At 69.9% G+C, this 52,765-nt stretch carries 56 protein-coding genes; 17 read left to right on the top strand and 39 right to left on the bottom strand.

All coding sequences use genetic code 11. The features are described from left to right. Nucleotides 1-285: 285 nt before the first annotated feature. Nucleotides 286-1,557: an ATP-binding cassette domain-containing protein gene (locus C469_RS04745; protein ID WP_008004321.1), complete on the bottom strand. Its 1,272-nt coding sequence runs from the start codon at nt 1,555-1,557 to the stop codon at nt 286-288. Then, entirely contained in the window at nt 1,554-2,696 is a 1,143-nt protein-coding gene (gene btuC, locus C469_RS04740; RefSeq protein ID WP_049911043.1) for a vitamin B12 ABC transporter permease BtuC, read from the bottom strand. The genes C469_RS04745 and btuC overlap by 4 nt, the downstream gene beginning before the upstream one ends. Before the next feature lie 62 nt (nt 2,697-2,758). Here btuC and C469_RS04735 point away from each other — a divergent pair, with 62 nt between their 5' ends. Then, a complete protein-coding gene (locus C469_RS04735) occupies nt 2,759-3,838 on the top strand; it encodes a PGF-CTERM-anchored ABC transporter substrate-binding protein (protein WP_008004319.1) in 1,080 nt (359 codons plus the stop codon). A 305-nt stretch (nt 3,839-4,143) separates the two neighbouring features. On the opposite strand, the gene C469_RS04730 is transcribed toward C469_RS04735, so the two are convergent. From C469_RS04730 to ligA, 3 genes are all read right to left on the bottom strand, one after another. Further along, complete coding sequence (locus C469_RS04730; protein ID WP_049911041.1) at nt 4,144-5,127, bottom strand: CPBP family intramembrane glutamic endopeptidase; 984 nt, start codon at nt 5,125-5,127, stop codon at nt 4,144-4,146. Nucleotides 5,128-5,291: 164 nt separating this feature from the next. Next, entirely contained in the window at nt 5,292-6,026 is a 735-nt protein-coding gene (locus C469_RS04725) for an MBL fold metallo-hydrolase (protein ID WP_008004316.1), read from the bottom strand. 57 nt (nt 6,027-6,083) lie between these two features. Continuing rightward, a complete protein-coding gene (gene ligA / locus C469_RS04720) occupies nt 6,084-7,850 on the bottom strand; it encodes an ATP-dependent DNA ligase LigA (protein ID WP_049911045.1) in 1,767 nt (588 codons plus the stop codon). Between the two features lie 135 nt (nt 7,851-7,985). Between ligA and C469_RS04715 the strand changes: the two genes are divergently transcribed. The 10 genes from C469_RS04715 to C469_RS04670 all read left to right on the top strand — a co-directional run bounded on the left by C469_RS04715 (nt 7,986) and on the right by C469_RS04670 (nt 19,256). Continuing rightward, nucleotides 7,986-9,545, top strand: coding sequence for a hypothetical protein (locus C469_RS04715; RefSeq protein WP_008004312.1), 1,560 nt, complete (start codon nt 7,986-7,988; stop codon nt 9,543-9,545). 273 nt (nt 9,546-9,818) lie between these two features. Next, entirely contained in the window at nt 9,819-11,003 is a 1,185-nt protein-coding gene (locus C469_RS04710; protein WP_449272114.1) for a LeuA family protein, read from the top strand. A gap of 367 nt (nt 11,004-11,370) precedes the next feature. Continuing rightward, nucleotides 11,371-13,191, top strand: coding sequence for a biosynthetic-type acetolactate synthase large subunit (gene ilvB, locus C469_RS04705; protein WP_008004308.1), 1,821 nt, complete (start codon nt 11,371-11,373; stop codon nt 13,189-13,191). Continuing rightward, on the top strand, nt 13,188-13,889 hold the full coding sequence (gene ilvN / locus C469_RS04700) for an acetolactate synthase small subunit (protein ID WP_008004306.1): 702 nt from the start codon (nt 13,188-13,190) through the stop codon (nt 13,887-13,889). The genes ilvB and ilvN overlap by 4 nt, the downstream gene beginning before the upstream one ends. Nucleotides 13,890-13,922: 33 nt before the next feature. Beyond that, nucleotides 13,923-14,978, top strand: coding sequence for a ketol-acid reductoisomerase (ilvC, locus tag C469_RS04695; protein ID WP_008004304.1), 1,056 nt, complete (start codon nt 13,923-13,925; stop codon nt 14,976-14,978). Between the two features lie 70 nt (nt 14,979-15,048). Next, a complete protein-coding gene (leuC, locus tag C469_RS04690; RefSeq protein ID WP_008004302.1) occupies nt 15,049-16,470 on the top strand; it encodes a 3-isopropylmalate dehydratase large subunit in 1,422 nt (473 codons plus the stop codon). After that, complete coding sequence (gene leuD / locus C469_RS04685; protein ID WP_008004300.1) at nt 16,467-17,123, top strand: 3-isopropylmalate dehydratase small subunit; 657 nt, start codon at nt 16,467-16,469, stop codon at nt 17,121-17,123. Before leuC ends, leuD begins: the two co-directional genes overlap by 4 nt. Beyond that, nucleotides 17,120-18,118 (top strand): isocitrate/isopropylmalate family dehydrogenase, encoded by a 999-nt coding sequence (locus C469_RS04680; RefSeq protein WP_008004298.1) that lies wholly within the window; start codon nt 17,120-17,122, stop codon nt 18,116-18,118. Before leuD ends, C469_RS04680 begins: the two co-directional genes overlap by 4 nt. 129 nt (nt 18,119-18,247) lie before the next feature. Continuing rightward, nucleotides 18,248-18,619, top strand: a complete 372-nt coding sequence (locus tag C469_RS04675; RefSeq protein WP_008004296.1) for a DUF555 domain-containing protein — start codon at nt 18,248-18,250, stop codon at nt 18,617-18,619. 97 nt (nt 18,620-18,716) lie between these two features. Further along, nucleotides 18,717-19,256, top strand: a complete 540-nt coding sequence (locus C469_RS04670; RefSeq protein ID WP_008004294.1) for a CBS domain-containing protein — start codon at nt 18,717-18,719, stop codon at nt 19,254-19,256. A gap of 53 nt (nt 19,257-19,309) precedes the next feature. Here C469_RS04670 and C469_RS04665 read toward each other — a convergent pair whose 3' ends face one another. Together C469_RS04665 and C469_RS17600 are read right to left on the bottom strand one after the other, a co-directional pair. Then, nucleotides 19,310-19,495: a hypothetical protein gene (locus tag C469_RS04665; protein ID WP_008004291.1), complete on the bottom strand. Its 186-nt coding sequence runs from the start codon at nt 19,493-19,495 to the stop codon at nt 19,310-19,312. Further along, a complete protein-coding gene (locus tag C469_RS17600) occupies nt 19,492-19,620 on the bottom strand; it encodes a hypothetical protein (RefSeq protein ID WP_008004289.1) in 129 nt (42 codons plus the stop codon). Before C469_RS17600 ends, C469_RS04665 begins: the two co-directional genes overlap by 4 nt. Nucleotides 19,621-19,836: 216 nt before the next feature. Between C469_RS17600 and C469_RS04660 the strand changes: the two genes are divergently transcribed. From C469_RS04660 to C469_RS04650, 3 genes are all read left to right on the top strand, one after another. Continuing rightward, nucleotides 19,837-20,142, top strand: coding sequence for a hypothetical protein (locus C469_RS04660; RefSeq protein WP_187127440.1), 306 nt, complete (start codon nt 19,837-19,839; stop codon nt 20,140-20,142). Nucleotides 20,143-20,234: 92 nt separating this feature from the next. Beyond that, complete coding sequence (locus C469_RS04655) at nt 20,235-22,028, top strand: nitrite/sulfite reductase (protein WP_008004285.1); 1,794 nt, start codon at nt 20,235-20,237, stop codon at nt 22,026-22,028. A gap of 31 nt (nt 22,029-22,059) precedes the next feature. Beyond that, the gene (locus C469_RS04650; RefSeq protein ID WP_008004283.1) at nt 22,060-22,356 is read left to right on the top strand and encodes a DUF6360 family protein; all 297 of its coding nucleotides are present in this window, start codon (nt 22,060-22,062) and stop codon (nt 22,354-22,356) included. A gap of 393 nt (nt 22,357-22,749) precedes the next feature. On the opposite strand, the gene purM is transcribed toward C469_RS04650, so the two are convergent. The 3 genes from purM to C469_RS04635 form a co-directional block, all read right to left on the bottom strand. Further along, nucleotides 22,750-23,790, bottom strand: coding sequence for a phosphoribosylformylglycinamidine cyclo-ligase (gene purM / locus C469_RS04645; RefSeq protein WP_008004282.1), 1,041 nt, complete (start codon nt 23,788-23,790; stop codon nt 22,750-22,752). 83 nt (nt 23,791-23,873) lie between these two features. Then, a complete protein-coding gene (locus C469_RS04640; RefSeq protein ID WP_008004280.1) occupies nt 23,874-24,539 on the bottom strand; it encodes a hypothetical protein in 666 nt (221 codons plus the stop codon). Further along, a complete protein-coding gene (locus C469_RS04635; protein ID WP_008004278.1) occupies nt 24,536-26,347 on the bottom strand; it encodes a TraB/GumN family protein in 1,812 nt (603 codons plus the stop codon). Before C469_RS04635 ends, C469_RS04640 begins: the two co-directional genes overlap by 4 nt. A 108-nt stretch (nt 26,348-26,455) precedes the next feature. Here C469_RS04635 and C469_RS04630 point away from each other — a divergent pair, with 108 nt between their 5' ends. The 3 genes from C469_RS04630 to C469_RS04620 all read left to right on the top strand — a co-directional run bounded on the left by C469_RS04630 (nt 26,456) and on the right by C469_RS04620 (nt 28,236). Next, complete coding sequence (locus C469_RS04630; protein WP_008004275.1) at nt 26,456-27,157, top strand: ArsR/SmtB family transcription factor; 702 nt, start codon at nt 26,456-26,458, stop codon at nt 27,155-27,157. A gap of 77 nt (nt 27,158-27,234) precedes the next feature. Continuing rightward, the gene (locus C469_RS04625; RefSeq protein WP_008004274.1) at nt 27,235-27,687 is read left to right on the top strand and encodes a bifunctional nuclease family protein; all 453 of its coding nucleotides are present in this window, start codon (nt 27,235-27,237) and stop codon (nt 27,685-27,687) included. Between the two features lie 66 nt (nt 27,688-27,753). Further along, nucleotides 27,754-28,236: an acyl-CoA thioesterase gene (locus C469_RS04620; protein WP_008004272.1), complete on the top strand. Its 483-nt coding sequence runs from the start codon at nt 27,754-27,756 to the stop codon at nt 28,234-28,236. 24 nt (nt 28,237-28,260) lie between these two features. On the opposite strand, the gene C469_RS04615 is transcribed toward C469_RS04620, so the two are convergent. From C469_RS04615 to C469_RS17380, 29 genes are all read right to left on the bottom strand, one after another. Further along, on the bottom strand, nt 28,261-28,809 hold the full coding sequence (locus C469_RS04615) for a GIY-YIG nuclease family protein (RefSeq protein ID WP_008004271.1): 549 nt from the start codon (nt 28,807-28,809) through the stop codon (nt 28,261-28,263). Next, nucleotides 28,806-29,240, bottom strand: a complete 435-nt coding sequence (locus C469_RS04610; RefSeq protein ID WP_008004269.1) for a hypothetical protein — start codon at nt 29,238-29,240, stop codon at nt 28,806-28,808. The genes C469_RS04615 and C469_RS04610 overlap by 4 nt, the downstream gene beginning before the upstream one ends. A gap of 77 nt (nt 29,241-29,317) precedes the next feature. Beyond that, nucleotides 29,318-29,602, bottom strand: a complete 285-nt coding sequence (locus C469_RS04605) for a DUF7545 family protein (protein WP_008004266.1) — start codon at nt 29,600-29,602, stop codon at nt 29,318-29,320. A gap of 107 nt (nt 29,603-29,709) precedes the next feature. Next, nucleotides 29,710-30,768 carry a metal ABC transporter permease gene (locus C469_RS04600; protein ID WP_008004264.1) on the bottom strand — a complete coding sequence of 353 codons (1,059 nt, stop codon included), beginning with the start codon at nt 30,766-30,768 and terminating at the stop codon, nt 29,710-29,712. After that, the gene (locus C469_RS04595; protein ID WP_008004261.1) at nt 30,768-31,508 is read right to left on the bottom strand and encodes a metal ABC transporter ATP-binding protein; all 741 of its coding nucleotides are present in this window, start codon (nt 31,506-31,508) and stop codon (nt 30,768-30,770) included. Before C469_RS04595 ends, C469_RS04600 begins: the two co-directional genes overlap by 1 nt. A 100-nt stretch (nt 31,509-31,608) precedes the next feature. After that, the gene (locus C469_RS04590) at nt 31,609-32,643 is read right to left on the bottom strand and encodes a metal ABC transporter substrate-binding protein (protein WP_008004258.1); all 1,035 of its coding nucleotides are present in this window, start codon (nt 32,641-32,643) and stop codon (nt 31,609-31,611) included. Between the two features lie 124 nt (nt 32,644-32,767). Continuing rightward, nucleotides 32,768-33,262: a YbaK/EbsC family protein gene (locus tag C469_RS04585; protein ID WP_008004256.1), complete on the bottom strand. Its 495-nt coding sequence runs from the start codon at nt 33,260-33,262 to the stop codon at nt 32,768-32,770. 87 nt (nt 33,263-33,349) lie between these two features. Beyond that, on the bottom strand, nt 33,350-34,075 hold the full coding sequence (locus C469_RS04580; protein WP_008004254.1) for a ribosome assembly factor SBDS: 726 nt from the start codon (nt 34,073-34,075) through the stop codon (nt 33,350-33,352). A gap of 88 nt (nt 34,076-34,163) precedes the next feature. Further along, complete coding sequence (locus C469_RS04575) at nt 34,164-34,364, bottom strand: DUF7576 family protein (protein WP_008004253.1); 201 nt, start codon at nt 34,362-34,364, stop codon at nt 34,164-34,166. Between the two features lie 67 nt (nt 34,365-34,431). Then, nucleotides 34,432-35,913, bottom strand: a complete 1,482-nt coding sequence (locus C469_RS04570; protein ID WP_008004252.1) for a CRTAC1 family protein — start codon at nt 35,911-35,913, stop codon at nt 34,432-34,434. Between the two features lie 140 nt (nt 35,914-36,053). Further along, complete coding sequence (locus C469_RS04565) at nt 36,054-37,823, bottom strand: Na(+)/H(+) antiporter subunit D (protein ID WP_008004251.1); 1,770 nt, start codon at nt 37,821-37,823, stop codon at nt 36,054-36,056. Next, a complete protein-coding gene (locus C469_RS04560; protein WP_008004250.1) occupies nt 37,820-39,964 on the bottom strand; it encodes a cation:proton antiporter in 2,145 nt (714 codons plus the stop codon). The genes C469_RS04565 and C469_RS04560 overlap by 4 nt, the downstream gene beginning before the upstream one ends. Next, on the bottom strand, nt 39,961-41,601 hold the full coding sequence (locus tag C469_RS04555; RefSeq protein ID WP_008004249.1) for a proton-conducting transporter transmembrane domain-containing protein: 1,641 nt from the start codon (nt 41,599-41,601) through the stop codon (nt 39,961-39,963). The genes C469_RS04560 and C469_RS04555 overlap by 4 nt, the downstream gene beginning before the upstream one ends. Further along, nucleotides 41,594-42,103: a cation:proton antiporter subunit C gene (locus C469_RS04550; protein ID WP_008004248.1), complete on the bottom strand. Its 510-nt coding sequence runs from the start codon at nt 42,101-42,103 to the stop codon at nt 41,594-41,596. The genes C469_RS04555 and C469_RS04550 overlap by 8 nt, the downstream gene beginning before the upstream one ends. Continuing rightward, on the bottom strand, nt 42,100-42,783 hold the full coding sequence (locus tag C469_RS04545) for an MnhB domain-containing protein (RefSeq protein ID WP_008004247.1): 684 nt from the start codon (nt 42,781-42,783) through the stop codon (nt 42,100-42,102). Before C469_RS04545 ends, C469_RS04550 begins: the two co-directional genes overlap by 4 nt. Further along, nucleotides 42,780-43,355 carry a DUF4040 domain-containing protein gene (locus C469_RS04540; RefSeq protein WP_008004245.1) on the bottom strand — a complete coding sequence of 192 codons (576 nt, stop codon included), beginning with the start codon at nt 43,353-43,355 and terminating at the stop codon, nt 42,780-42,782. Before C469_RS04540 ends, C469_RS04545 begins: the two co-directional genes overlap by 4 nt. Then, nucleotides 43,352-43,678 (bottom strand): monovalent cation/H(+) antiporter subunit G, encoded by a 327-nt coding sequence (gene mnhG / locus C469_RS04535; RefSeq protein WP_008004244.1) that lies wholly within the window; start codon nt 43,676-43,678, stop codon nt 43,352-43,354. The genes C469_RS04540 and mnhG overlap by 4 nt, the downstream gene beginning before the upstream one ends. Continuing rightward, nucleotides 43,678-43,983 (bottom strand): cation:proton antiporter, encoded by a 306-nt coding sequence (locus tag C469_RS04530; RefSeq protein ID WP_008004243.1) that lies wholly within the window; start codon nt 43,981-43,983, stop codon nt 43,678-43,680. The genes mnhG and C469_RS04530 overlap by 1 nt, the downstream gene beginning before the upstream one ends. After that, nucleotides 43,980-45,257, bottom strand: coding sequence for a monovalent cation/H+ antiporter subunit E (locus tag C469_RS04525; RefSeq protein WP_008004242.1), 1,278 nt, complete (start codon nt 45,255-45,257; stop codon nt 43,980-43,982). Before C469_RS04525 ends, C469_RS04530 begins: the two co-directional genes overlap by 4 nt. A 144-nt stretch (nt 45,258-45,401) precedes the next feature. After that, nucleotides 45,402-46,571: a bifunctional phosphopantothenoylcysteine decarboxylase/phosphopantothenate--cysteine ligase CoaBC gene (gene coaBC, locus C469_RS04520; RefSeq protein ID WP_008004241.1), complete on the bottom strand. Its 1,170-nt coding sequence runs from the start codon at nt 46,569-46,571 to the stop codon at nt 45,402-45,404. Nucleotides 46,572-46,653: 82 nt separating this feature from the next. Then, a complete protein-coding gene (locus tag C469_RS04515) occupies nt 46,654-47,160 on the bottom strand; it encodes a DUF5797 family protein (RefSeq protein ID WP_008004240.1) in 507 nt (168 codons plus the stop codon). Then, entirely contained in the window at nt 47,157-48,461 is a 1,305-nt protein-coding gene (gene gatA / locus C469_RS04510; protein ID WP_008004239.1) for an Asp-tRNA(Asn)/Glu-tRNA(Gln) amidotransferase subunit GatA, read from the bottom strand. Before gatA ends, C469_RS04515 begins: the two co-directional genes overlap by 4 nt. After that, a complete protein-coding gene (gene gatC, locus C469_RS04505; RefSeq protein ID WP_008004238.1) occupies nt 48,461-48,796 on the bottom strand; it encodes an Asp-tRNA(Asn)/Glu-tRNA(Gln) amidotransferase subunit GatC in 336 nt (111 codons plus the stop codon). Before gatC ends, gatA begins: the two co-directional genes overlap by 1 nt. 74 nt (nt 48,797-48,870) lie before the next feature. After that, nucleotides 48,871-49,311 carry a DUF5788 family protein gene (locus C469_RS04500; protein ID WP_008004237.1) on the bottom strand — a complete coding sequence of 147 codons (441 nt, stop codon included), beginning with the start codon at nt 49,309-49,311 and terminating at the stop codon, nt 48,871-48,873. Between the two features lie 52 nt (nt 49,312-49,363). After that, nucleotides 49,364-49,882, bottom strand: coding sequence for a universal stress protein (locus C469_RS04495; protein ID WP_008004236.1), 519 nt, complete (start codon nt 49,880-49,882; stop codon nt 49,364-49,366). Nucleotides 49,883-50,020: 138 nt separating this feature from the next. Continuing rightward, entirely contained in the window at nt 50,021-51,175 is a 1,155-nt protein-coding gene (locus C469_RS04490) for a pyridoxal phosphate-dependent aminotransferase (RefSeq protein WP_008004235.1), read from the bottom strand. Nucleotides 51,176-51,204: 29 nt separating this feature from the next. Further along, nucleotides 51,205-51,609 (bottom strand): 6,7-dimethyl-8-ribityllumazine synthase, encoded by a 405-nt coding sequence (gene ribH, locus C469_RS04485; RefSeq protein ID WP_008004233.1) that lies wholly within the window; start codon nt 51,607-51,609, stop codon nt 51,205-51,207. A 343-nt stretch (nt 51,610-51,952) separates the two neighbouring features. Beyond that, nucleotides 51,953-52,489 carry a peptide-methionine (S)-S-oxide reductase MsrA gene (msrA, locus tag C469_RS04480; protein ID WP_008004230.1) on the bottom strand — a complete coding sequence of 179 codons (537 nt, stop codon included), beginning with the start codon at nt 52,487-52,489 and terminating at the stop codon, nt 51,953-51,955. 77 nt (nt 52,490-52,566) lie between these two features. Further along, a partial coding sequence (locus C469_RS17380) for a hypothetical protein (protein ID WP_206536628.1) occupies nt 52,567-52,765 on the bottom strand: 199 nt, incomplete at its 5' end.

The raw sequence follows: 52,765 nt of genomic DNA, 5'->3' as shown, positions 1-52,765 counted from the left end.
GCGGCTCCGCCGCCGGCTGCCAGAGGGACCGGAGGTCCCTCGCGGTTCGCGGCCCGCAGGGCCGCTCACCGGGGCGCGCCACCGCACCGTCCTTTATAAGTGATCGTCGCTGCCGCTCAGTTTTTTTAAATACCGTATCGCCCCCACAGATCTGCAACACTCACTCCCGCGATCGATCAGAAAGCAGGTCTATCGACCGGTGTTTCAGACTGAGAGATCGCTGGACAAGCAGGTTGTGACAGAGCTGTTCCGAGGCCGATAACGACCGGGCCGTTCGGGCCGATCTCACCGGCCCGAGGTGTCAGCTTCGTCGCTCTCGCGTACCGCGTCGAGCAGGTCGCCATCGCCGAATGTGTCGTCAACGCGCACAATCCGGTCGCTCGCGTCTAGAACGGCCATGTTCGATCCGAGTTCGTCGCCCGCTCGTCCTGCTTTCCCGACCGCGGCGGTCACGTCGGCCGCCCGCGCGAGGGCGACCGCCTCGTCCCGGCGCTCGGAAGGTACCGCCGCGAACGGGGGCGCCGTCACGACCGGCGCGTCCGCGTCGGCGGCGACGCCGGCGGCCGCGTCGCCCTCGGGGACGACCCCGACGGAGACGGCGTGACCGGCCGCGGCCAGCCGCGCGACCGCGCGTCCCGCCGGTCGGCCGCTCCCGACGACGTGGACGCGGCGCGAGTCGGCGGGGTCAGCCGAGTCGGGCGAGTCGGCCAACGCGCCCTCGTCGCCGGCGTCGAACGCGGTGACCGTCGGCGAACCCGTCGCCGGGCTCTCGCCGACGAACGCCTCGGCGTCGAACGCGTCCCGGAGCGCGTCCGCCGTCAGCACCGTCTCCGGCGGGCCGGCGGCCCGGACGCCGCCGTTCGCGAGAACGACGATCTCGTCGCAGTACCGCGCGGCCATGTCGAGGTCGTGAATGGCGGCGAGCGCGGCGCGCCCCCCGTCGACGAGCTCTCTGACGAGTTCGAGGGTCCGGACCGCGTGGTTCACGTCGAGGCTCGCCGTCGGCTCGTCGAGCAGCAGCGACGCCGTCTCCTGTGCCAGCGCGCGCGCCAGTAGCACTCGCTGGCGTTCGCCGCCGGAGACCTCGGTGATCGCTCGGTCGGCGAAGCGCTCGACGCCCGCCGCGTCCATCGCCTCGCGGACCGCGCGCTCGTCGTCGGGCCCGTGGCCGTCGAATCGCCCGAGATGCGGCGTCCGCCCCATCTCGACGATCTGCCGCACTCGGAAGTCGAACGCGAGGCTCGTCTCCTGCGGGACGCCGGCGACCCGCCGTCCGGCCTCGCGCGCGGACAGGGACTCGGCGGGGTCGCCGTCGAGTCGGACCTCGCCGGCGTCAGGCGAGAGCGTCCCCTTGATCGCCCGGAGGACCGTCGTCTTCCCCGCGCCGTTCGGGCCGACGAGCCCCACGAGCGACCCGCGCTCGACCCGGAGGTCTACCCCGGAGACGACGGGTACGTCGCCGAAGGAGACCGACAGGTCGCTGACCTCGATCGGCGGGATATCGGTGTCGCCGGCGGAGGCGTCGGCGTCGCCGAGGGCGGGCGATTCGGCGGTCACAGCTCGTGCACCTCCCGGGTCACGAGCAGGTAGATAAAGAAGGGCGCCCCCACGGCCGCGGTCACGATCCCGACCGGCAGCTCCGTGCTCCCGGCCCGCGCGAGGGTGTCGGCGGCGACGAGGAACGACCCGCCCGCGAGCGCGGCGGTCGGGAGCAGGACGCGGTGGTCGGGGCCGACGACCAGCCGGAGCATGTGTGGAACGATCAGGCCGACGAAGCCGATGACGCCCGCGAAGGCGACCCCCGCGGCCGTGATCAGCGCCGAGGCGCCGAGCAGAATTCGCTTCGTGCGCTCGACCGCGATACCGAGTCCCTGGGCCTCCTCCTCGCCGAGTAGCATGACGTTGAGGTCGCGCGCGTACACCAACAGGAGACCGAACAGCGGCGGGACCACGACCGCGGTGACCGCGACATCGCTCCACGCGGCGCCGGAGAGGTGACCCATCAGCCACGCGACGATCCGACGGAGCGACTCGCCGGCCTGCAGCTGCAGGTACGAGATGACCGCGCCGAGGAACGTCTGGATGGCGACGCCGGCGAGGAGCAGCGTCGCGACCGGGGTCCGCCCGTGCCGCGTCGCGATGGCGTACACGCCGAATGCGGCGGCGAGGGCCCCGACGAACGCGAAGAGGCTGACCCCGGCGCCGTGCGAGAGGGCCACGTCGACCGCGCCGACCACCGGGAGCGTCAGGGTCGTCGACAGCGCGACGGGGAAGACGATGAACGCGACCGCGCCGACCGCCGCGCCCGACGACACGCCGATGATCGACGGGTCAGCCATCGGATTGCGGAAGAACCCCTGCATCACCGTGCCGGCGGCCGCCAGCGCGAACCCCACGAGCGCGGCCATGAAGATCCGCGGGAGCCGGACCCCGACGACGATCCGCTGGTGAACGTCCTCGACGGGGAACGCGAAGGGGGACCGGTACGCGAGGTCGATGCCCGGGAGCATGAGCGGTCCGACCCTCTGCGGGGTCGTCTCGATACCGGCCGGAACGACGAGCGCGTTCAACACCGCCTTCACCACCTCCGACGGCGGAATTTGAACGGGACCGATCGCGGCGCTCGCGACCATCACGACGGCGAGCACCACCGCTAGCGCCGCGGACCAGCCCGCCGACCGTCCCCAGGCGGTCATTCGTTCTCCAACAAAACTTGTAGTAGGTAAATACTTATTGGACGAGCGCCGTCGTCGATGCGATGCGAGACAGGTACGTTATCGCGATGGCCCTGCTCGTGGCGACCGCCCTCATGGGCGGCGTCGCGGGTCCGGCCGCGGGTGCACAGCCGACGACGGAGTCGCCGACCATCGAGGATCCGGCGGACGGGTCGAGCGTCCACCAGACGGACGACGCGTGCGGGTTCCCGCTGGAGGTCACGGACGCGACGGGGACGACGGTCACGCTCGACGAGCGGCCCGAGCGGATCACGACGACGAACCCGTCGGCGGCGCAGACGCTCTGGGAGATCGGCGCGCAGGACCGCGTCGTCGGCGTGACGCAGTACGCCGCCTACCTCGACGGCGCCAGCGAGCGGACGAACGTCTCGGCCGAGGGGTTCGGCGTCAGCGTCGAGCGCGTCGTCGGCACCGAGCCGGACCTCGTGCTCGTTCCGAACGCGTCGTCCGCGAGCGTGGCCGAGTCCCTCCGCGCGCAGAACCTCACGGTGTACCACTTCGACGCGGCGACCTCGATCGCGAACATCGAGGAAAAAACGGAGACGACCGGGCGTCTCGTCGGTAACTGCGAGGCCGCCACCGAGACGAACGCGGAGATGAACGAGGCGGTCGCGGACGCCGAGGACCGGACCGCGGACCTCGACCGGCCGAACGCGTTGTACCCGCTCGGTGACGGCTACGTCGCCGCGAACAACACCTTCATCAACTCGCTCATGGAGGTCGGCGGCGTGAACAACGTCGCGGCCGCGGAGGGCGACGGCTACCCGCAGCTCTCGAACGAGGTCATCCTCGAGACCGACCCCGAACTGATCCTCGTCACCGACCCCGAGGCGTCGATCCTCGACGAGGAGCCCTACGCCAGCACGACCGCCGGGACCGAGGGCAACTACGTCGTGATGAACGTGAACTACCTCAACCAACCCTCCCCGCGGAGCGTGATCGAGTCGACGGAGACGCTCGCGACCGCGGTCGAGGAGCTGCAGACGGAAGGCGAGGAGTCGACCGACGACGAAGGCGGGTCGCAGAGCCAGGCGCCCGGATTCGGCGTCGTCGCCGCCTTGATCGCGGCACTCGCGGCGACGCTGATCGCGCGGCGACCGTAGACCGCCCGCGACTTCCGACGGGGGCCGGTACTCGCGCGGTCTCCGAGCGATCCGACCGCTTCGGTAGACGACGGACCGTGCGAGACGGCGTCGCGGCACTCGCGCCAGATCGTTCATTCATAAAGATCGGCTCAGTCGAACTCATCTTCTTCCGAGACGTCTCTCGTCTGAAACCGTCGTTCGCCGCGGGTGCGTACTCATCAGTCAGCCCTTCTCATCTATCGAAGGATTTGACAGCAATCTGTTGAAAATGACTGGTGGATTTCATAACGGATACTGAACGTGACGGACTGTCGTCCCGCAACTCACGAATACACGCCTTCAGCAATCGTAATCTCACCGGTAGAATAGTACACCCACCCGCAGATGAGCAGCACACCGATTGCGGCCCGTACAACCCATAATTCGACAGATTGGACAAGAGATGCGCTTCCAATCTCTTCGGCGACGAGGAGCGACGGTAGCGTCAACTCTGGATCCTGCGAGACCGGTTCTTGAAGGAATGTGAGGATAGCCACACCACCGAAGTGGACGCCTATCGGCAACGCCAGCTGTCCGCTAAGTACGTAAGCCGTCGCGAATAGAATGCCCCCGATAAGACTCGTCACCACGTCAGCTACTCCACCGCCGCCCAGTAAATGCGTCATCCCGAATATCGGGGCGCTTGCCGCGAGTGCGACAACTACTGCGCCGGTCTTCCCCACGGACCGCATCCGAAGACCCTCAGCGGCATTCTGAATGAAGATCGCCCGAAACAGAATTTCCTCAAACACGTTGTTCGAAAGAAAAAACAACAGCATGACAACGACAGCGAGGCCCCCGAGGAGCATCGAGTCGACACCGACGCCGGTCGGCTCAGGATGGAGGGTGGCAAACCCTCTCGCTACTTGATAGAGAACGGCCCCGATCGAAGCGATCACGCCGATCAGTACTCCGACGAGGAATTCTGTTCCCCATCGTCTGGATACATTGAATCCGTACCGCCGGGTGGGACGGTTATCGAGTCGTGAGGCGACAATGACCGCAATTAGTCCGCTGAGGGCAATTACCGCAGCTAACAACGTGAGCAGTACTAGCGTCCAGAGGATGTCACTCCTCCCCGAAACGTCATCAATAACTGAGCGGAGTCCAAGCGGAATCACGATCTGACCGCCGAGATAGGGTATGAAGCCGGCGAGTAACGGGAGACAGACTCGCCAAGTCGCCCGTAACCGCGTGTCTTTGGTGCCGTACAAAAGCCGATTAACAATACCCCTAACCCCTATATTCTTATCCGCACTCTGTGACATACTCAAAGTGTCGTTCAGTAATAATAAAAGAATTTGGGTGATCGTCTCGGCGATCGATCGAACGGACGTGAAAACAACTCTTCGGGGTCCCGACGGAACTGACGATCCGCAGTAATCGTGGCCGAGTCACGCGACGATCGAGGGGCGTCTCAGCAGGGGCGGCGCTACTGGTTCGCCGAGCGCGCGTCGAGCGCGACCGGGATCGAGCGCGCGGCCACGTCGCCCGCGAACGCCTCGCCGTCCGCCTCCAGCTGCTCGAAGGTGTCGTAGTGGATCGGGACGACGAGGTCCGGGTCCATCGCCTCGGCGAGCTCCGCGCTCGCGTGCCGGTCAGAGACGATCCCGCCGCCGCCGATGTTCGCGAGGAAGACGGACACGTCGAGCTCCGCGAACCCGTCGAGGGCGTCGGAGTCGCCGGGCCAGAAGACGGTGCGGTCGCCGAGCCCGAGCAGGAACCCGCAGCCGAGCCCTCGCGGGTGCGTCACCGAGCCGTCCGGCCCGGCGTTGGGGCCCTCGGGGTCGTTGTACGCGGCGACCGACCAGACGGCGACCTCGCCGGCCGGGGTCGCCACGTCGACGCGGTCCTCGTCGTCGACGCGGACCACGTCGTACTCGTCGGCGAGCGACTCGATCGACTCCACGTCGCGGTCGATCCCCGCGGGGTCGACCGCCTCGTAGATCACGAGCGTCGCGTCCTCGCGCGCGACCGACCGGATCCCCTCGGGGTCGTAGTGGTGGTCGTGGGTGACGACGACGAGGTCGCCGTCGCGGGCCCAGTAGTCGTCGAGGACGCCGTATCGCCCCGGGTCCGTGTAGGCGACGGGGCCGTCCTCGGGCTCCAGTCGTGCCGTCGCGTAGCCGAGCCACTCCACCGAGAAGTCGTCGTAGTGGACCGTCATACGTGGGGTTCCGGACGCGGACGCCTTGAGGGTGGCTATCGGATCTCGGCCTCTCTCTCACTCGGCTCCGTCCCCGGCGAGCCGCGCGACGCGCTCCAGCGAGTCGGCGTCGCCGACCGATTTGTCGTCGCGCACGCCGACGAACCGCGGAAACCGCAGCGCGTAGCCGGACGAGTAGGTCGGCGAGGTCTGGATCTCCTCGTAGCCGACCTCGAGGACGGCCTCGGGCCGGATTTCGATCTCGGTCCCGTCCTCGCTCACCACGTGGGGCTTCAGCCGCTCGGTGAGGTCGGCGAGCGCCTCGTCGGTGAGCCCGGTCGCGACCTTCCCGATGGTCGCGAACTCGTCGTCTCCCGCCCCCACGCCGAGCAGGAACGTCCCGAATAGCTCCGCGCGGCGCCCCTCGCCCCACTCCGCGCCGACCACCACGGCGTCGAGCGTCTCCACGTCGGGCTTGCGCTTGAGCCAGTCCCGGCCGCGGTCGCCGGGCGTGTACGCCGCGTCGGGGTTCTTCAGCATCACGCCCTCGTGGCCCGCGTCGAGCGCGGCCGCCTCCGCGACCTCGATCGCCTCGGGGTCGTCCGCGAACTCGACGCTCGCGGCCGCGTCGGGCAGGACATCGACGAGCAAGTCGTGGCGCGCGCGGAGCGGCTCGTCGAGTAAGTCCTCGCCGTCGGCGTGGAGGCAGTCGAACGCGTGGAGCCGGAGCCCGACCTCCTCGCGCATCCGGTCCACGTCGTGTTTCCGCCGGAAGCGACGCAGCACCTCCTGGAACGGGAGGGGATCGCCGTCGTCGTCGACCGCGACCACCTCCCCGTCGAGGATGACCGGGACGGAGACGCGAGCCTCGACGTACTCGACGACCTCCGGGAGCGCGTCCGTCACGTCGTCCATGTTCCGCGAGTAGACCCGCGGACCGAGTCCCTCTCCTCCCTCGGCGGCCGACTCCGGCACGTAGTGGACCTGCACCCGCGCCCCGTCGAACTTGGTCTCGACGGCGACCTCGCCGAACGCCTCGACCGCGTCGGTCGCCGTCCCGGCCTGCGCGAGCATCGCCTGCACCGGCCGACCGACCGCTAGTCCCTCGGCGCGCAGGCCGGCGAGCCCCTCGTCGCGGGCGAGGACCGCGACGCGCCCGTAGTCGTTGGTCACCTGCAGCGCGCGCTCGACCGCGGCGGCCGCCTCGTCGCGGGCGCGGAGCGTCGGGTCGTCGCCGTCGTTCCCCTCTTTGCCGTCGTCCGCTGATGCCTCCGCGAGAAACGCCTCCGCGATCGCGTCGCGGACGGTCCCCTCGCCGACGCCGAGCCGCATCTCGCCGAGCACGAGCCGGGCGAGCAGCTTCGCCTCCGCGGGCTCGCACCGATTGAACAGCCCGAACAGCGCGTCGCGCTTGCGGGACTCGCTTCCGTCGCCGGCGTCGGCGGCCAGCTCGCGCAGCGCCGCGTCGACGGCGGCGACGGTGAGTCGGTCGCGCCCCTCGCCGAAGGCGGCGAGCCCGCGCTGGCCGCCGAAGTCGAAGCCGGCGGCGACCGCACCGATCTCGCCCGCCTCGGCCAGCCGCTCCTCCACGTCGGCCGCGCCCACGTTCGGGCCGGCGGCGCGCGCGATCGCCTCGCGACAGAGCGCCGGTCCCACGTCGAGCGTCCGGGTGTCGTGCGCCGGGAAGACGCGGCCGAGCAGGAACCGGGTGACGGTCGCGAGGTCGTCGCTCTTGCCCCGACCTCCGGCCGCCGCGAGCAGGTCGGCGACGAGCCGCGTCGTCTCGATGTCGGCGGGCTCGGCCGCCAGCCGCTCCGCGCGCTCGGCGAACGCTGCGAACTCCATGCGCGGAGTCCGCGATCGCTCGGCAAAAGCGCCCCGATACGGGTCGGTTTCGGGACGGACGGGCCGCGTGCCGACCGCTCCCACGCCGCCGGTCGGGCGCAGGCCTTTTTGCCTGCCGGGGTCGTCGACCGTTCCATGAGCACCGAGTCCGCCCTCGCCGACGGGGTCCGCGAGGCGCTCGCGGTCGACTCCGACGAGTTCGACGCCCGCGCCGAGGAGGAGGCGGAAGTCGTCAAGCAGGCGCTCCGCGACGGCGCCTTCGACAACCACCAGTCGATCGTCGGCTTCGAGTACGAGTTCTACGCGGTCGCCGACGGGCGATGGAGCGAGGAGTCGCGGGCGGGCGAGTACGCCCTGATGCGGGTCCCGCGCCGCCTGCTGGAGCTGATGGGGTTCGAGAAGGAGCTCGGGCTCCACAACGCCGAGATGTCGACGAGCCCGCAGCCGCTCTCGGACCACGGCCTCCGGGCGCAGCTCGCGGAGGTCCGGGCGCGGCTGGAGGCCGCGGAGAACACCGCGGGCGTCGAGGGGATGCGACTCGTCTCGGACGCCCTCTGGACCATCCCGCCGACGGGCGAGACGGCCCGGGGGTACCTCACCGACAGCGTCGACGTCGACGGCGTCACCGTCGCCGTCAACATGAGCGACGCGGTCCGGTACCACGCGATGGCGAACGCGGGCGACGACGGGCGGCGCGGGACGGTCGTCGAGGCGCCCGGCGTGTCGCTCGAGGCCGACACGGTGATGCCCGAGAGCCTCATCACCTCCATCCAGCCGCACTACCAGGTCGGACAGGCCGAGACCCTGCCGCGGCACTTCCGGTACGCGCTCCGGGCCGCCGGTCCCCTGCTCGCGCTCGGGGTCAACTCTCCCTTCTTCCCGCCGGAGCTGTACGACGACGCGTGGGACGGCGAGCGGGTTCTCGCGGAGGGCGCGACGGAGAACCGGATCCACGTGTTCGAGTCGGTCCTCAACGCGCGGACCGAGGAGGGCAAAGTCCGGTTCCCCCGGGAGTTCCACGACGTCGAGACCGCGGTCGACCGGATCGCTGGCGACGAGACCCTCATCCCGATGCCCGAGCCCGACGGCACCGACCGGTTCGACGACGAGTTCGCGACGTTCCGGACGAAACACGGCAGCTACTGGCGGTGGGTCCGTCCCGTCTTCGAGGGCGCGAGCCGGTCGAGCGCCAACGCCCGGATCGAGTTCCGCCCGATCGCGGCCCAGCCCACCGTCCGCGACTCGATCGCTTTTCAGGCGGCGTTCGCCGGGCTGATGCAGGCGCTCCCGCAGCGCGAGCACCCCGTCATCGGGCTCGACTGGGAGACCGCCCGCGACAACTTCTACGCCGCGGTCGCCGACGGGCTCGACGCCGACATGGAGTGGGTCGGGCTCGACGGCGAGCGCACCACCGATACCGACACCCTGTACGGCGATCTCCTCGACCACGCCGAGGCCGGCCTCCGGACCGCGGGCTGCCCCGAGGAGGAGGCCGCCGCGTGGCTCGCTCCGCTCCGGTGGCGGGTGGCGAACCGGACGACGCCGGCGAGCTGGAAGCGGGACCGCGTCCGCGAGCGCCTCGACGACGGCGACGACTTCGAGACCGCGGTCCACGACACCCAGCGCGAGTACATCGACCGACAGTCCGAGACGCTGATCGAGGGCGGCTTCTCCGCGTGGGTGAACGGGGACTGAGGCGCGCGCCGACCGCGCGCGGAACGAAACGAACGTCGATTCGGCTTATTAATCGGGTTCCGAAACCACATCACCCCGATCGACTCGGTGTGTGTATAATGTGTATAAGGTCATTGTATCCCGTTGGTGTCGTGCGGTTTTCGGGATCGCCGCTCGCGTATCGGGGTCTCTCAGACGAGCCGTATTTGCAATCGGCACAAGTGTTAAGTTCTCGACCGTGCTTCCCCCAGTCGATGACAGACATCACGGAGGCTTCGTCGGACACCCCGGCGGATCGAGTTCTTCCAGGGCACGATAGCTTCTAACATCGATATCGGTCCTGTACGGATCTTCGACACGACGTTACGAGACGGTGAACAGTCACCGCGCACGTCGTTCAGCTACGACGAGAAACGCCGCATAGCGGCGACGCTGGACGACATGAACACCCACGTCATCGAGGCTGGGTTCCCGGTGAACTCGGACGCGGAGTTCGAGGCCGTGAGCGACATCGCCGCCGCGACGGACACCACCGTCTGCGGACTGGCGCGGGTCGTCGAGGGCGACATCGACGCCGCCATCGACTCCGGCGTCGAGATGGTCCACGTGTTCGTCTCCACCAGCGACGTGCAGCTGGAGGATTCGATGCACGCGACCCGGCAGGAGGCGAAACAGCGCGCCGTCGACGCCGTCGAGCAGGTGAAAGACGCCGGCGTCGAGTGCATGTTCTCGCCCATGGACGCGACGCGGACCGACCCCGACTACCTGCGGGAGATCGTCGAGGCGGTCAGCGACGCGGGCACGGACTGGATCAACATCCCGGACACGTGCGGCGTCGCGATGCCGACCAGCTTCGGGAAGACGGTGAAGGCCGTCGTCGAGGCGACCGACGCCCGCGTCGACGTGCACACGCACGACGACTTCGGGATGGCCGCGGCGAACGCGGTCACCGGGTTCGAGAACGGCGCGGAGCAGGCCCAGGTGTCGGTCAACGGGATCGGCGAGCGCGCCGGCAACGCCGCCTACGAGGAGGTCGTGATGGCGGTCGAGTCGGTGTACGGCGTCGACACCGGCATCGACACGACCCAGATCACCAAGCTGGCCCGGATCGTCGAGGACGCCTCGGATATCCCGGTGCCGGCGAACAAGCCCGTCACCGGGCGGAACGCGTTCGCCCACGAGTCGGGCATCCACGCCGCGGGCGTCATCGAGAACGCCGACACGTTCGAGACCGGCGTGATGACCCCGGAGATGGTCGGGGCGGAACGCGAGTTCGTGCTCGGGAAACACACCGGCACCCACAGCGTGCGCAAGCACCTGGTGGAGGCCGGCTTCGACCCGAGCGACAGCGAGGTCCGGCGCATCACCAAGCGCGTCAAGGAGTACGGCTCCGGGAAGCGCCAGGTGACCGCCGGCGACGTCGAGCGGTTCGCCGAGGAGGCGGACGTCGACCGCGAGGAGGAGGAGGTCAGGATCTGATGGCCGCCTCCCTGGACGGGGAGCCCGCCGAGCGGCCGCCGTGCGATCGCGCGGACGGAGGCGCTCACCCGACCCGATCCGCCGCTCGGAACCGGCCCGCCGGTTCCGCTCCCCGACAGGGATTTATACCCCGGCCGCGTTGGTGGATCCGAGATGCGACGGCGCTCTACGATCCCGACGACCGCCGACGTCGCCGGAGCCGTCGCGCCGGTTATCGTAGGGGTATAATCCCCTACACCACCCCTTCCTCACCGACTCCACGCATCGACGAACGCCGACGGGCGGGCCGTTCCTCGCCCGGCGACTCGGCGTTCGGACCGATCGACTCTCACACCCGCCAGATGCACCACCGAACACCACCACGACAATGAGCGACACAGCAGCACAGCCACGAGACGACGACGCGGAGGAGCCGGACGACGCGGCGAACGCGGACGGATCCGCCGCGGCAGACGGGCCGGCAGACGCCGACGGTCCCGCCGCGGGACCGGTGTCGACCGGCGCCGAGTCGGTCGTCGCCGCGCTGGAGGCCGCCGGCGCTGAGACCGCCTTCGGCGTGCAGGGCGGCGCGATCATGCCGGTGTACGACGCGCTGTACGACTCCTCGATCCGCCACGTGACGATGGCGCACGAGCAGGGGGCGTCCCACGCCGCCGACGCCTACGGCGTCGTGGCGGGCGAGCCCGGGCTCTGCCTGGCGACTTCGGGACCGGGCGCGACGAACCTCGTCACCGGCATCGCCGACGCCGACATGGACTCCGACGCGGTGTTGGCGTTGACCGGGCAGGTCCCGACCGAGTTCGTCGGCAACGACGCGTTCCAGGAGACCGACACGGTCGGCGTCACCCGCCCGATCACGAAGCACAACTACTTCGCGCACGGCGCGGACACCGTCGGCGACACCGTCGGCGAGGCGTTCGAGCTGTCGCGCGCGGGCCGTCCCGGCCCGACGCTCGTCGACCTGCCGAAGGACGTGACGCAGGCGGAGACGGACGAGACGCCCGGCCCGGCGGCGCCGCCGGCCGGCACCGACCCCGACCCGAACGCCGACGCCGACGCGGTCGAGGAGGCCGCCCGCGCGATCGAGGCCGCTGAACGCCCGGTCTGCCTGTTCGGCGGCGGCGTGATCAAGGCCGACGCGAGCGACGCCGCGCGCACCTTCGCGCGGACGTACGGGGTCCCGGTGACGACGACGATGCCCGGCATCGGATCGTTCCCCGAGGACGACGAGCTCTGCCTCTCGTGGGCGGGGATGCACGGCACCGGCTACGCCAACATGGCGATCACCCACACCGACTGCCTGATCGCGGTCGGCACCCGGTTCGACGACCGGCTGACCGGCGGGATCGACACGTTCGCGCCGGAGGCCGAGGTCGTCCACGTCGACATCGACCCGGCCGAGATAAGCAAGAACGTCCACGCCGACTACCCGCTGATCGGCGACGCGGAGCGCGTCCTCGACCAGCTGACCGCGGCGGTCCGCGAGGCGCCCGACGCCGAGGCGTGGCGCGAGCGCTGCGCGGAGTGGAAGGAGACGTACCCGCTCACGTACGCGACGCCCGAGGACGAGCCGCTGAAGCCGCAGTTCGTCGTCGAGGCGTTCGACGAGGCGACGGACGACGACACCATCGTGACGACCGGCGTCGGCCAACACCAGATGTGGGCCTCACAGTTCTGGACGTACACGGAGCCCCGGACGTGGGTCTCCTCGCACGGGCTGGGGACGATGGGATACGGCGTGCCCGCCGCGGTCGGCGCGCGCGTCGCGGCCGACACCATGGGCGAACCGGACCGGGACGTGGTGTGTTTCGACGGCGACGGCTCCTTCCTGATGACGATGCAGGAGCTATCGGTGGCGGTCCGCGAGGATCTCGACATCACGATCGCGGTGCTAAACAACGAGTACATCGGCATGGTGCGCCAGTGGCAGGACGCCTTCTACGAGGGCCGTCACATGGCCTCGGACTACACGTGGATGCCGGAGTTCGACAAGCTCGCCGAGGCGTTCGGCGCGCTCGGCCTCCGCGTCGACGACTACGACGAGGTCGCGCCCGCGGTCGAGGAGGCGCTCGACTACGACGGGCCGGCCGTGATCGACTTCCACGTCGATCCGGAGGAGAACGTCCTGCCGATGGTGCCGAGCGGCGGTGCGAACGGGAAGTTCGCCACCGCGGAGGACCAGCTATGAGCGGCGACTCGTCCGACTCCCGTCCCGCGACCGACGGCGGCGTGTCCGAGGCCGACTCCCGGCCTGCGCCGAGCGAACAGCCCGGTCCCGAGGAGCGCGATCACCCCGAGGGGCGCCGGAACCTCGAGGGGATCCGCATCGACCCCGTCGTCGAGGCGGAACACGCGTCGCGCCGAGCCGTCATCTCGGCGCTGGTGGAGGACGAGCCGGGCGTGCTCGCGCGCGTCTCCGGGCTCGTCTCCCGCCGGCAGTTCAATATCGAGAGCCTCACCGTCGGCCCGACGACCGTCGAGGGCCACTCGCGGATCACGATGGTCGTCGAGGAGACGGACCCCGGCATCGACCAGATCGAAAAACAGATGGCGAAGCTGAAGCCGGTCATCTCCGTCGGCGAGGTCGCCGGCGACGCGGTCACCTCGGAGCTCGTCCTCCTGAAGGTGGAGGCGGACGACCCCGCTGCGGTCCACGCGGTCTCCGAGATGTACGACGGTCGGACGGTCGACGCCGGCCCGGAGACGATCACCGTCGAACTCACCGGCGACAACGCCAGCATCGACAACGCGATCGGCGCCTTCGAGCGGTTCGGCATCGTCGAGATCGCGCGGACGGGGCCGACCGCCCTCGCGCGCGGCAACACGCCGACAGCGCCCGGAGAGAAACCCGGAACGGCCGGCGAACCGACGACTCACGACGACTGACACGCGGACCGACACCGAACTCACACGATACACATGACCGAAGACGACACACAGACGTTCAACTCGACAGTATACTACGACGAAGACGCGGACGAAGAGGCGATCGCTCACAAGACCGTGGCCGTGCTCGGCTACGGCTCGCAGGGCCACGCGCACGCGCAGAACCTCTCCGAGAGCGGGGTCGACGTGATCGTCGGCCTCCGCGAGAGCAGTTCCTCTCGAAGCGCCGCCGAGAGCGACGGACTCCGCGTCGAGACCCCCGCGGACGCGGCCGCCGAGGCCGACATCGTGAGCGTGCTCGTCCCCGACACGGTCCAGCCGGACGTGTACGAGAACGCGATCGAGCCGAACCTGGACGCGGGCGACACGCTCCAGTTCGCGCACGGGTTCAACATCCACTACAACCAGATCCAGCCGCCAGAGGACGTCGACGTGACGATGGTGGCGCCGAAGTCGCCGGGTCACCTCGTCCGCCGGAACTACGAGAACGACGAGGGGACCCCCGGCCTGCTCGCGGTGTACCAGGACGCGACCGGCGACGCTCACGACGAGGGGCTCGCGTACGCGGCCGCGATCGGCTGCACCCGCGCCGGCGTCGTCGAGACGTCGTTCCGTGAGGAGACCGAGACCGACCTGTTCGGCGAGCAGGCCGTCCTCTGCGGCGGCGTCACGTCGCTCGTGAAGCAGGGGTACGAGACGCTCGTCGACGCCGGCTACTCCCCGGAGATGGCGTACTTCGAGTGTCTCAACGAGCTGAAGCTCATCGTCGACCTGATGTACGAGGACGGGCTCGGCGGCATGTGGGACTCCGTCTCCGACACCGCCGAGTACGGCGGGCTCACCCAGGGCGACGTCGTCGTCGACGAACACGCCCGCGAGAACATGGAGGAAGTGCTGGAGAAGGTCCAGAACGGCGAGTTCGCCCGCGAGTGGATCGCGGAGAACCAGGCCGGACGCCCCTCCTACACCCAGCTCCGGACCGCGGAGAAGAACCACGAGATCGAGGCCGTCGGCGAGGAGCTTCGGGGCCTGTTCGCGTGGCAGGAGGAAGAAGAGGACGAGGAGGAGAGCGCCGAGGTGACCGCCTGATGGGCGTACGCGGCGGCGCGAACCGGACGGACGAGACCGCGCGATCGGCGCGCCACGCGGGTGAGCGCCGATGAGCGAGGGAACGCTGTACGACAAGGTGTGGGACCGACACACGGTGACGCGGCTGCCCACCGGACAGGACCAGCTGTTCGTCGGGCTCCACCTCGTCCACGAGGTCACCAGCCCGCAGGCGTTCGGCATGCTGAAGGAGCGCGGGCAGGAGGTCGCGTTCCCGGAGCGCACGCACGCGACGGTCGACCACATCGTGCCCACGGGCAACCGTGACCGTCCCTACCGCGACGACGCGGCCGAGAGCATGATGGCGGAGTTAGAGGAGAACGTCCGCGGCTCCGGCATCGACTTCTCCGACCCGGACTCCGGGAATCAGGGGATCGTCCACGTCATCGGACCGGAGCAGGGGCTCACCCAGCCGGGGATGACGATCGTCTGTGGCGACTCACACACGTCGACGCACGGCGCGTTCGGCGCGCTGGCGTTCGGCATCGGCACCTCGCAGATCCGGGACGTGCTGGCGACCGGCTGCGTCGCGATGGAGAAACAGAAGGTCCGCAAGATCGAGGTCACGGGCGAGCTCGGCGAGGGCGTCACCGCGAAGGACATCATCCTCACGATCATCGGGAAGCTCGGGACCGACGGCGGCGTCGGCTACGTGTACGAGTACGCCGGCGAGGCCATCGAGGACCTCGGGATGGAGGGACGGATGTCTATCTGTAACATGTCGATCGAGGGCGGCGCCCGCGCGGGGTACGTCAACCCCGACGAGACCACCTACGAGTGGCTGCAGGAGACGGACGCGTTCGAGAACGACCCCGAGGAGTTCGAGCGGCTGAAACCCTACTGGGAGTCGATCCGGACCGACGACGACGCCGAGTACGACGACGTGGTCACCATCGACGGCTCGGCCATCGAGCCGACCGTCACGTGGGGGACCACGCCCGGCCAGACCGCGGGCATCACCGAGCCGATCCCGGATCCCGACGACCTCCCCGAGGAGGACCGCGACACGGCGCGGCGCGCGCAAAAGCACATGCGCGTCGAGCCCGGCGACACCATGGAGGGGTACGACATCGACGTGGCGTTCCTCGGCTCGTGTACCAACGCGCGGCTGAAGGACCTCCGCGAGGCCGCGGCGTTCGTCGAGGGGCGCGAGGTCGACGACGACGTGCGCGCGATGGTCGTCCCCGGCAGCCAGCGCGTCCGCGACGCCGCGGAGGCCGAGGGGCTCGACGAGGTGTTCAAGCAGGCCGGCTTCGACTGGCGCGAGCCCGGCTGTTCGATGTGTCTCGGGATGAACGACGACCAGCTGGAGGGCGACGAGGCGAGCGCCTCGTCGTCGAACCGGAACTTCGTCGGCCGACAGGGCTCGAAGGACGGGCGCACCGTGCTGATGAGTCCGATCATGGTCGCGGCCGCGGCGGTGACCGGCAAGGTCACCGACGTCCGCGAGATGGAGGAGGTGGCGACCGTATGAGCTCGCCCGAGTTCAGCGCCGGTGAGGCGCCGGCGGAGAAGGTCACCGAGGTCTCCGGCACCGGGATCCCGGTCCGGGGCAACGACATCGACACCGACCAGATCATTCCGGCGCGGTTCATGAAGGTCGTGACCTTCGACGGGCTGGGCCAGTTCTCCTTCTTCGACCAGCGGTTCGACGACGACGACAACGAGAAGGACCACCCGTTCAACGAGGAGCAGTACCGGGGGGCGAACGTCTTGGTCGTCAACGCCAACTTCGGCTGCGGCTCGTCGCGCGAGCACGCCCCCCAGGCGCTGATGCGCTGGGGGATCGACGCGGTCGTCGGCGAGTCGTTCGCGGAGATCTTCGCGGGCAACTGCCTCGCGCTCGGCGTTCCGACGGTCACGGCCGACCAGGACGACATCGAGGCGCTCCAGGACTACGTCGAGGCCAACCCGGACGCCGAGGTCGACATCGACGTGGCCGCGGAGACGATCACCTACGGCGACACCGTGATCGACGCGGAGGTTCACGACGCCCAGCGGAAGGCGCTCGTCGAGGGCGTCTGGGACACCACGGCGCTGATGGGCGCGAACGAGGGCGCGGTCCGCGAGACCGCCCGGTCGCTGCCGTACGTGCCGGACGAACACGTCTCGGGGGACGAGGCGTGAGCCACGAAGTCGTCGTCATCGAGGGCGACGGGATCGGCCGGGAGGTCGTCCCGGCGGCTATCGAGGTACTGGAGGCGCTCCCCGTCGGCTTCGAGTTCGTCGAGGCCGAGGCCGGCGACGCGACGAAGGAGTCGACCGGCGAGGCGCTCCCGGCGGAGACGTACGAGCTCGCGGCCGACGCGGACGCGACGCTGTTCGGCGCGGCCGGCGAGACGGCCGCCGACGTCATCCTCCCGCTGCGCGAGGCGGTCGACTCGTTCGTGAACGTCCGACCCGCCAAGGCGTACCCCGGCGTCGACGCGCTCCGCCCGGAGACCGACGTGGTCTTTCTCCGCGAGAACACCGAGGGCGTCTACTCGGGCCATGAGGACCGGCTCTCCGACGACCTCTCGACGCTGACGCGGGTCGTCACCTCGTCGGCCTCGCGCGAGCTGGCCGAGTACGCCTGCGAGTTCGTCGGGGACGGACGAGGTCCCGCGGGCGACTCCGAGGAGGGGTTCACCGTCGCGCACAAGGCGAACGTGATGCGCGAGACGGACGGCCGGTTCCGTGAGGAGGTGCTCGCGGTCGCCGAGGAGCGCGGCGTCGACGCCGACGAGGAGCTGATGGACGCGTTCGCGACGAAGCTCCCGCTCGACCCGACGCAGTACGGCGTGATCGTCTGCCCGAACCTCGCGGGCGACGTGCTCTCCGACCTGGCCGCCGGGCTCGTCGGCGGGCTCGGGCTGCTTCCCTCGGCGAACGTCGGCCACGACAACGCGCTGTTCGAGCCGGTCCACGGCACCGCGCCCGATATCGCGGGCGAGGGGATCGCGAACCCGACGGCCGCGGTCCTCTCGGCCGCGATGCTGGTGGAGTACCTCGGCCACGTCGAGGAGGGCCGGCGCGTGCGCGACGCCGTGGAGGGCGTGCTCTCCGACGGCCCGCGCACCGGCGACCTCGGCGGCGACGCGACGACCGACGAGGTCACGGCCGCGATCGTCGACCGGCTGTAGGCGGCGATCGCCGACGCCGACGCCGCCTCCGATACGCGTCGGCAACCGCCGATTCTTCTCCGTGCGATCGAGACTCGTGACCGCGGGCGAACCACAAGAAAGGAAACCCTGCGTCCCCTCGGTTCGGGTATGAGTAACTACGAAGTCGCGATGGAAGCAGCCTGGTTGGTCCGTGACGTCGAGGAGACCGACGACGCCATCGGCGTCGCGGTCAGCGAAGCCGGCAAGCGACTCAACGAGACGGACAAGCAGTACGTCGAGGTCGAGCCCGGCGTCACCGGCTGTCCGGCCTGCGGCGAGCCGTTCGACGCCGCGTTCCTCGCCGCGAACACCGCCTTGGTCGGGCTCCTCTTGGAGATCGACATCTTCAACGCCGACAGCGAGGAGCACGCCGAGCGGATCGCGAAAAGCGAGGTCGGCGGCGCGCTCCGCGACGTTCCCCTCGAGGTCATCGAGGTCATCGAGACCGAGGGCGACGACGACGACCGCGACGACGAGTAGGACGCCGCGATCGGTGCGATCGACGCGACCGCGCGACCGCCGCCGCGATATCGGTCGTTGCCGAAACCTTTTCTAATAACCCTTAGTTATTTGGAGTATGGAACTCCCGACGCCACAGGACCTCCGCGAGCGGCGGACGACGCTGGAGCTGACACAGAGCGAACTCGCCGACGCCGCGGACGTCTCGCAGCCGCTCATCGCGCGGATCGAGGGGGGCGACGTCGACCCCCGACTCTCGACGCTCCGGCGCATCGTCAACGCGCTGCAGGAAGCGGAGGGGAGAGTCGTTCGCGCGAGCGACCTGATGAACGAGACGGTGATCAGCGTCGCGCCCGACGACGCGGTGCGCGGGGCGGTCGAGCTGATGGAGGAGGAGGCGTACTCGCAGTTACCGGTGTTACAGAACGGCGTGCCGGTCGGCTCGATCAGTCAGGGCGACGTGGTCCACGCCGGCGAGAACGTGGGCGATCACCCGGTCAGCGAGGTGATGAGCGAGTCGTTCCCGACGGTCGCACCGAGCGCGACGGTCGACGAGGTCCGGAACCTGCTCGACCACTACAAGGCGGTGATGGTGACCGACGGCGGCGAGACGGTCGGGATCATCACCGAGGCCGACATCGCCGCGCACCTCTCGTAAAACGGATTCGACCCGCACGCGACGCTCCCGAAACGGTCGGGCCGCGGGCGGCGTCACTCCTCTCGGCGCTCCGAGAGCCGTTCCCAGATCTCCGTACAGCCGGCGCCGTCCTCGATGTCGTCGAGGTGGCCAGTACCGTCGTCGGGGTCGGAGTCGGGATCGGGTTTCTCCGCGTCCCCTTCGCTCTCGACCTCCTCTCGTTTTCCGCCGGTCGTTTGCGGATCGGCTCGCTTGGTCATCGTCCCTCCGGGTCGTCGGCGAAGAGCTCGGGCGCCACGTCCGCGGATGCGTGCTGTCGGTACTCGCCGGTATCGACCGGGCCAGCGGGTCGATCGCCGGTGGAGTCAGGGACCGAATCGGTCATCACACGGGCGTAAGCGCGTCCGAGCCATAAGTACCGCCACACATGTAAATCGAACCAGTACTCTCGGATACCGGAGTACGTGTCCGGTAGTTCGGAAGCGGATTTCACGAGAGATCGGACCGCAGTCGTGCGGTTTCCCGAGTATTCGGCGTCATCGAAACTGTCGCCGATTGCGACCACCGTCACCCATTGGGTCGCTGCGGGCGAATGGGGGGTGTGACCACTCGTTTGCGCGTCCTCGACGACGGGGCGTGGATCTCCGTCAACGACGACCGAAAAGTACGTGTCAGCGAACTGTGGCGCCTCGACGCGCCGGATCTGTGCGAGTGCGCGCTCACCGATCTGGTCGTCGAGAACTTCCAGTCGGTCGGCGTCGACGGCTCGACCGTGGAGGTGCGGGTCTACGGTCAGTGTATCGCGTGCGGGGCGGCGGGAACCACCGGCTGGATCCCCGTCGGGCGGGTACGCGGGAGCGAGTTCGCCGAGATCGACCGATCCGCGGTTCGCCGCGTGCGGCGCTGAGGAAAGCGGCAACACGTGCCACTTCGGTGGGGCACCGGGGAACGTTGACTCGACGCGGTCGCCTATGGGGGCGTCACGTGTAGGGGCTCTCGATGCCAACGGACGTCGAAAACTGGAAATCCGAGGTCTACGGGAACGAGATCCGTGACCACCTGTTCGAGTTCGCCGAGGAGGGGTTCGATTCGATCCCGGACGACGAGCGCGACGCGTGGTTCGAGCGCTTCAAGTGGTGGGGGCTGTACCACCAGCGGAACGGGCAGGAGGGGTACTTCATGATGCGGATCGGGACACCGAACGGCGTGCTCGAACCGGGACAGCTCCGGACCGTCGGCGAGATCGCCGACGAGTACGCCCGCGGCCCCGGCACGAACCCGATCTTCGGCGACGCGTACGCCGACTTCACCACTCGACAGTCGATTCAGCTCCACTGGATCGAGCTGTCGGACGTGCCGGCGATCTTCGAGAAACTGGAGGAGAACGGCCTCTCGACTCAGCAGGCGTGCGGGGACTCGTGGCGGAACATCGTCGGGAACCCCGTCGCGGGCAAGGACGGGCAGGAGGTGATCGACGCCTGGCCCGTAATCAACGAACTCAACGAGACGTTCAAGGGGAACGACGACCACTCGAACCTCCCGCGGAAGTGGAAGGTCTCCGTGACCGGCTCCGCCGACGGCTCCGGGCAGGGCGACATCAACGACCTCGCGTTCGAGCCCGCGTACAAGGCGGTCGGCGGAGGCGGAGGCGGGGACGGGGACGAAGGCGGAGACGAGGGCGAGATCGAGGACGCCGTGGGCTTCAACGTCCGGGTCGGCGGCGGACTCGCCCGCAACGAGCCGCGGTTCGCCCGCGACATCGACGTCTGGGTGCCGCCGGAGCGCGTCCCCGACGTGGCGGGCGGGCTCTCCGCGCTGTTCCGCGACTACGGCGACCGCGAGGACCGGTACAACGCCCGCGTGAAGTTCCTCGTCGACGAGTGGGGCGCAGCGGAGGTCCGCGAGACGCTCCAGGAGGAGTACGTCGACTTCGAGCTCGAATCCGCCGGGCGTGACGTCCGCGAGGAGTACACCTACAACGCGGGCGAGGGCGAGCGCAACGACCTGATCGGCGTCCACGACCAGAAGAACGGAGAGAACTTCGTCGGCCTGAACGTGCTCGTCGGTCGGATGGGCGCGACCGACGTGCTCGATCTGGCCGACCTCGCCGCGGAGTACGGCTCCGGCGAGGTCCGGCTCTCCCAGCGCCAGAACGTCATCGTCACCGACGTTCCCGACGACGCCCTCGACGAGTTCCTCGACGAGCCGCTGCTCAAGCACTACTCGCCGTCCCCCTCGCCGTTCATGCGCGGCTCGGTCGCGTGTACCGGCACGGAGTTCTGCTCGCTGTCGATCGTCGAGACGAAGAACCGGCAGGTCCGGTTCGCGCGCTGGCTGAAGGCCAACGTCGACCTCCCGACCGACGTCGACGAGTTCCACGTCCACCTCTCCGGGTGTACGGCCTCGTGCGCGCAGCCGCAGATCGCCGACGTGAGCCTGCGCGGGATGAAGACCCGCAAGGACGGCGACCCGGTCGAGGCGCTCGATGTCGGGCTCGGCGGCGGGCTCGGCGAGAATCCCCAGTTCGCCCGGTGGGTGACCCAGCGCGTGCCCGTCGACGAGGTACCGGGCGCGATCGCGAACCTCGTGGAGAGCTTCGCGGCCGAGCGCGACGAGGGCGAGTCGTTCCGCGCGTTCGTCGCCCGTCACGACGACGACGAACTCGACGCCTTCGTGGACCCCGAGGAGACGGACTACGAGGACCCGATGATGCACAACACGAAGCGCACCTGGTACCCGTACGCCGAGAACGACTCGATGGAGGACGCGCCGTCGCCGCCGGCGGACGACTGACGATGCGCTCGACGGACCCGGAGGCGATCCGATGAGCGATCGGCTGCTCCGCGTGAACGCCTACACGACGCTCGACCTCGTCGACGGTCGCGCTCGCGGCCACGAGTTCGAGACCGAGGCGCCCGGCGTGGTGAACGTCACCGCGCCGCGCGAGGACCCCGAACACGTCACGCTGGAAGTCGAACTCGACAACACCGCGATCGACGACCTCACCGCCCACGCCGACGAGATCGACCTCTCGCCCGCGCAGGCGCGGACCCTCGCCGAGGCGCTGGAGTCGACGGCGGACCGCGTCGAAGCCGCGCGAAACGGCGACGACTCTTTATAAATAAACGGTGCGGTGGCGCGCGCCTCCGAGCGCCCGAAGGGCGCGAGGAGCACACGCGAGGGAGTCGCGAACGACGCGGGCGACCGGAGGGAGCCCCGAGTGAGCGACGAGGCTGGGGAGGCGTGAGGCTGTGCGGTGCGGCCGGGTGGGACTCAAAGGGGCAGCCGTGCTCGGCGAACCCCAGCGACGCAAGGACCGCAGGGAGCGAGCATCGCGAGCGACTGAGGACCACAGCGAGCTGTGGGAGACGAGCACGGCTGGGGCTTTGGAGGTGTTCACCGTCGATTCGGGATCAACGATTTATAAGTGAGCGACTGAGGCTTTAGAAGTGTTCGCCGTCGAGCCGAAGTTCCGGGTTTATAAGCGATCGAGAGCGCGATCGACAGCAACCATTTATAACTCTAATCCGCGGATCGCGACGCTCCCTTCGTCGCCCTCCCCCTCCTCAACCCGTCCGATCACGCGCCCGTCCGTCTCATCAGCCAGCGACGCGGCGTCGTCGGGGTCGAGCGCCGCGACGAACCCCGTCCCCATGTTGAACGTCCGGTGCATCTCCTCGTCGGAGACGCTCCCCTCGGACTGCACGAACTCGAAGACGGGCTGCGGGTCGAACGCGTCCTCGACGACGTACCGGTTCGCGCCGAGCCGCGTCAGGTTGGTCCACCCGCCGCCGGTGACGTGGGCCGCGCCGCGCACGCCGTGCTCGCGCATCGGGTCGAGCAGGTCGGTGTAGATCCGGGTCGGCTCCAGGAGGGCCTCGCCGACCGTCTCGTACCCCTCGAACGGACACGGGTCGGCGTACGCGTGCTCGCGGGTCGCGGCCTCGCGCGCGAGGGTGAGCCCGTTCGAGTGGATCCCCGACGACTCCCACCCGACCAGCGCGTCGCCCGGGCGCGCCGCGCCGTCGAAGACCGCCTCTTTCGCGGCGAGCCCGGCACAGGTCCCCGCCAGGTCGAGCCCGCGGATCACGTCGGGCATCACCGCGGTCTCGCCGCCGACGAGCTCCATGTCGGCGAGTTCGGCGCCGCGCGCGAGCCCCTCGCCGACCTGCTCGGCGAAGCGCTCGTCCGGCTCGTCGACCGCGAGGTAGTCGACGAACGCGACCGGGCGGACGCCGGCGGCGACGAGGTCGTTGACGTTCATCGCGATGCAGTCGATCCCGACGGTCGAGTAGTCGCCGAGCGCCTCGGCGACGAGGAGCTTGGTCCCGACGCCGTCGGTCGCCAGCGCGAGGTAGCGGTCGCCGATGTCGAGCAGGCCGGCGTAGTCGCCCTCGCCCTCGCCCACCGCCCCGATCAGCGCCGCGGTGGCGGCCTCGCTGGCGTCGATGTCGACGCCGGCGTCGGCGTAGGTGAGTTCGTCGCCGTCGTCGCTCGTCGGTTCCTCGTCCCCCGCGCTCGCGTCGCCGTCGTCTCCGCCGTCGCCCTCGGTCATGTGTGTCGAGGGACGCCCGCGGAGCAAAAGCGCACCGTTCCCGCGGAGGCGGTCGGGCCCGCTCCGTCGCGACACCGCCCGCCTCAGAACGGACCGTCGAAGCCGAGCCCGCCGACGAAGACGAGCCCGACCGTGAGCAGGACGGACAGGGCGAAGAAGCCGGCCCACACCGGCTTGCTCCACCCCATGACTGTCTTCCCGTCGAGGGGGCCGTACGGGATCAGGTTGAAGGCCGCGAGGAAGACGTTGATCGCGATCCCGCGCGAGCCGATCAGGGTGATCACGGGGCTCCCGACGACGGGGCCGAGCAGGAGCACCGGGAGGAACGCGAGCGTGAGCAGGAGGTTGACGACCGGGCCGGCCAGCGCGATGTGGCCGTGCTCGCGGGGCGTCAGCCGGCCGCGGTGGTGGACGGCGCCCGGCGCGGCGAAGATGAAGCCCAAAAGGGAGCTCATCACGGCCAGGAACAGCATCCCGTTGTCCGCGCGGAACTCGGCGACCTGATCGTAGTGGACCGCGACGACCTTGTGGGCGATCTCGTGGAGGAGGAACGCGACGCCCGCGGTGAGCAGGCCGACCAGCAGCGGCGGGACGACCCCCGCCGCGAGCAGCCGGTCGAAGCCCGCGGTGCCGTTCACGAAGAAGAACGTGAACGCGACGCCGAGCGCGAGCCACGCGACCAGCAGGTCGCGGAGCTCGGTCCCGCTGAAGTAGAGGCCGGCGATCCGGCGGCCCTGGAGGGCGCTCATCGTCCCCCCGTGACCGCGCTCCGCACCAGCTCCGCGCCGGTGCGTGCGCCCTCGATCATGAGTCGCCCAACCTCGTCGACGCCGCCCACGTCGCCGAACATCGCCGGGATGACGTACACCGCGAACAGGAAGCTCGCGACGATGCTACCGATGTTCGTCATCGCGACGACGACGATGAGCTTGAACAGGGGCACGTCGAGCATCGAGGAGACGAGGGCCGACGGCGACAGCGTCTCGTCGGAGAGCAGCTCGTTGAGCCGGCCGATGTCGCCGACGTTCACCGTCAGGCTCCGGAGCTCGACGTACCCGGTGAACCAGCCGGGCGCGAGCACCGGGTTGATCGAGGTCATCCACGCGACTGCGCCGCCGACCCCGGCGGAGGTCCAGCGCGCGCCGGCGACCTTCGCGAACGCGAACGCGAACGCGCCGTTGATCAGGAACCACGCGCCGAACAGCCGGAAGAGGAACGCGTTCTCCACCCCGGCGAGCGCGAGCAGGACGAAGAAGCCGACGAAGCCGACGGTGATCGCGTACCCGATCGCCTTCTTCCACGGGAGCCCGCGCCCGCGCTCCTTCCCGACGAGACTCTCCATCGGCGGGAGCGACGCGGGGTCCGCGAGGTACCCCTCGATCCCCGCGCGGTGGCCCGCGCCGACGACGGCGACCACGTCGTGGCCGGCCTCGCGGAGGGCGACGAGCCGGTGGGCGATGAAGGCGTCGCGCTCGTCGATGAGCGCCTCGGCGCCGCCCGGGGAGAACTGCCGGAACTCCTCCATCATCATCGTCACCACGTCGGTGTCGGTCAGGTCCTCCATCCCCAGCTCTTCGATCCCGCCGTGTTCGGGCTCGCCTGCGCCCCGCCCGAGGACGCTCATCGCGAGCGACGCGAGCACGCCGAGGGTCAGGCCGAGCGAGATCCCGAGCCCGAGGCTCCCGACCGCGCGCACGGTGAACCCGCCGAGGTACGTCGCGACGATCCCGTCGAGCGCGCCGACCGCGGCGGCGGTGATCCCGGACGCGACGCCCAGTATCGCCGCGGCGTAGAGGCGGCCGTCGGGCGAGAGCGCGACTTTCCCGACCTGATCGACCGCGATGGCGACCGCGACCGCGGCGAGCACCCCGCCGGTGACGCTCGTCAACATGGCGTCGGTGACCCCGACGCTGCCGCCGAAGAGCCCGATCACCGGGCCGGCGAGGATCCCGACGAACAGCCCGACCAACACCCCCACCACGCGGGAGTCGGTGACGCCGAACGCGAGCCCGCCGACCATGCGAAGCTTCTCCGTGACCGACATCCGGGCCCAGAAGCGTTGGATCGTCGTCTGGATGTCCCGGTCGACTAACGCCACGTCGATGCCGAGCCCCTCGGCGACGTCGATGGCGGCGCGCATGTCGGCGCCCGGCTCGATGTCGAAGCGGTCGCCGAGCTGAGTCTGGACGTACGAGAGCATCCAGTACGCGAGGAACTGGAAGACGGTGTTCCCCCGCAGCAGGTCGCCCGCGTCGAGGTCGTCGGGGCTCTCGCCGTTCATCTGCCGGTATCGCCCCTCGTCGAGCTCGACGGCGACCACGTCGGGTCGCTCGCGCTCGATCGTCTCCTCGACCTCGTCGACCGACCGCTCGGAGACGTGCGCGGTTCCGACCACGGTCACCGAGCCGGACTCGTCGTCGTCGGGAGGCGCTCCGACCGCGCCGCTCGCAGGGGTACCCTCGCCGCCGGCGGCCGCCGGGTCGCTCTCCGTCGGCGCCGAGTCGCCCGCCGTCGGGGGCGGGGACGCGCCGTCGGATCCCCCTGGCGTCTCTGTCATTGCCACGACGTACTCCGTCGCCGCGTTTAGGGTTTGTGAGTCGGTGAGCGCGCGTCGGCGCCTCGGGGATCCAACAAATTTGTATTCTCACGGGGCGGAGGGGCTGGTATGTCGCGGCTGTTGCCCTCCCTCCCCGACGCGACCCCCGAAGACAGAGAGCCGCGGGTGGTCGGCGTCGACGACGACGACGCCGACGAGCTCATCGCCGCGCTCGGTTCCGAGACCGCCCGCGAGATCCTCACGCGGCTCCACGACGAGCCGGCGACCAAATCGGAGCTCGCCGACGCCGTCGACACCTCGCTCCAGAACGTCCAGTACCACCTCTCGAAGCTCGACGGGGCCGACCTCGTCGACGTGGTCGACACGACCTACTCCGAGAAGGGCCGGGAGATGGACGTGTACGCGGCCGCCGACGAGCCGCTCGTGCTGTTCGCCGGCGGCTCGGAGGAGTCGGGCGGGATCAAGTCGGCGCTGATGCGGCTGCTCGGCGGCTACGGGGTCATCGGGCTGGCCGCCGTCGTGGCCCAGCGGCTGCTCTCGGTGGCGGACCCGACGGCGCGCGTGACGACCACGACCGGCGGTGGGGACGCGGGCGCCGCCACCGAGGACGCCGCGAGCGACGGGGGCTCGGCCGGAGCCGACGGCGCCGACGGGAGTGGGGAGGCGATCGACGGGACGGTCGAGTACGTCGTCGACCCCCTCGCCGACTACGCCGTCTCCGCGCTCGAGCCCGGCGTCGTCTTCTTCCTCGGCGCCGCGCTCGTGTTCACGGTCGCGTGGGCGTACTGGTATCGGAGCGCGGGCGGGTGAACGGGATCGACCTCCGAGACGCCGCCCCCAGCGATCGCGTGGGACAGCTATTCATGCCGCCGACGCCACGGTCCGGTATGGAACACGAAGCCGAGGTCGTCGGGGTCGGAGCGGGCTCCGCACCCGGCGGCGACGTGCCGGCGGTCATCCTCTCCGCGCGCGACGAGTACGTCCCGATCTTCGTCAGCGCCGATCAGGCGCAGTCGATCGGGATGGCGCTCGAGGGCGAACCGTTCGACCGACCGCTGACGCACGACCTCCTCGTCGAGGTCCTCACCGAGTTCGGCGGCGCGATCGATCGCGTCCGCGTCGACGACCTCCGGGACGGCACCTTCTACGCGAAGATCGACGCCGAGCGGTACGAGGACGGCGAGCCGGAGCGGTTCGTCTTCGACGCGCGTCCCTCCGACGCGCTCGCGCTCGCCGTTCGGATCGACTGTCCGATCGTCGTCTCCGACGAGGTGATCGACGAGGCGGGGCGCTCGCAGGACTCGGTCCGGTTCGACGACGGGTCCCAAAGCGGCGCCTGAATCCCGCACCGTCCGCTTCCCGCCGCCGGTCACCGGGTTCAAGTCGCCCGCCGCCTCACCGACGACATGGACGAGACGGCGACGGTCGCGGAGTCGTACACCGAGATGACCGAATTGCTGTTGCCGAACGACACGAACAACCTCGGGCGGGCGCTCGGGGGCGCGGTCCTCCACTGGATGGACATCTGCGGCGCCATCGCCGGGATGCGCTTCTCGAACCGACAGGTCGTCACCGCCTCCATGGACCACGTCGACTTCATCTCGCCCATCGAGATGGGCGAGGTCGCCGTAATCGAGGGATACGTGTTCAACGTGGGGCGGACGAGCCTCGACGTGAAGGTCCACGTCAGCGCGGAGAACCCTCGGACCGACGAGCGCCGCCGGACGACGACTTCCTACTTCACGTTCGTGGCGCTCGACGACGAGGGCAATCCGGCCAGCGTCCCGGCGCTGACGACGCCGACCGAGGAGGAGGAGGCGCTGCGCGACGACGCCATCGAGGGTCGGCGCGAACAGCTGCGCGAGGTCGTCGAGCGCTACGAGCTCTAGGTACCAACCGACTCTCCCGACGACTCACCGAGTCGCGCTCGCGTCGTCGGCCGGATCCTCGACTCCCTCCGCCGATCTACCGATCACGTCGACGCGACCGTCGATCCCCGCGACCGCGGCCTCGTGCGCCTCGCAGACCAGCGCGGCGAGGTCGGCGGGGCCGTCGCCGCCCGCGGCGAGGTGGCTCTCGCAGTCGCAGTCGGACGCGCCGAAGCCGTCGACCGGCCCCGCGGGAAGTCGGTCGGCGACCGAACACTCCACGTCGGCGCCGACGCTCCGAACGACGCCGGCGATCCGGGCGTCCGGATGACCGAGCAGGTGGTCGACGTGCCAGTGGCGCACGTCGTGGTCGCCGCGGGCGGTCCGGCGGTGGCGGTCGACGCGGGCGAACCCCCCGGCGCCGAGCGCGCTGCCCGTGTACGCGTACTCCCCGGAGTTAAATCGGTGTTCGCCGAGCGCGCCGACGTCGATCGCCGCCGGCGCTGCGAGTTCGACGAGGAGGGTGTAGGTGCCGCCCGCGTCGCTCTCGGGGCCGCCCTCGACCGCGTCGCTTCCGGTCGCGTCCCCGCTCACGGCAGTGCCTCCGGCGGCTCGCTCGCCGCGGGACGGAGGTCGTCGACGAGGTCGCTCGCGGCGTCGGTCAGCTGGTAGGTCTCGTGAACGTCGGCGGGGTCGCGACCGCGTCCCGAGAGGGTCCCGACCACGCCGGCAATCCGGTCGTAGTTGTCGCGGACGAGCCCGCCGACGATCCCCGGCGTGCCGGCGCGATCGGCGAGCTCCTCGGCCGCCGAGCGGCCGGCGTACACCCGTCGCTCGCCGGGGTCGACGAGCACCATCGCGAACGGGCGCGAGCCGAACTGCGCGTCGAGGAACGGGCCGACGGGGTCGGCCTCCCACGGGACCGCGACGACGCCCTCCAGCCGCCGGAGCGCGACGGCCGCCACCGAGCAGTACGGGCAGTCGCCGTCGAAGATCAGCACCGGCGCGTCCGGGTCGGAGTCCATGCGTGCGGTACGCGCTCCGGCGGCTTAAGCGGCCGGCCGGAGCGGTTGCGATATTAAAAAGCGACCGAGCGAACCGATCAGTGCGAGTGGCCGAGCGCGTCTTCGAGCGACTGGCCGAAGCGTTCCTCGAACAGTTCCGCGGCGGTGTCGTTCATCTCCGCGATGTCGTCCGGGACCTCGCCCTCGCTGTGGTGGGCGATGACGTGCGCCTGCTGGGCCATCGCCTGCACCACCACGTCGCTGACGACGCGGGTCGGCTCCTCGCCCTGCTGGCTGAGCACGTCGACGAGGCCGGCGGGCAGTTCGAACGACTCCTCGTTGCCGTCGGGGTCAGTGACCGTGTAGGTCTCAGTGTCTCCCATACCCGTCGGACGGGACCGGCACATAAGGGTCTGTGGAAAGCGCGCGCCTCGCGTGCACGGGCGCTAGCTGCGCCCCGTGGCGTTCTCGTGGGTCCCCTGCGACCGACTCATCCGTGCGCCGAGATGGCCTTCACCGAGAAGCCCGAGCCGACGATGGTCGCGAGGTACACCGCGATGGCCGTGACGACGATCGATCCACCGGAGGGGAGTCCGAGACCGATCGAGACGGCGAAGCCGCCGATCACGGAGAGCTGTCCGAAGATCACGGCGAGGTACATCGTCTCGCGGAAGCTCCGGGCGATCTGGGAGGCGGCCGCGACCGGGACGACGAGCATCGCCGCGACGAGGATGACGCCGAGCACCTGCATCGCGCCGACGACGACGACCGCCGTCAACACCACGAGCAGGGTGTTGTATCCGGTGACGTTCAGCTGGGCGACCCGCGCGGCCTGTTCGTCGAAGGTGATGAAGAGGAGCTGTTTGTACGTCAGCGCCACGCCAGCGACGACGATCAGCGAGAGCGCGCCCATCACGCGCGCCCCCTCCGGCGTGACGACCGCGAGGTTCCCGAACAGGTACCCCCTGATGTTGACTCCGGTGAGGCCGTCGCCGTAGCTGATGATCAGGGTGCCGACCGCGAAGCTCCCGCTGAGCATGATCGCGATGGGCACGTCGCCGTAGGCGTCGGTGCGCTCCGTGAGCCACTGGACCACGAGCGCGCCGAGGATCCCCACGACGAGCGCGACGAGCAGCAGCGAGCCGTTCCATCCGGTCGACGAGGTGACGAGGATACCGATCGCGACCCCGGCGAAGGCGGTGTGCGCGAGCGTCTCGCCGATCAGCGCCATCTCGCGGTGGACGAGGAACGACCCGACGAGCGGCGCGACGACCCCGACGAGCACGCCGACCGCCATCGACTGCCACATGATCGGGTGTCGGAACACGTTCGTGCCGAACGCGGCGTCCATCCCGCGCCCGAGCGAGCGGAACGCGGCGTACAGGTCGCTCGCCACCGGGAGGTCCTGCGCCCAGTAGAGCAGGACGAACCCGAGCATGGCGACCGCGACGACGCCCGTGACCCCGATCCCGACGAGCTCCGCGGTCCGGCGGAGCCCGCGGTCGGGCCGAGACGCGTCCTGGTCGTCCGAAGGTCCTTTTTCGCTCATCAGTGGTGGTGGTGGACGACCTGTCCGGTGGTGCCGTACGCCTCCGCGAGGGCGTCGCTCTCGACGAACGACTCGGTGTCCCCGTGGTGGTACAGCTCGGTGTTGATACAGGCGATGCGGTTCGCGCGGTCGGTGACGACGCCGATGTCGTGTTCGATGAGGATGATGGTGATCCCCTCGCCGTTCAGGTCGTCGAGGAGGGCGTAGAAGGCGTCGCGCGACTCGGCGTCGACGCCGACGGTCGGCTCGTCGAGAGCGAGTAAGTCGGCGTCGCTCGCGAGGGCGCGCGCGATGTACGCCCGCTGTTTCTGGCCGCCCGACAGCTCCGAGACGAGCCGGTCGGCGAGGTCGCCGACGCCGACCGTCTCGATCGCGTCCGCGACGGCGGCGCGGTCGGCCGTCGAAAGCCGCCCGCGGCCGGCGTGCGCGAACCGACCCATGGTGACGCACTCGCGGACGGTGACCGGCATCGCGCCGCCTCGGCTCGTCGCCTTCTGGGAGACGTAGCCGATCCGGCCGCCGTCGTCGAACTCGTCGACCGGCCGGCCGAACAGCTCGATGGACCCCTCGTCGGGCTCGTGAAGCCCGAGCATGAGATGGAGGAGGGTGGTCTTCCCGGAGCCGTTCGGGCCGACGAGCCCGAGGAAATCGCCCTCGTCGACCGTCAGAGAGACGTCGCTCACGGCGACGGTGTCGCCGTAGGCGAACGTCACGCCGTCGAGGTCGACAATCGGAGTCACTGCGTGTGTCCGACGTGGGTCGCCCGCACGTTTAGCTCTTTTAGTCCGTCGTCGAGCCGCCGCGCCGGCAGGTCGACCGGCGGCTCGTCGCCCGCTCCGATCACTGCGCGTCGAACGCCCGCTCGAAGGCGGGGACGTTGACCTCGGTCATCTGTTCGAGGTAGCCGTACCCGGCGTCGTTCCACTCGCGGGTGGTCCCCCCGGCTGGCGTGACGGGGATCGCCTCCGTCGCGTCGCTGTTCTCGACGATCGACTCGGCGAGGGTGGACGACTCGAAGCGGTCGTACAACACCGCGTCGATCCCCTCCGTGTTCACGAGCTCGATCGTGTCGGCGATCTCGCTCTGCGTCGGCTCGTTCTGCGGCGAGACGCCGACCGGCGAGTGGAGCCGGAACCCGTAGCGCGCCTCCAGGTACTGGAATGAGTTGTGGCCAGCCATGACCGCCACGTCGCGCGCCGCGTTCTCGGCGATCGACTGGAAGGCGGCGTCAACCGCGTCGAGCTCCTCGGCGTACGCGTCGGCGTTATCGGCGTACGCGTCGGCGTTGTCGGGATCCGCCTCTCCGAGCCCCGCGGCGATCGTGTCGACGACATCGGCGGCGAGAACCGGATCGACCCAGACATGCGGGTCGTACTGGCCGCTCTCGTCGTGGTTCTCTTCCTCTTCCTCGTCGTGGCCGTCTTCCTCGTCGTGGCCGTCTTCCTCGCGATTTTCCCCCTCCTCCTCGTGCGAGTGATCCCAGTCGAGGAGGTCGTCTTCCACCCCGGCGAGCCCGTCGATCACGGCGACCGTGTCGTAGTCCTCTTCGAGCGTCGCGGCGAGGTCCTGCGCCCACGAGAACTCCGAGTTGTCGAGGTAGACGAACGCGTCCGTCGACGCGACGTCCGCGGCGAGGTTCCCGTCCGGGGTCCACCCGTGGCCGAGCCGTCCCACGTCGACCGGGTCCTCGAACGTCGCGTGGTCGCCGGCGACCTGATTCGCCCAGTCGTGGAGCGTGAAGAAGGCGGCGTAGCCGGAGTCGAACTCCCCGGATCCGCCGCTCGCGGCGTCGGAACACCCGGCCAGCGACGCCGCCGCCCCCGCCACCGCGAACCCGGCGCCGCGCCGCAGCACCGACCGTCGTGAGTGTGTCATACCGATCGATACCATGGATTAACAGAAAAAGGTTGTTATTTCACAACTCTAAATTAATAACTCGGGCGCCGAGAGCGCCGCCGGTTAACAACTCGGCGCGGCCGTTCGGGCGCAGACGCTCCCGTTACTCGGTGAGATCGACGACCGTCGCGCCGGCGAGGTCGACGAGCGCCTCCGGCTCGGTCGCGAACACCGCGCTCGGCGTTCCCGCCGCGCCGTAGACGGTGTCGTACCTCGCGAGCGTCGGGTCGAAGACGGTCGGGAGCGCGGCGTCGTGACCGATCGGGGGGACGCCGCCGATGCTCCAGCCGACGACCTCGCGGATCCGCTCCGGGTCCGCCATCGCCGCCGAGGCGGCGCCGAACTGCTCCGCGACCGCGTCCAGGTCGAGCCGGTTCGCGCCGCTCGTGACCGCCGCGGCGAGGTTCTCCGGCCCCGCCTCCCGCTCGGGCTCCGCGAGCGACACCACGATGGTGGAGGCGATCGCCGCGGTGTCACAGCCGACGGCGTCTGCGGCCGCGGCCGCCGTCTCCGTTCCGGCCTCGAACTCCAGCACGTCGAGGTCGACGCCGTGTCGATCCCGTACTCGCTCCTGGAACTCCGCCGCGCGCTCGTGCATGGGAGTAGGGGAACGGGAGCCGGCATCAACCTCCCGGATGCGGTGCTATGCGGGTCCATTTTAAAAGGGGCAAAAACGACCGCCCGCTCAGCGCGTCCGCAGCTCGTCTTTGTCCTTGATCACGCGGGCGTCCCCCTCGCCGGAGGTGACCTCGTTGACGAGGTCGTACAGGTCGTTCTGGAGCCCGGCGGGGAAGGTGAGCACGCCGACCCACGAGCCGTCGTTCTGCCACTCCTCGCGTTCGAGGTCGCCGAACTCGCGGATCTGCGCCTGTCCGGAGCCCGCGTAGTCGGCCGGGAGCTGGACCGCCATCGTCACCTCCTCGAAGCGGATCGGGATGACGGGGCGGAGCGCCTCGAGCGCGTCGTCGACCTGGTTCTCGACCGGCTCCATCGGGTCGACCTGGAACCCCGCCTCCTCGAGGGCGCGCTCGATGCGCTCCGGCGGATGCGGCGAGTCGTCCATCTGCGGGTTCACCGCGTTGCGCGTGATGGTGGTGACGAGCTGGTTGTGCTTGCGTTCCATCATCTCCTCGCGCTGCTCGGCGGTGATCTGGATCTCCCCGCGCTCGACGATCTCGGGGATGATCTCGAGCGGGTCGGTCGTTCCGAACACCGTCTCCAAGTCCTCCTCCGCCGGGCGATCGCCCCGAGACGCGTTCTCGAACACGTCCTCGGCGGCGATCACGTCCTCCAGATCGCCCTCGAACTCCCCCCGTTTCATCGCCAGCGCCGCGTCGGGGTCGATCAGCACCTCGAACCGTTCGCCGTGCGACTCCAGTCGGGCCGTCACGGCCTCGTCGAGCGATATCATACCTTCCGATACCACCCCCGTGGTGAAAAAGCCTCCCGCGACGCGCCGCGGGCGCGACTGTCCCGTTCGGTCGGCTCTCGTCCGCCGGTCAGCTCCCGGCCGAGGGCCGCTCGTCCGGCCACTCGTCTCGACAGCGCTGCGAGCAGAAGTGTCGGTGCACCGCGTCGCCGCCGTCGACCCACGTCACGGTTCGGCGACCGACGCCCAGCGCGGGCTCCCCACAGGTCGCACAGCGCGGCGCGGACTCCTCGTCGACGTCCTCCTCGAGGTCGGAAGTCGGATCTACCATACCCGTCCGTACGCCTCCGGACACTTGAACCCGCGAAGGGCGGCAGTTCTGGCCGTGCGGCTCGGACTCATCGACCGGCGGGCCGGCCGTCGCTCCGCTCGGCCCGTCCCCGTCCTCGCCGCCTCCCGGTCGGGTCAGCGGTCCGCGAGGGGTGTTCGACCGCGAACTCCGCGTTCGCGGCCGGGTCTGTCAGCGCCCGCTCGCGGCCGTCCGGCCACCGAACGTCGACCCGGACCGGGGTCGCACCCCCGAGCCCGAAGTGCGCCACCGGCTCCGTCTGACAGAGGCAGCCGCCGCCGGCGTCGACGGTGCGGCGCTGGACGCCGTCGGTCGTTTCGAGCCGGACGACGGCGCCCCGAGCGGGCGCTCCGTGACGCGTGGTCGGGCGGACGCGGAGCCATCCGGCGGCCGCCGCGGTCGGGTCCTTGTACACCGCGATCGGTTGGGCCGCGACCTCGCCGTGGACCACGATCAGCTCGAGGACGCCGTCCCCGTCGATGTCGGCCGCGACCGCGCCGGTGCCGAAGCCGTCCGGCTCGGCGGCCGGCCCGGGGTCGACGCGACGCCAGCGCGCGTCGGCGTCGCTCCCGTCGGGCCCGCCCGCCCCTCCTCTCGTCGCCTCGTCGGCGCGCGAGAAGAGCCGGTTGGGCTCTCCGGAGGCGTTGAAGAACAGCTCTTCGCGGCCGTCGTTGTCGAAGTCGGCGGCGACGACGGTCCGGACCCGCCCGGTGTCGCGGAGCGCGGGCGGCGCGGCGTCGACGAACTCCCCGTCGGCCGTCTGGCGGAGGAGTCGGTTCGGCCCGCCCTCGTTGCCGACCGCGAACGCGAACCGGCCGTCTTCGTCGACCAGAGCGGCCCCGCGCGTGTCGCCGGCCGGGTCCGAGAGCGCGGTCCCGCTCTCGGCGCTGTCGTAGTGGCCGCCGTCGTTCCGGAACAGCCGGTTCGGTCCCCGCTCGACCCCCGCGAACAGGTCGCCCTCGCCGGAGCAGTGCGGGACCGCGAGCAGCGACCGACACCCGCCATTGACCTCCAGCCCGACCGCGTCGGCCATGTCCGTGATCTCGCCGTCGTCCCCGATCTCGTAGAAGGAGAGCGGGGCGGCGTACCCGGAGACGGCGACGCCGTAGCGGCCGGTCCCGAGGCGGTCGAGCGCGGCGACCGACCGGCCGGCGCGCACGGCGAGGCGGTCCGCGTTCACGTCGAGCGCGAACAGATCGGTCCATCGGTACCGCTCGGACTCGAGGCGATTTAAGAGGAGGTCGGGGTCGCCGCCGCCGTCGACGCCCTTGGTGCAGTTGTGGACGTACACCTCCTCGCAGCCGTCGGCGTCGAGGTCGGCCGCGCACACGCCCATCCCGTGTCGAGTCCCGTCGGCGACGATCCCGCAGGCCGTGTCGACGAAGCGGTCGCCGTCGGGGGCGTACAGCCGGTTGGGCTCGCCGTAGCCGGCGACGAACACGAGCGGCCCCTCCCGGCCGGGCGTCACCGCGACGCCGTAGCCCCGAACCGGGTCGTCGTCCGCGACGATATCGGACCGCTCCGTGAACATGGCCGTCCGTCACCGCTCGGGGAATAAGAACTCACGGGTCCGCTCGGAGACGACTTTATAACTGCGAGCGCTCGCGAGCGCGGTCGACGGCGAGCGACGGCGGCGGAGCGCCGACCGCTTATAAATCGGTCCGAGCCGCGCTAGCTGAGCACGAACACGAACAGCGCGACCCCGGCAGTGAGCGTCAAGAAGAGGACGCTCCGGCCGATGCCGGTCCGGATCTCGACGTCGACGCCGGCGCGCGCGAGCGCCTCTCGCGGGTGCATCCCGATCCACTCGGCGCTCGCGATCGTCGCCATCACCGCGCGGTCGACGGCGGCCCACAGCTCGGTGACGCCCCAGACCGACCCGCGACCGAGATAGAACGTCGCCGGGTACGTCACCGCGTCGACGTCGCGCATGTGGTGGGCGAGCCAGGCGAGCGGGCGCTTCAGCGCGAAGAAGCCGACGAACCCGGTGACGAGCAGCGCCGCGCTCTCGGTCAGGTGGCTCATGCTGTACGGCTTGAAGTACACGTCCTCGCTGAGAATGATCTCCGTGAACGGCATCAGCTCGATCAGCTGGTAGTAGAACACCCCGAAGAAGACGCACGCCCCGCCCGCCAGCACCATGCCGGCGGTCTGGAACGGCGTCGCGTCCTTCGGCGACAGCGTCGCCGACCCGTGGAAGAACACGTAGTAGCCGAGCTTGATGAACGACATGAACGTCCCCACGCCGCCGAGGATCAGGAGCCACCAGAGGAGCCCCTCGCCGAACAGCAGCTCGAAGTTGTGCACCTCGTGGGCGGAGTCGATCACCATCCCCTTCGAGATGAACCCGTTGAAGCCCGGAACGGCCGTAATCGACGCCGCGCCCACGACGTACACGAGGAAGGTGACAGGCATCACCCGCCAGAGCCCGCCCATGTCCCTGATGTCCTCGACGTCCGTCCGGTAGATCACGACGCCGACCGCCATGAACAGCAGGCTCTTATAAAGGACGTTGTTGAACAGGTGCGCGAACCCGCCGGTGACGGCGAACTCGCCGACGTACGTCGCGAGTCCGAGCCCCGCGAGCATGTAGCCGACCTGCGCCTGGATGTGGTACGACAGCAGGCGGCGCGGGTCGTACTGCAGCAGCGCGAAGAAGGCGCCGTAGACGGCCATGAAGCCGCCGAGGTACGCGAGCCACATGCCGCCCTCGGGGAACGCGCGGTACATCACGTACACCGCGGTCTTCGTGGTGAACACCGAGAGGAACACCGACGCCGCGACGTGCGGGCGCGGGTAGGTGTCCGGCAGCCATGTGTGCAGGAAGATGAACCCGCAGTTGACGCCGATCCCGATCGCGGCGAGCAGCGTCGCGGAGGCGTCGATTCCGTCCGTCGCCGAGAACAGGAAGGTCCCGGCGTTCGCGAAGTGGACGACGACGGCCCCGAGCAGGAGCGTCCCGCCGATCCCGTGGAAGATCGCGTAGCGGTAGCCGGCCCGGACCGCCGCCCCGCCGTACTGCCACACCAGGAGCGTCGAGGTGACGGCCATCAGCTCCCAGAAGAAGATCAGGGTGAGCCAGTCGCCGGCGTAGATCGTCCCGACCGTCGTGGCGACGTAGATCAGCGCGAACGCCGTCACCCACGTGGGCGCCTCGGTGCCGTACGCGTACAGCACCGCGGCGGTCGCGAGGAAGCCGACGACGACGCCCATCAGCAGCGAGAACTGGTCGACGTTGAACCACACCACGTCGAACCCGAGGAACTGCGTCGCGAGGTGCGCGCCCGTCCCGCCGTCGCCGAGCAGAACGGCCTGCGCGAAGGTGAACGCCGTCGCCAGCGCGGCCACCGCGTGACCGGACCGGCGCGGGAGCGCCAGCACGGCGAGCGCGGCGAACGCGAGCAGCACGTACGGCGGCACCGACGTGAGGATCGGGTTCACGGGCGCGTCACCTCCTCGGGGAGCCGCGTGTCGACGATGAGCTCGACCAGCTCCAGGAAGCCCATCTCGTAGGGAATCACGCCGAGCAGCACCGCGAGGCCCATCGCGGTGAGGATCGGGCCGAGCGTGAACCACGTCGACTCGCGTCCCCGGAGGGCGTCGAGCCCGTCGATTCGCTCCCAGCCGCCCGCGGGCGGTCCGCCGGCGTGGCCGCCGTCATCGTGGTCCGCGTGGTCCGTGTGGTCGTCGCCGGCCGCGTCGTCGCGGGTCTCGCGGTCGTCGCGACTCTCGTGGTCGTCGGATCCGGTATCGTCACCGTCGCCGCCGCGCCCCACGCCGAACGGCACGTCGGCGTCCGAAGGACGCGAGTCGACCGCGTAATCGCCGGTGTCGACGCGCTCCGCGGGCTCCGAGAAGTCCCGGTCGCTCGTGTCGAAGTCCGGGCGAACCACGCCCTCCTCGTCGGTCGGGAGGTCGTCCATCTCCGCGTCGGGGATGTCGGAGTCGTCCGGCACCTCGTGGTCGTCGCCGGCGGGATCCGCGTCCTCAGTGTCGACCGCCGAGCCGCCCTCGGCGCTCTCGACGACCTCGTCGATGTCGGCGTCTTCGTCGTCGGCCTCGTCGCTCCCGACGTCGTCCTCGTCCTCCGGACGGCCCCCGTCGGTGGCCGCGTCGTCGGCTGCGCGGCCACCATCGGTCGCCGCCAGCGTCGACCGCGACTCCCCGCCCATCCGGAACTCGACGAGCGGCTTCGCGTCGTGGGCGTCCTCCGACTCGAAGAAGGCGGTGTAGATCACCGGCCAGAAGTACGCGATGTTGAGCACCCCCGAGAGCAGCAGCGCCCCGACGAGGTAGTAGGCGACGGGCGTGAACTGGGCGCCCATCCGGATCCCGCCGATCAGCATGTAATACTTGCTCACGAACCCGGCGAGCAGGGGGATCCCCGCCATCCCGAGCGAGGCGACGGTAAAGGCCCCCATCGTCAGGGGCATCCGCTTGCCGATCCCCGCCATCTCCGAGATGTAGTCGGTGTGCGTCGAGACGTGGAGGTTCCCGGCGCAGAAGAACAGGGTGAGCTTCATGAACGCGTGCGCCGGGATGTGCAACAGCGCGCCCACGAGCCCGTACCAGCCGAACAGCCCGAGCCCGAGGATGATGTAGCTCAGCTGGCTCACCGTCGAGTAGGCGAGCCGCTGTTTCAGGTGGTCCTTCCGCAGCGCGATGATCGAGGCCGCGGTCAGCGTGACCGCGCCGATCGTCGAGAGGACGAGCCCGGCCGAGAAGCCGAACGGGAGCGAGAGGTCGAAGACGAGCTCCGGGCCGAACACGTCGAGGACGACCCGCGAGACGCCGAACGCGCCGGACTTGACGACCGCGACCGCGTGGAGCAGCCCGGAGACGGGCGTCGGCGCGACCATCGCCTCGGGGAGCCACTGGTGGAGCGGCATGATCCCGGCCTTCACGCCGAACCCGATCGCGAGGAGGAAGAAGGCGAGCATCGCGAGGCCGGGGTCCGCGTTCGCGAGCTCCTCGATGCCGCCGGCGGTGAAGTCGACGTTGCCGGCGATCAGGTAGACGAGCGCCGTCCCCGCGAGCACGAGCACGCCGCCGCCGAACATCGTGTACGCGAGGTACTTCCGGCCGGCCGCGCGGGCCTCGTCGGTCTCGTCGTGGGCGACGAGCGGGTACGTCGCGATCGAGAGGATCTCGTAGAAGACGAAGATCGTCACGAGGTTGCCCGCGAACGCGATCCCCATGGTCGCCGACAGCGACACGGCGAACGCGGCGAAGTAGCGGGTCTGGTTCGTCTCGTCGTTGCCGCGCATGTAGCCGATGCTGTAGAAGGAGGTGACGATCCAGAGCCCGCTCGCGAGGAACGCGAACAGCATCCCCAGCGCGTCCGCGCGCAGCACGAACTCGATCCCGGGCAGGAACGCCCCGAGCGAGGTCTCGAACACCGCGCCGTCGAGGACGGCCGGGAGCATCGAGGCGACGATCGCGAACTTCGCGACCGCCGCGGCGATCGTCCACCCCTCGCGGACGTTCGGGGAACGGTACGACGCGACGATGAAGAACGCCGCGACGAACGAGACGAGGACGGCCAGTAGGGGGCGTAGATCGGTTATGGGTACGTCAGTCATGCGAACACCTCCGTGAGGTACGGGTCGAACCACTCGAACAGCGCGTAGCCGCCGAAGCCGAGCGCGACCGTCGTCAGCGCCGCGAGGACCAAGATCGCGAGCGACGCCGGGGGAACGCGGTCCGGAACGAGCCGCGACCGGGGCGCCCCCTCGACGGGCGTGAGGGGACCGTCGCCGTCGTCGTCGGTCACCGATTCGCGACCGCCGTCGGCTGCGACGCCGCGGTCGGCGTCGTCGTGGCCGCCGCCGTCACCGTGACCGCTCTCGTCGTGGTCGTCTCCGTGACCGTCCGAGAGCCCGACGCCGGCGAAGTAGAACCGCTCTATCACCCGCGCGACGTAGGACAGCGTGAACAGCGTGCTGACGAAGATCACGACGGCGATCCCGATTCCGGCGGGGTCGCCGCCGGCCATGCTCGACTCGACCGCGCCGACGCCGATGTACCACTTCCCGAGGAAGCCGATCGACGGCGGGATCCCGACGAGTCCGAGCCCGAGCAGGGCGACCGCGCCGCTCGTGTAGGGGGCGGAGCGGGCCGCGCTCGCGAGGTCGTCGAGCTTGCGGGCGCCGTAGCCGAGCGCCAGCAGGCCGATCCCGAGGAACAGTCCGAACTTCAGCAGGCCGTGACCGACGAGGTGGACGATCCCGCCGAGCAGCGCGGTCTCGTTCGCGAGCGCGATCGCGGCGACGATCATCCCGAACTGGGCGACGGAGGAGTACGCGAACATCCGCTTGAGGTCGGACTGCATCGCCGCGAGCGCGGATCCCGCGAGGATGGACGCGCCGGCGACGATCAGCATGCCCGTCGTGATCGCGTCGTTGGCCGCGAGGAAGTCGACGGTGAAGACGGTGTACGACACTCGTATCAGCGCGTACGCGCTCGCGGTCGACACGAGCGCCGCGACGACCGTCGTCACCGCGTCCGGCGCGCGCTGGTACGCGTCCGGCTGCCACGCGTGGATCGGGAACACGGCGATCTTCAGGCCGAGCCCCGCGACGATCAGCGCGTAGCTCGCGCGGATCAGGGGGTCGGCGTAGCTCGCCTGCTGGACGATCTGCGCCTGCATGTCGAGCATGTTCAGCGTCCCCGTCGCGAGGAAGGCGTAGCCGACGCCCAGCAGGTATAACGAGGCGCCGACCGTCCCCACCACGAGGTACTTCAGCGAGGCGTACGCGCTCGCTCCGGACCGGTCGGCCGCGATGAGCGCGTACGTGGAGATCCCGACGATCTCTAAGAACACGAACATGTTGAACAGGTCGCCGGTGAGCACGAGCCCGGTGAGCCCGCCGACGAGCAGCAGGTACCCGCTGTAAAACGAGTTGCCGCGCGGGCCGGCCACGCGCGCGAACGCGAGCGTCGCCAGCGAGACGGCGGCGACCAAGGCGAGCACCGCGACCGACAGCTCGTCGGCCACCAGCTCGATCCCGATCGGGGGCTCGTACGTGCCAAGCGCGTGCGAGAGCGCTCCGCCGCGGGCCACCTCGATCCCGATCGCGGCCGCGAGCCCGGCGAGTGCGGTCGTCGCGACCGCCGCCACGGGCCAGCCCGCCCGCTCGTACTTCAGCCCGAGCGCGAGCGGGAGCGTCGCCGCGACGAGCGGGACGGCGATGGCGACCGGGAGGAGCACGTCACTCATCGGCCTCACCCCCGTCGGCACCGCCGACCGCCGGTCGCTCCGGGAGCGACCCCTCGTCGCGCAACAGCTCTCTGAGCACGTCGGTGCGGAGCGTCCCGTACTCGTCGTAAATCCGGATACAGAGCGCGAGGCCCACCGCGGTGAGGCTCACGCCGACGACGATGGCGGTGAGGACGATCACGTGCGGGAGCGGGCTGACGAACGTCCCCGTCTCGGCCGCGCCCTCGGGGACGATCGGGATCGCGCCGCCCTCGACGTACGCCGAGGTGATGAACAGCAGGAATATCGCCGTCTGGAACAGGTTGAGGCCGATAATCTTCTTCACGAGGTTCTGGTTGGCGATCATCATGTAGAGTCCGATACACAACAGCAGCGCGAACGCGACGTACGCGTGTCTCGTCGTCAACACGTCGAGCGCCGAGGCGGTCGCGGTACCGGACGCGAGGGCGGCCGCGAAACCGGAAGCGGCGTCGGCCGCGGCGCCGAGGGCGACGCCGGTCATCGGTCACCTCCGGCGTCGGCCGCGTCCTCCTCGAGGGGCCCGCTCTCGTCGATCGATTCGTCCTCGTCGAGGGAGCCGTCTCCGAGCCCACCTCCGACGGAGTTGAACCCCCTCGCGAGCAGGAAGAACAGCCCCATGAGCACGCCGGCCACGATGGGGGCGATCCCGAGGATCTCGACGCCCTCCATCCCGTACTTGACGGGATCGAGGATCGGGATCGGCAGGAGGTCGTACTGGAGGAACGCCCCGCCGAGCGCGACCGGAACGAGCCCGATACCGGCGAACACGAGCGCACCGCCGACCGCGAGCGCGACGACGACGGTGTTCGCGAGCCAGTCGCGCGTCGACTCGATGCCGAACGCGAACGCGATCATGAACACCACCGCGGCCATGATCGCGCCGCCCTGGAACCCGCCGCCGGGCGAGCCGCTCCCGTGGAAGGTGATGAAGAGGCCGAAGGTGAACGCGATCGGCGCGACGATCTTCACGGTCGGCATGATCACCTGGCTCTCGGTGTAGGGCGTCCCCTGCCGCTCCTCGGAGTCGAGTCGCCCCGACCGGGAGACGGCGCGGTGCGGGGGGAGGTCGGACTCGGCGTCAAGAGATGCGTTTACTTCGCTGTCTTCGGCCGTGTCGCTGGCTGTGTCTGTCATGTCGGTGTCGTCGACGACGTCGCTCATGCGAACACCTCCCGGTGAAGGACGATCAGCGCCGCGATTCCACCGGCGAAGACGACGACCGCCTCGCCGAAGGTGTCGAACCCGCGGAACGCCGCCAGCACGGCCATCACGGTGTTCTCGACGTGGGTCTGCGCGTACGACTCCGCGAGGTACCACTGCGTCACGTCCGGGTTCGACCAGACCGGCGCGTCCGGCGAGCCGATCGCCGGGATGTCGCTCATGGTGAGCAGGAGCCCGGCGAACAGGAACCCGGCGGCGCCCGCGGCCGGGAGGTTCACCGACTCGAAGGCGGTCTCGTGGTCGATCCGGGTCGTCTTCGCGAGCGTCAACAGCAGCAGGACGGTCGTCACGCCGGCCGAGATCGCGGCCTCCGTCAGCGCCACGTCGGGCGCCCGGTAGAACGTGTACAGTGCGGCCATCCCGAGGCTGTACGCCCCGAAGACGATGACCGCCGCGAGCACGTCGCGGGCGAGCGCGGTCGCGAGCGCCGTGAGCACGACGAACGCGAGCAGGCTCGCCTCGATCGCGGTGACCTGCGCGACGACCGGGGAGGCGGGAAGCGGCGCCGTCATCGGCGCTCGTCCCCCTCGGTCCACGGCACGGTCCCCTCCTCGAAGGCGGCCCGGGCGATCGCGTGGGCCGCCGTCGGGTTCGTCACGAAGATGAACAGGAGCAGGAGCACGCTCTTGACCCCGGCGGCCTCCCAGCCGATCGCGAGGGCGACCGCGGCCAGCCCGAAGCCGGCGCCGAGCGTGTCCGCCTGCGAGGCGGTGTGCGCCCGCGAGTACACGTCCGGAAGCCGAAGGACGCCCGTCATCGAGACGAACGAGAAGAACAGCCCGAGCAGGGTGAAGGCGACGACGAGCCCCACGCGGGCGGTTCCGAGCGCGTCCATCACAGCACGCCACCCCGCTCGACGGTGAACTTCGAGATGGCGATGGCCATCAGGAAGTTCAACAGCGCGTACACTAAGGCGATGTCGAGGAACGTCGGCTCCGAGAGCGCGGCGCTCAGGATGGCGAGGATGACGACGGTGTTCGTCCCGAGGACGTTCACCGCGAGCACCCGGTCCTGCATCGTCGGGCCCTTCACGGCCCGGTAGAGCATCCCGATCGCGAGCACGGTGAACCCCGCGGCCGCGAGCAGCAGGAAGTCGCCGACGGTGTAGCCGGCGATGAGCGAGGCGTCGACGACGCTCACGCGTCGGTCACCCCCTCCGCTTCCGCCTCGCCGTCCTCGTCACCGGGCGACGCTCCGCCGTCGGCCGCGGCGATCGGCAGTTCCTCCGTCGCGTCCGGCCCCTGCAAGATCGCGCAGTCGTCGCGCTCGCGAGGCGTCGGGAGCCGCGCGGACGCCCGTCCGTAGTAGACGAACCGCGTCCAGCGCTCTAGGGAGCCGTCGAAGAGCCCGTCGCGGGCCGACGGGATGAGCGAGTGGACGTACAGGTCGCTGTCGCGGGCGCGCACCGTCAGCGTCCCCGGCGTCAGCGTGATCGAGTTCGCGAGCGTCATCAGCGGGAGCCCGCTCCCGACGATCACGCGCATCCGGTTCATCGTCGGCTCGATCGGGAGCCGCGGGTCCAGTATCACCCGGGCGACCTCGACGTTCGCCTTGACGATCTCGAAGAGGAGGACGGGGACGTAGATCACGCCGCGGAGCACCCGCATCGGCGTCCGCGGAACCGCCGGTTCGGTGTCGATGCTGACCCGCGAGAGGGTGATCGAGACGATCGCCGCGGTCGCGACGCCGGTCACCCAGTCGAACCAGTAGAACGGGTCGCCGAGCACCAAGTAGAAGGCCAGCGAGAAGCCGAACATCGCGACGAACCGCGTTCCGGTCGCCTCGCTCCGGAGCCGCTCGCGCCGGGTCGGCCGGGTCACCGGGGCCGTCTCGACGGACAGCGAGGTGTTCGACAGCGCGAACTCCAGCGGCTGGAGCAGGGTGGTGTTCCCGACGGGCGTGTACTCCGGATCGAGCAGCACCGCGTCGGCGCCGTGCTCCTCCGCATAGGCGGCGAGCACTCGGACGTAGTCGTCCGGCCCGAACAGGTACTCGTCGGCGCCGATGAGTTCCGTCGCGACCGTCACCGAGGGGCGTTCCCCGTCGAGGTCGTCGAGGTCGGAGAGCGCCCAGGCCTCGGCGCGCTCGAGGACGCGCTCGGCCGACGCCGCCCGGTCGTCGGCGCCGGGGTCGCCGTTCCGCCACGATGCGATCTCCACGAGGTGGATCGTCGCGAAGCCGTCGTCGACGGCCGTCTCGACCGCGTGCGCGACCGTCGCGCGGAGGGTCGGCGTCGGTTCGACGGGCACGACGATCCCTCCGGTCGGCGCGGACGGGGACTCGCGGTCCGCTTCGCCGTCGGAACCGCTCTGTCCGGTGGGGCCGTCGGCGGTGTCGCTACCGGCGTCGGGGTCGCCAGCCTCGCCGCCGCCCTCGCCGTCGGCGGTGTCGCTACCGGCGTCGGCGTCAGCCACCCACCACACCTCTGACGGAGCCGAGTTTCGCCGTCTCTATGCACATGTGTCTCTCTGTCCCGATCCTTTCTCTACCGACTCAAAACAGTTTGTATCCGCGACGGTTTCGGGGTCAGACGCCGCCTGCGCGGATCGAGACGGTCGTCACGCCGACCGCCCGAGCTCCGCGGCCAGCCTGTCGGCGATCCGCCCGGCGACGGCGTCCTTCGAGCCGGCGGCCTCCTCGGGTTCGGTCCCCTCTTCGCCGACGAGGAGGACCCGGGTCTCGTCGCCGCCCATCACGCTCGCGTCGTTCGCGACGACGAACGCGAGCCCGACCCGGTCGCGGATCCCTTCCGCCTCCGCGACCATCGCCGCGTCGTCGCCGGAGGTCTCGGCCTTGAACCCGACGATCGGGAGGTCCGGGTAGGCCTCTCGCACCGAGTCGATCAGCTTCGGCGTCGGCTCCAGATCGACCGACAGCGGCGAGCCGGAGCGGATCTTCTCGTCGACCGCGTCGGCGGTGAAATCGGAGATGGCCGCCGCGGAGACCAGCGCGTCGGCGGTGGCCGCGGTCCGGCGGCACGCCTTCATCATCTCCGCCGCGGTCTCGACCGCGACCACGTCGGCGTAGGGGACGTCCGGGCCGTCCTGTACCAGCGTCACGGTCGCGCCCCGGACGTACAGCGCCCGGGCGACGGCGCGTCCCGTCTTCCCCGACGCCCGGTTCGTTAGGATTCGGATCGGGTCGATCCGCTCTTTCGTCGCCCCCGCGGTGACGACGACGTGAGTCCCCGAGAGCGACTGGGGCGTCGTCGCCCGAGCGACCCGCGTCACGATGTCGTCCTCCGCGGCGATCTTCGCTTTCCCCTCTTCGATACGGGGGTCCGCGAACGTCACGCCCCACGCCTCCAACCGGTCGAGCGCCTCCAGTACGCCCGGGTGGTCGTACATCGGCTCGTGCATCGCCGGCGCCATCACGACCGGCACGTCCGCGCCGAGCGCGGTCGTCGCGCAGGTCGTGACCGGGGTGTCGTCGACCGCGGCCGCGACCTTCCCCGCGGTGTTCGCGGTCGCGGGCGCCAAGAGGAGCACGTCGGCCCACCCGTCGCGTCCGCAGAGTTCGACGTGTTCCACGTCGCCGGTAATCTCGGTGACGACTGGCTCGTCGGTCGCGAAGTCGACCGCCCACGGGTGAACGATGTTCGTCGCCGCCGGGGACATGACGGCGCGCACGCTCGCGCCGCAGCGGCGCAGCTCGTGAGCGAGTTCGACCACCTTCACCGCCGCGATGCTCCCCGAGACGCCGAGCGCGACGTTGACCCCCTGTAGCATTACCGAGAGGGTTCCGGCCCCGGCGGCTTATAAGATAGCGTTGCGGATCGGCGTCGAGATCGGGGAGCCGTATGGGTGCGAGTCACTCCGCGACTTCGACGGTGACCTCGTCGCGCTCGACGGCCAGTCTGAACGTCGGCACGGTCCGGTAGACCACCTCGACGACGTTCTTGCGTTCGAGGCTCCGGAGCGCGCGCCGCACCTCGTCCACGTCGGGATCGAGGTCGAACGCCTCGCGGACGGCGTTGAGAACGGCCACGACCGACTGCGAGCGCTCGTCGGGCCCCGCCACGACCTCGAACACCCGCGCCTCCAGCTCGGGGACGCGGATCGTCTCCGGCGCGGCGCCCTTCGCGACCGCGTCGGCCTCGATCCCGGGCTCGACGTCGACGAGGTCGTTCGCCTCGGCGGTCGATCGGATCAGACTGTCGTCGTCGCGGTAGTAGTACTCCTTCAGGTGGGTTTCCAAGTACTGATGGACCTCGCTGCCGCTCTCGAGCCCCCACGCGTCCTGCAGCTCGCCGTTCTTCGTCGGTTGGAGCCGGACGATGTCGGCGAGCCGGCTCCGCTCCTCGTCGGTCAGACTCATCTGTCCTCGACCGCGCTCGCGGCGCGGATCACGGTCTCCTCGTCGAACTTCGGCCCGACGAGCTGGAGCCCGACCGGGAGCCCGTCGGCCTCTCCCGCAGGCACCGAGACGGCAGGGAGGTTCGCGAGGTTGACGGGGGTGGTGTTCGCGTCCGCGAGGTACATCCGGAGCGGGTCGTCGAGGCTCTCACCGAGCTCGAAGGGGAGCACCGGCATCGTCGGCGACGCGATCACGTCCACGTCCGCGAACGCCTCCTCGAAGTCCCGTCGAACCCACGCCCGAGCGTCCTGCGCCTTCTGGTAGTACTTGTCGTGGTAGCCCGCCGAGAGCGCGTACGTCCCCAGCAGGATCCGGCGTTTGACCTCCGCGCCGAACCCCTCCTCGCGCGTCTCCGCGAACGACTCGTTCCAGTTCCCGTCCGAGTCGGCGCGGTTGCCGTAGCGGACGCCGTCGAAGCGCGCGAGGTTCGAGGACGCCTCCGCCATCGCGATCACGTAGTACGCCTGCACTGCGTGCTCGACCGAAGGCAGCGAGATCTCGGTGGTCTCGGCCCCCTGCGCTTCGAGGTCCGCGATCGCGGCCTCGACCGTCTCGACGACGCGCTCGTCGGCGCCGTCGAACAGCTCGGTCGGGACCCCGACTGTCAGCCCATCGACGTCGCCGTCGGCGGCCGCGGCGTAGCTCGCGTCGGGGTCGGCGCCCTCGACCTCGCTCAAGTCGCGGGTGGTCCCGTCGTGCGGGTCGGGGCCAGCGATCGCGTCGAGTCCGGCGGCCGCCTCCTCGACGGTGCCCGCGATCGGGCCGATCTGTTCGAGGGAGTTCGCGTACGCGACGAGCCCGTAGCGCGAGACGAGCCCGTAGGTGGGCTTGATGCCGACGACGCCGCAGAACGCGGCCGGACAGCGCACCGAGCCGCCCGTGTCGGAGCCGAGCGCGATGTCGGCCTCGCCCGCGGCGACCGCCGCCGCCGACCCGCCCGACGAGCCGCCGGGGACGCGCTCCGGGTCGACCGGGTTCTTGGTGGGGCCGAACGCGGAGGTCTCCGTCGTCGTCCCCATCCCGAACTCGTCCATGTTCGTCTTGCCGACGACCGTCGCGCCCGCCTCGGTCAGCCGGTCGACGACCGTCGCGGAGTACGGCGGGACGTAGTCGGTGAGCATCTCGGAGCCGCAGGTCGTCCGGATACCCTCAGTGGAGATGTTGTCCTTGACCGCGACCGTCGCGCCCGCGAGCGGCCCCTCGGCGTCCGCGTCGCCCTCGATCGTCTCCTCCGTGATGAAGAGGTTGTAGTCGGCCGCCATCACGACACCTTCGGCCCGACGAAGAAGCCGTCCTCCGTCTCCTCGGCGTTCGACAGCGCCTCCGCCTGCGTGAGTCCGTCCTCGACCTCGTCGGGGCGCATCACGTTGACGAGCTCTTCCTCTCGGTCCGTCTCGGGCACCTCGTCGAGCGCCTCGAAGTAGTCGAGGATGTCGCCGAACTGGTCGGCGAACGCCTCGACCTCGTCGTCGTCGAGCCGCACGCGGGCCAGCTCCGCGACGTGTCGGACCTCCTCGGCGTCGACGGCGGCCGCGGCGTCGTCGCCCCCGTCGGGCGCCTCCCCCGCGTCGTCCGCCGACTCGGACGTATCGCTCATACGCCGAGGTGTTCCGCTCCGGGAGTAAGGGTTTCGGAACGGGCGTCGCCGGCCCGCGACGAACGCCCGCGGCGTCACTGCACGGCGTCGACGAAGGCGAGCCAGCGCTCGTGGCCGTCGAGCGTCGCGGAGCGGTGTTCGTCGGCGAAGTCCGGGTGACGGATGGTGTCTAAGGCGTTCAGTGCTCGGTCGATCCCGACGATCTCGTCGGCGAGCGTCTCGGCCGTCTCGCGGTCCAGCGGGCCGTCGGTCGCGTCGGTGCCGCCGTCCCCCTCGCGCTCGCCCCGAAGCCGGTTCATCCGCCGCTCGCGCTCCGCGCGGAGCGTCGTTTTCACCGACGACACCTTCCGGTCGAGCGCCGGGGGAACCGTCTCGATCGCCCGCGTCTCCACGATGAACTCGGAGAGGTCGACCTCGGCTCCGTCAATGGTGACTGCGTCCGGGACCGACGCGCCGACCGTCGCGCTCTGGCTGGTGACCCGATCGAGTATCGCCTCCCGCTCGGACTCGTTCATGCTCCCCGTTTCGGGACCGGCGCGAAAATGGGCTGCGGTGACGGGGCCGCGCTCACTCGTCCGCCGACTCGTCGGCGCGGACCGTCACCACCGGCGGGTCCGCCATCCGCACCACCTTCTCCGTGACGCTCCCGAGCAGGTACCGATCGAGGCCGGTCCGTCCGTGCGTCCCCATCACGATGAGGTCGATGTCGTTCCCGTCCGCGTATTCGAGTATCGTCGCGTGCGGGTCGCCCGACTCGACGGCGGTCGCCGTCTCGATGCCACCGAGCGCTGCGCTCGCTTCCTCGACGATCGCCTCCCCCCGCTCCCGCAGCACCGACCGTCGCTCGTCGATGTCGGCGGTCCCTCCGACAGTCCCGCCCTCGGCGCCTGACGACGGGTCGCTGCTCAGGGCGACACCGTCGTCGGCGAGGAACGCCTCGCCCATCCCGATCGCGACGTGGCGCGTGTCGACGACGGACAGCACGTGGACGGTCGCGTCGAACGCCGACGCGAGCTCCTCGACGTGTTCCGCCGCCGCTTCCGACCCGGTGCTCCCGTCCGTCGGATACAGTATCTGGTCGTACATCGTACCACCAAGTTGAAACTTCGAGGAACAGCGATAAAAACGCACCGCAGGTTCCCGCTCTCGGGCGCTCCGCGGTCGATCGGCCCCTCGTCGGGTGCGATCGGCCCCTCGTCGAGCGTGATCGGGCGAACGACCCGCCTACAGCAGGTCGTTCGAGACGAGCCGATCGACCGCCTCGCGGAGGCGCTCCTCGCTCGCGGCGTAGGAGATCCGGGCGTAGCCCGGTGCGTTGAACGCGCTGCCGGGGACACAGGCGACGGAAGCGTCCTCGATGGCGGCCTCACACCACGCCTGGTCGTCGTCCGCGACCGGGATCATCATGTAGAAGGCGCCGTCGCCCACGTCGACGTCGACGCCGTGCTCGTCGAACAGGTCGACGAGGAGGTCGCGGCGGTCGCGGAACGCGTCGCGCATCGCCGCGACAGACTCGTCGGTGTTCTCGAGGGCCTCGACGCCCGCGCGCTGGACGAAGTTGACCGCGCACGAGACGGAGTGCGAGTGGAGCTTCCCGGCCTGCCCGACGAAGTCGTCCGTGGCGTGGAGGTAGCCGAGCCGCCACCCGGTCATCGAGTACGCCTTCGAGAAGCCGTTGACCGTGATCGTGCGGTCGGCCATCCCGTCGAGGCTCGCCAGCGAGACGTGCTCCGCGTCGTAGGTGATGCGCTGGTAGATCTCGTCGGAGATCACGGCGACGTCGTGTTCGACCGCGAGGTCGCGGACGCCCTCCAAGGCGGTCTCCGAGAAGACCGCGCCCGTCGGGTTCGACGGGGAGTTGACGACGAGCAGCTCCGTGTCGTTCGAGACGGTCTCCGCGAGCTCGTCGAGCGCCGGTTCGAGCTGGAAGCCGTGCGGGGCCAGGTCGACCCGCGAGAGGTCGGCGCCGGCGAGCTTCGCCATCGCCTCGTAGGAGACCCACGCCGGGTCGAGGAGGACGACCTCGTCGCCGTCGCCGATCAGCGTCTGGAACGTCTCGTACAGCGCCTGTTTGCCGCCGGGGGTGACGATCACCTCGTCGGCGTCGGCGTCGATCCCGTCGTCGCGGAGCTTCGCCGCGATCGACTCCTTCAGTTCGGGGATGCCGTTCGAGGAGGTGTACCCGGTGTGGCCGGCGTCGAGGGCGTCTTTCCCCGCTTCGACGATGTTCGACGGCGTGTCGAAGTCGGGCTCGCCGACCGAGAGGTCGACGATGTCGGCGCCCTCGGCCTCCTTCGCCGCCGCGAGGTTCGATATCGCCAGCGTGGCGCTGGGCTCTACGCGTCCGATCCGCTCTGAGAAGTCGTATGCGTCGCTCATTGTGGTGTGGTGTGGTCGTTTCGTCTCCGTCAGTCGAGCTCCGCCGCGAGGTCGATCGCCGCCTCGGCGGCGTCCGCGCCCTTGTCGACCCGCTCGCGCGCCTCGGCGCCGGACATCCCCGGGCCGCTCACGCCGAACGTGACGGGGGTGTCGCGGTCGAGGCTCACTCGCGTGAGCTTGTCGGCGGTCGCGCTCGCGATCACGTGGTCGTGTTCGGTGTCGCCGGTGACGATGGCGCCGACGACCGCGACGGCGTCGACGTCGTCTCGGCGCGCGAGCCGGTCGGCGGCCAGCGGGCTGTCGTACGCTCCCGGCACGCTCACTTCGTCGACGATGACGGCGTCGCGGTCGGCGGCCGCCTCGCGGGCGGCCTCGGCCATCGGCTCCGTGACGGAGTCGTTGAACCGCGCGACCACCAGTCCCAGCGAGACCATACGCCCGCTCACACCGGGGGCGGCAAAGGTCTACCGTTCCGGAGGAGGGTTGCCGGGCGAATGCGATCGGGAGTGATGAGGGATCGAGTGGTGAGTGCTTATAAATGGCCGATACGGTGGCGCGCGCCTGTGAGCGGCCGAAGGGCGCGAACAGCGCCGCGCGAGGGAGTCGCGAACGACGCGGGCGACGGAGGGGAGCCCCGGGTGAGCGACGAGGCTGGGGAGGCGTGAGGTGCGGGGCGGTGTGGTCGGATGGGGCTTTGGAGGTGTTCGCCGCCGAGTCAGTACCAACCGTTTATACCCAATACCGAGCGCCTGGAGACCTCACGGCATCGTAACCGCCCTACTTCGCGACTTTCGCCTCGAACTTCTCGCGCACCTTCTCCATCTTCGGCTTGGCGTGGAAGGTGCAGTAAGCGTCGTCGGGGTTCTTCGCGAAGTAGTCCTGGTGGTGCTCCTCGGCGCGGTAGAACGTCTCCAGCGGTTCGATCTCGGTCACCACGTCGTCGTCGTACTCCTCGTCGAGCGCGTCGACGTACGCCTCGGCGACCTCTCGCTGTTCCTCATCGTGGGTGAGGACGATCGAGCGGTACTGGCTCCCCACGTCCGGCCCCTGTCGGTTGAGTTGGGTCGGGTCGTGGATCTCGAAGAAGGCCTCGAGGACTTCGTCGTAGGCGATCACGTCGGAGTCGAACTCGACCTGCACGACCTCGGCGTGGCCGGTGTTCCCGGAGCAGACCCCTTTGTACGTCGGGTTCTCGACGTGACCCCCGGCGTAGCCGGACGTGACCGACTCGACGCCGGCGAGCTGTTCGAGCGCCGCCTCGGTACACCAGAAGCACCCGCCGCCGAGCGTCGCGGTTTCGAGCTGATCGGACATAGTTGTGACAAGGGTTCGGAGACGTATTAATGGCGCGCGCTTACGAGTGAGAGGTGATCCGTCCTGTGGGTTCGGATTTATAAATCGATGGCTACGGATCGACGGTGAACACCTCCAAAGCCCCAGCCGATGAGGCGGTACGTGATCGAGAGCTCTGCGGAGAAGCCTTCCAAAGCCCCAGCCACTCGGCGATACGTGATCGACGACTCTGCGGTGAACACCTCCAAAGCCCCAGCCGGTGAGGCGGGCGCACGCTCGCTGCGCGCTTCAGTCGCT

Origin of the sequence: Halorubrum lipolyticum DSM 21995 (genome assembly GCF_000337375.1) — an archaeon.
In the GTDB taxonomy this organism is placed as follows: domain Archaea; phylum Halobacteriota; class Halobacteria; order Halobacteriales; family Haloferacaceae; genus Halorubrum; species Halorubrum lipolyticum.
This window is presented reverse-complemented; position numbering and strand designations above follow the sequence as displayed.

What these genes read in the sequence shown, in the direction of transcription:
- C469_RS17600 (WP_008004289.1), bottom strand. Translation starts at nt 19,620, where the DNA reads ATGACCGATTCGGTCCCTGACTCCACCGGCGATCGACCCGCTGGCCCG.
- ilvN (WP_008004306.1), top strand. Translation starts at nt 13,188, where the DNA reads ATGAGCGGCGACTCGTCCGACTCCCGTCCCGCGACCGACGGCGGCGTG.
- C469_RS04630 (WP_008004275.1), top strand. Translation starts at nt 26,456, where the DNA reads ATGTCGCGGCTGTTGCCCTCCCTCCCCGACGCGACCCCCGAAGACAGA.
- ligA (WP_049911045.1), bottom strand. Translation starts at nt 7,850, where the DNA reads ATGGAGTTCGCAGCGTTCGCCGAGCGCGCGGAGCGGCTGGCGGCCGAG.
- leuC (WP_008004302.1), top strand. Translation starts at nt 15,049, where the DNA reads ATGAGCGAGGGAACGCTGTACGACAAGGTGTGGGACCGACACACGGTG.
- C469_RS04675 (WP_008004296.1), top strand. Translation starts at nt 18,248, where the DNA reads ATGAGTAACTACGAAGTCGCGATGGAAGCAGCCTGGTTGGTCCGTGAC.
- C469_RS04600 (WP_008004264.1), bottom strand. Translation starts at nt 30,768, where the DNA reads ATGAGCGAAAAAGGACCTTCGGACGACCAGGACGCGTCTCGGCCCGAC.
- gatA (WP_008004239.1), bottom strand. Translation starts at nt 48,461, where the DNA reads ATGGCGGCCGACTACAACCTCTTCATCACGGAGGAGACGATCGAGGGC.
- C469_RS04725 (WP_008004316.1), bottom strand. Translation starts at nt 6,026, where the DNA reads ATGACGGTCCACTACGACGACTTCTCGGTGGAGTGGCTCGGCTACGCG.
- msrA (WP_008004230.1), bottom strand. Translation starts at nt 52,489, where the DNA reads ATGTCCGATCAGCTCGAAACCGCGACGCTCGGCGGCGGGTGCTTCTGG.
- C469_RS04650 (WP_008004283.1), top strand. Translation starts at nt 22,060, where the DNA reads ATGAGCGATCGGCTGCTCCGCGTGAACGCCTACACGACGCTCGACCTC.
- ribH (WP_008004233.1), bottom strand. Translation starts at nt 51,609, where the DNA reads ATGGTCTCGCTGGGACTGGTGGTCGCGCGGTTCAACGACTCCGTCACG.
- C469_RS04735 (WP_008004319.1), top strand. Translation starts at nt 2,759, where the DNA reads ATGCGAGACAGGTACGTTATCGCGATGGCCCTGCTCGTGGCGACCGCC.
- C469_RS04605 (WP_008004266.1), bottom strand. Translation starts at nt 29,602, where the DNA reads ATGGGAGACACTGAGACCTACACGGTCACTGACCCCGACGGCAACGAG.
- C469_RS04640 (WP_008004280.1), bottom strand. Translation starts at nt 24,539, where the DNA reads ATGAGCGCCCTCCAGGGCCGCCGGATCGCCGGCCTCTACTTCAGCGGG.
- gatC (WP_008004238.1), bottom strand. Translation starts at nt 48,796, where the DNA reads ATGAGCGATACGTCCGAGTCGGCGGACGACGCGGGGGAGGCGCCCGAC.
- C469_RS04585 (WP_008004256.1), bottom strand. Translation starts at nt 33,262, where the DNA reads ATGCACGAGCGCGCGGCGGAGTTCCAGGAGCGAGTACGGGATCGACAC.
- C469_RS04540 (WP_008004245.1), bottom strand. Translation starts at nt 43,355, where the DNA reads ATGACGGCGCCGCTTCCCGCCTCCCCGGTCGTCGCGCAGGTCACCGCG.
- C469_RS04620 (WP_008004272.1), top strand. Translation starts at nt 27,754, where the DNA reads ATGGACGAGACGGCGACGGTCGCGGAGTCGTACACCGAGATGACCGAA.
- C469_RS04625 (WP_008004274.1), top strand. Translation starts at nt 27,235, where the DNA reads ATGGAACACGAAGCCGAGGTCGTCGGGGTCGGAGCGGGCTCCGCACCC.
- C469_RS04490 (WP_008004235.1), bottom strand. Translation starts at nt 51,175, where the DNA reads ATGAGCGACGCATACGACTTCTCAGAGCGGATCGGACGCGTAGAGCCC.
- C469_RS04655 (WP_008004285.1), top strand. Translation starts at nt 20,235, where the DNA reads ATGCCAACGGACGTCGAAAACTGGAAATCCGAGGTCTACGGGAACGAG.
- C469_RS04545 (WP_008004247.1), bottom strand. Translation starts at nt 42,783, where the DNA reads ATGAGCGACGTCGTCGACGACACCGACATGACAGACACAGCCAGCGAC.
- C469_RS04715 (WP_008004312.1), top strand. Translation starts at nt 7,986, where the DNA reads ATGAGCACCGAGTCCGCCCTCGCCGACGGGGTCCGCGAGGCGCTCGCG.
- coaBC (WP_008004241.1), bottom strand. Translation starts at nt 46,571, where the DNA reads ATGCTACAGGGGGTCAACGTCGCGCTCGGCGTCTCGGGGAGCATCGCG.
- C469_RS04665 (WP_008004291.1), bottom strand. Translation starts at nt 19,495, where the DNA reads ATGACCAAGCGAGCCGATCCGCAAACGACCGGCGGAAAACGAGAGGAG.
- C469_RS04580 (WP_008004254.1), bottom strand. Translation starts at nt 34,075, where the DNA reads ATGATATCGCTCGACGAGGCCGTGACGGCCCGACTGGAGTCGCACGGC.
- C469_RS04570 (WP_008004252.1), bottom strand. Translation starts at nt 35,913, where the DNA reads ATGTTCACGGAGCGGTCCGATATCGTCGCGGACGACGACCCGGTTCGG.
- ilvC (WP_008004304.1), top strand. Translation starts at nt 13,923, where the DNA reads ATGACCGAAGACGACACACAGACGTTCAACTCGACAGTATACTACGAC.
- C469_RS04515 (WP_008004240.1), bottom strand. Translation starts at nt 47,160, where the DNA reads ATGAGTCTGACCGACGAGGAGCGGAGCCGGCTCGCCGACATCGTCCGG.
- ilvB (WP_008004308.1), top strand. Translation starts at nt 11,371, where the DNA reads ATGAGCGACACAGCAGCACAGCCACGAGACGACGACGCGGAGGAGCCG.
- C469_RS04590 (WP_008004258.1), bottom strand. Translation starts at nt 32,643, where the DNA reads ATGACACACTCACGACGGTCGGTGCTGCGGCGCGGCGCCGGGTTCGCG.
- btuC (WP_049911043.1), bottom strand. Translation starts at nt 2,696, where the DNA reads ATGACCGCCTGGGGACGGTCGGCGGGCTGGTCCGCGGCGCTAGCGGTG.
- purM (WP_008004282.1), bottom strand. Translation starts at nt 23,790, where the DNA reads ATGACCGAGGGCGACGGCGGAGACGACGGCGACGCGAGCGCGGGGGAC.
- C469_RS04635 (WP_008004278.1), bottom strand. Translation starts at nt 26,347, where the DNA reads ATGACAGAGACGCCAGGGGGATCCGACGGCGCGTCCCCGCCCCCGACG.
- C469_RS04730 (WP_049911041.1), bottom strand. Translation starts at nt 5,127, where the DNA reads ATGTCACAGAGTGCGGATAAGAATATAGGGGTTAGGGGTATTGTTAAT.
- C469_RS04555 (WP_008004249.1), bottom strand. Translation starts at nt 41,601, where the DNA reads ATGAGTGACGTGCTCCTCCCGGTCGCCATCGCCGTCCCGCTCGTCGCG.
- C469_RS04560 (WP_008004250.1), bottom strand. Translation starts at nt 39,964, where the DNA reads ATGACTGACGTACCCATAACCGATCTACGCCCCCTACTGGCCGTCCTC.
- C469_RS04495 (WP_008004236.1), bottom strand. Translation starts at nt 49,882, where the DNA reads ATGTACGACCAGATACTGTATCCGACGGACGGGAGCACCGGGTCGGAA.
- C469_RS04550 (WP_008004248.1), bottom strand. Translation starts at nt 42,103, where the DNA reads ATGACCGGCGTCGCCCTCGGCGCCGCGGCCGACGCCGCTTCCGGTTTC.
- mnhG (WP_008004244.1), bottom strand. Translation starts at nt 43,678, where the DNA reads ATGGACGCGCTCGGAACCGCCCGCGTGGGGCTCGTCGTCGCCTTCACC.
- C469_RS04575 (WP_008004253.1), bottom strand. Translation starts at nt 34,364, where the DNA reads ATGGTAGATCCGACTTCCGACCTCGAGGAGGACGTCGACGAGGAGTCC.
- leuD (WP_008004300.1), top strand. Translation starts at nt 16,467, where the DNA reads ATGAGCTCGCCCGAGTTCAGCGCCGGTGAGGCGCCGGCGGAGAAGGTC.
- C469_RS04670 (WP_008004294.1), top strand. Translation starts at nt 18,717, where the DNA reads ATGGAACTCCCGACGCCACAGGACCTCCGCGAGCGGCGGACGACGCTG.
- C469_RS04500 (WP_008004237.1), bottom strand. Translation starts at nt 49,311, where the DNA reads ATGAACGAGTCCGAGCGGGAGGCGATACTCGATCGGGTCACCAGCCAG.
- C469_RS04610 (WP_008004269.1), bottom strand. Translation starts at nt 29,240, where the DNA reads ATGGACTCCGACCCGGACGCGCCGGTGCTGATCTTCGACGGCGACTGC.